General features: G+C 72.1%; 49 protein-coding genes and 1 tRNA gene. 24 read left to right on the top strand and 26 right to left on the bottom strand.

The features are described from left to right. The first annotated feature begins 117 nt into the window (after window positions 1-117). The 4 genes from pepN to AB0E14_RS26525 all read left to right on the top strand — a co-directional run bounded on the left by pepN (window position 118) and on the right by AB0E14_RS26525 (window position 6,639). A complete protein-coding gene (gene pepN, locus AB0E14_RS26540) occupies window positions 118-2,610 on the top strand; it encodes an aminopeptidase N (protein ID WP_362423061.1) in 2,493 nt (830 codons plus the stop codon). Between the two features lie 214 nt (window positions 2,611-2,824). After that, a complete protein-coding gene (locus AB0E14_RS26535; protein WP_362423058.1) occupies window positions 2,825-3,700 on the top strand; it encodes a nuclease in 876 nt (291 codons plus the stop codon). 117 nt (window positions 3,701-3,817) lie between these two features. Continuing rightward, window positions 3,818-5,218, top strand: a complete 1,401-nt coding sequence (locus AB0E14_RS26530) for an aminotransferase class V-fold PLP-dependent enzyme (protein ID WP_362423056.1) — start codon at window positions 3,818-3,820, stop codon at window positions 5,216-5,218. Next, window positions 5,215-6,639, top strand: coding sequence for a SidA/IucD/PvdA family monooxygenase (locus AB0E14_RS26525; protein ID WP_362423053.1), 1,425 nt, complete (start codon window positions 5,215-5,217; stop codon window positions 6,637-6,639). The genes AB0E14_RS26530 and AB0E14_RS26525 overlap by 4 nt, the downstream gene beginning before the upstream one ends. A gap of 6 nt (window positions 6,640-6,645) precedes the next feature. Here AB0E14_RS26525 and AB0E14_RS26520 read toward each other — a convergent pair whose 3' ends face one another. Next, window positions 6,646-8,445 (bottom strand): 5'-nucleotidase C-terminal domain-containing protein, encoded by a 1,800-nt coding sequence (locus tag AB0E14_RS26520; protein WP_362423050.1) that lies wholly within the window; start codon window positions 8,443-8,445, stop codon window positions 6,646-6,648. 133 nt (window positions 8,446-8,578) lie between these two features. Here AB0E14_RS26520 and AB0E14_RS26515 point away from each other — a divergent pair, with 133 nt between their 5' ends. After that, complete coding sequence (locus tag AB0E14_RS26515) at window positions 8,579-9,256, top strand: SIMPL domain-containing protein (protein ID WP_362423047.1); 678 nt, start codon at window positions 8,579-8,581, stop codon at window positions 9,254-9,256. A 157-nt stretch (window positions 9,257-9,413) separates the two neighbouring features. After that, window positions 9,414-10,850 (top strand): pyruvate kinase, encoded by a 1,437-nt coding sequence (gene pyk, locus AB0E14_RS26510; RefSeq protein ID WP_362423044.1) that lies wholly within the window; start codon window positions 9,414-9,416, stop codon window positions 10,848-10,850. A gap of 7 nt (window positions 10,851-10,857) precedes the next feature. On the opposite strand, the gene AB0E14_RS26505 is transcribed toward pyk, so the two are convergent. Further along, complete coding sequence (locus tag AB0E14_RS26505; protein WP_362423041.1) at window positions 10,858-11,223, bottom strand: hypothetical protein; 366 nt, start codon at window positions 11,221-11,223, stop codon at window positions 10,858-10,860. Window positions 11,224-11,307: 84 nt separating this feature from the next. Further along, window positions 11,308-11,390 (bottom strand) — tRNA-Leu (locus AB0E14_RS26500). Window positions 11,391-11,484: 94 nt separating this feature from the next. Between AB0E14_RS26500 and AB0E14_RS26495 the strand changes: the two genes are divergently transcribed. Then, the gene (locus tag AB0E14_RS26495; RefSeq protein WP_362423038.1) at window positions 11,485-12,138 is read left to right on the top strand and encodes a response regulator; all 654 of its coding nucleotides are present in this window, start codon (window positions 11,485-11,487) and stop codon (window positions 12,136-12,138) included. Window positions 12,139-12,220: 82 nt separating this feature from the next. Here AB0E14_RS26495 and AB0E14_RS26490 read toward each other — a convergent pair whose 3' ends face one another. From AB0E14_RS26490 to AB0E14_RS26455, 8 genes are all read right to left on the bottom strand, one after another. Further along, window positions 12,221-12,937, bottom strand: a complete 717-nt coding sequence (locus AB0E14_RS26490; protein ID WP_362423035.1) for an ABC transporter ATP-binding protein — start codon at window positions 12,935-12,937, stop codon at window positions 12,221-12,223. Next, a complete protein-coding gene (locus AB0E14_RS26485) occupies window positions 12,934-13,977 on the bottom strand; it encodes an ABC transporter ATP-binding protein (RefSeq protein ID WP_362423032.1) in 1,044 nt (347 codons plus the stop codon). The genes AB0E14_RS26490 and AB0E14_RS26485 overlap by 4 nt, the downstream gene beginning before the upstream one ends. A gap of 3 nt (window positions 13,978-13,980) precedes the next feature. Continuing rightward, window positions 13,981-15,798, bottom strand: coding sequence for a branched-chain amino acid ABC transporter permease (locus AB0E14_RS26480; RefSeq protein WP_362423029.1), 1,818 nt, complete (start codon window positions 15,796-15,798; stop codon window positions 13,981-13,983). A 5-nt stretch (window positions 15,799-15,803) separates the two neighbouring features. After that, window positions 15,804-16,733, bottom strand: coding sequence for a branched-chain amino acid ABC transporter permease (locus AB0E14_RS26475; RefSeq protein ID WP_362423026.1), 930 nt, complete (start codon window positions 16,731-16,733; stop codon window positions 15,804-15,806). A 115-nt stretch (window positions 16,734-16,848) separates the two neighbouring features. Beyond that, the gene (locus AB0E14_RS26470) at window positions 16,849-18,081 is read right to left on the bottom strand and encodes a branched-chain amino acid ABC transporter substrate-binding protein (RefSeq protein WP_362423024.1); all 1,233 of its coding nucleotides are present in this window, start codon (window positions 18,079-18,081) and stop codon (window positions 16,849-16,851) included. A gap of 297 nt (window positions 18,082-18,378) precedes the next feature. After that, entirely contained in the window at window positions 18,379-19,014 is a 636-nt protein-coding gene (locus tag AB0E14_RS26465) for a Tat pathway signal sequence domain protein (protein ID WP_362423022.1), read from the bottom strand. Between the two features lie 190 nt (window positions 19,015-19,204). Then, a complete protein-coding gene (locus AB0E14_RS26460; protein WP_362423019.1) occupies window positions 19,205-19,663 on the bottom strand; it encodes a hotdog fold thioesterase in 459 nt (152 codons plus the stop codon). Between the two features lie 67 nt (window positions 19,664-19,730). Then, window positions 19,731-22,025, bottom strand: coding sequence for an FdhF/YdeP family oxidoreductase (locus AB0E14_RS26455; RefSeq protein ID WP_362423015.1), 2,295 nt, complete (start codon window positions 22,023-22,025; stop codon window positions 19,731-19,733). A gap of 123 nt (window positions 22,026-22,148) precedes the next feature. Between AB0E14_RS26455 and polA the strand changes: the two genes are divergently transcribed. Beyond that, window positions 22,149-24,860 (top strand): DNA polymerase I, encoded by a 2,712-nt coding sequence (gene polA / locus AB0E14_RS26450; RefSeq protein ID WP_362423012.1) that lies wholly within the window; start codon window positions 22,149-22,151, stop codon window positions 24,858-24,860. 12 nt (window positions 24,861-24,872) lie between these two features. Here the strand turns inward: polA and AB0E14_RS26445 are convergent, their stop codons facing one another. Further along, complete coding sequence (locus AB0E14_RS26445; RefSeq protein ID WP_362423009.1) at window positions 24,873-25,754, bottom strand: DUF4184 family protein; 882 nt, start codon at window positions 25,752-25,754, stop codon at window positions 24,873-24,875. A gap of 226 nt (window positions 25,755-25,980) precedes the next feature. On the opposite strand from AB0E14_RS26445, the gene AB0E14_RS26440 reads away from it, so the two are divergent. The 3 genes from AB0E14_RS26440 to AB0E14_RS26430 all read left to right on the top strand — a co-directional run bounded on the left by AB0E14_RS26440 (window position 25,981) and on the right by AB0E14_RS26430 (window position 28,990). After that, on the top strand, window positions 25,981-27,702 hold the full coding sequence (locus AB0E14_RS26440) for a lytic transglycosylase (RefSeq protein ID WP_362423006.1): 1,722 nt from the start codon (window positions 25,981-25,983) through the stop codon (window positions 27,700-27,702). A gap of 167 nt (window positions 27,703-27,869) precedes the next feature. Beyond that, entirely contained in the window at window positions 27,870-28,010 is a 141-nt protein-coding gene (locus AB0E14_RS26435) for an SPW_0924 family protein (protein ID WP_315890806.1), read from the top strand. A 14-nt stretch (window positions 28,011-28,024) separates the two neighbouring features. Further along, window positions 28,025-28,990 carry a DUF3068 domain-containing protein gene (locus tag AB0E14_RS26430; RefSeq protein WP_362423002.1) on the top strand — a complete coding sequence of 322 codons (966 nt, stop codon included), beginning with the start codon at window positions 28,025-28,027 and terminating at the stop codon, window positions 28,988-28,990. On the opposite strand, the gene AB0E14_RS26425 is transcribed toward AB0E14_RS26430, so the two are convergent. Next, window positions 28,974-31,661: an ATP-dependent helicase C-terminal domain-containing protein gene (locus AB0E14_RS26425; RefSeq protein WP_362422999.1), complete on the bottom strand. Its 2,688-nt coding sequence runs from the start codon at window positions 31,659-31,661 to the stop codon at window positions 28,974-28,976. The genes AB0E14_RS26430 and AB0E14_RS26425 overlap by 17 nt on opposite strands. A gap of 112 nt (window positions 31,662-31,773) precedes the next feature. Next, window positions 31,774-32,646 carry a class I SAM-dependent methyltransferase gene (locus AB0E14_RS26420; protein ID WP_362422996.1) on the bottom strand — a complete coding sequence of 291 codons (873 nt, stop codon included), beginning with the start codon at window positions 32,644-32,646 and terminating at the stop codon, window positions 31,774-31,776. 346 nt (window positions 32,647-32,992) lie between these two features. Between AB0E14_RS26420 and rpsA the strand changes: the two genes are divergently transcribed. The 4 genes from rpsA (at window position 32,993) to AB0E14_RS26400 (ending at window position 36,796) form a co-directional block, all read left to right on the top strand. Beyond that, on the top strand, window positions 32,993-34,495 hold the full coding sequence (gene rpsA / locus AB0E14_RS26415; protein WP_019885395.1) for a 30S ribosomal protein S1: 1,503 nt from the start codon (window positions 32,993-32,995) through the stop codon (window positions 34,493-34,495). Between the two features lie 212 nt (window positions 34,496-34,707). Then, on the top strand, window positions 34,708-35,646 hold the full coding sequence (locus AB0E14_RS26410) for a PAC2 family protein (RefSeq protein ID WP_362422993.1): 939 nt from the start codon (window positions 34,708-34,710) through the stop codon (window positions 35,644-35,646). 31 nt (window positions 35,647-35,677) lie between these two features. Then, a complete protein-coding gene (coaE, locus tag AB0E14_RS26405; RefSeq protein ID WP_362422990.1) occupies window positions 35,678-36,286 on the top strand; it encodes a dephospho-CoA kinase in 609 nt (202 codons plus the stop codon). A 141-nt stretch (window positions 36,287-36,427) separates the two neighbouring features. Then, entirely contained in the window at window positions 36,428-36,796 is a 369-nt protein-coding gene (locus AB0E14_RS26400; protein ID WP_362422987.1) for a tetratricopeptide repeat protein, read from the top strand. Window positions 36,797-36,818: 22 nt separating this feature from the next. Here the strand turns inward: AB0E14_RS26400 and AB0E14_RS26395 are convergent, their stop codons facing one another. Further along, window positions 36,819-37,091: a DUF6343 family protein gene (locus AB0E14_RS26395; RefSeq protein ID WP_362422984.1), complete on the bottom strand. Its 273-nt coding sequence runs from the start codon at window positions 37,089-37,091 to the stop codon at window positions 36,819-36,821. A 139-nt stretch (window positions 37,092-37,230) separates the two neighbouring features. Between AB0E14_RS26395 and AB0E14_RS26390 the strand changes: the two genes are divergently transcribed. Beyond that, window positions 37,231-37,926, top strand: coding sequence for a class I SAM-dependent methyltransferase (locus tag AB0E14_RS26390; protein ID WP_362422981.1), 696 nt, complete (start codon window positions 37,231-37,233; stop codon window positions 37,924-37,926). A gap of 21 nt (window positions 37,927-37,947) precedes the next feature. Here AB0E14_RS26390 and AB0E14_RS26385 read toward each other — a convergent pair whose 3' ends face one another. Further along, window positions 37,948-38,280: a hypothetical protein gene (locus tag AB0E14_RS26385; RefSeq protein WP_362422979.1), complete on the bottom strand. Its 333-nt coding sequence runs from the start codon at window positions 38,278-38,280 to the stop codon at window positions 37,948-37,950. Window positions 38,281-38,456: 176 nt separating this feature from the next. On the opposite strand from AB0E14_RS26385, the gene AB0E14_RS26380 reads away from it, so the two are divergent. The 3 genes from AB0E14_RS26380 to AB0E14_RS26370 all read left to right on the top strand — a co-directional run bounded on the left by AB0E14_RS26380 (window position 38,457) and on the right by AB0E14_RS26370 (window position 43,637). Then, a complete protein-coding gene (locus AB0E14_RS26380; RefSeq protein WP_362422976.1) occupies window positions 38,457-41,318 on the top strand; it encodes a DEAD/DEAH box helicase in 2,862 nt (953 codons plus the stop codon). Beyond that, on the top strand, window positions 41,315-42,673 hold the full coding sequence (locus tag AB0E14_RS26375) for an SWIM zinc finger family protein (protein ID WP_362422972.1): 1,359 nt from the start codon (window positions 41,315-41,317) through the stop codon (window positions 42,671-42,673). Before AB0E14_RS26380 ends, AB0E14_RS26375 begins: the two co-directional genes overlap by 4 nt. Before the next feature lie 175 nt (window positions 42,674-42,848). After that, on the top strand, window positions 42,849-43,637 hold the full coding sequence (locus tag AB0E14_RS26370; protein ID WP_362422969.1) for a chaplin: 789 nt from the start codon (window positions 42,849-42,851) through the stop codon (window positions 43,635-43,637). 24 nt (window positions 43,638-43,661) lie between these two features. On the opposite strand, the gene AB0E14_RS26365 is transcribed toward AB0E14_RS26370, so the two are convergent. Then, the gene (locus AB0E14_RS26365; RefSeq protein ID WP_362422966.1) at window positions 43,662-44,321 is read right to left on the bottom strand and encodes a DUF2293 domain-containing protein; all 660 of its coding nucleotides are present in this window, start codon (window positions 44,319-44,321) and stop codon (window positions 43,662-43,664) included. A 28-nt stretch (window positions 44,322-44,349) separates the two neighbouring features. Then, a complete protein-coding gene (locus tag AB0E14_RS26360; RefSeq protein ID WP_362422963.1) occupies window positions 44,350-44,808 on the bottom strand; it encodes a hypothetical protein in 459 nt (152 codons plus the stop codon). A 94-nt stretch (window positions 44,809-44,902) separates the two neighbouring features. On the opposite strand from AB0E14_RS26360, the gene AB0E14_RS26355 reads away from it, so the two are divergent. Then, complete coding sequence (locus AB0E14_RS26355) at window positions 44,903-45,637, top strand: hypothetical protein (RefSeq protein WP_362422960.1); 735 nt, start codon at window positions 44,903-44,905, stop codon at window positions 45,635-45,637. A 380-nt stretch (window positions 45,638-46,017) separates the two neighbouring features. On the opposite strand, the gene AB0E14_RS26350 is transcribed toward AB0E14_RS26355, so the two are convergent. Then, entirely contained in the window at window positions 46,018-47,229 is a 1,212-nt protein-coding gene (locus tag AB0E14_RS26350) for a pyridoxal phosphate-dependent aminotransferase (RefSeq protein WP_362422957.1), read from the bottom strand. Window positions 47,230-47,316: 87 nt separating this feature from the next. Between AB0E14_RS26350 and AB0E14_RS26345 the strand changes: the two genes are divergently transcribed. After that, window positions 47,317-47,970: a winged helix-turn-helix transcriptional regulator gene (locus tag AB0E14_RS26345; protein WP_362422954.1), complete on the top strand. Its 654-nt coding sequence runs from the start codon at window positions 47,317-47,319 to the stop codon at window positions 47,968-47,970. Window positions 47,971-48,067: 97 nt separating this feature from the next. Then, window positions 48,068-48,523: a cupin domain-containing protein gene (locus AB0E14_RS26340; RefSeq protein WP_362422951.1), complete on the top strand. Its 456-nt coding sequence runs from the start codon at window positions 48,068-48,070 to the stop codon at window positions 48,521-48,523. Window positions 48,524-48,528: 5 nt separating this feature from the next. On the opposite strand, the gene AB0E14_RS26335 is transcribed toward AB0E14_RS26340, so the two are convergent. Both AB0E14_RS26335 and AB0E14_RS26330 read right to left on the bottom strand, forming a co-directional pair. After that, window positions 48,529-48,879, bottom strand: coding sequence for a MerR family transcriptional regulator (locus tag AB0E14_RS26335; RefSeq protein ID WP_362422948.1), 351 nt, complete (start codon window positions 48,877-48,879; stop codon window positions 48,529-48,531). Between the two features lie 24 nt (window positions 48,880-48,903). Then, the gene (locus AB0E14_RS26330) at window positions 48,904-49,656 is read right to left on the bottom strand and encodes an SDR family oxidoreductase (protein WP_362422945.1); all 753 of its coding nucleotides are present in this window, start codon (window positions 49,654-49,656) and stop codon (window positions 48,904-48,906) included. A 44-nt stretch (window positions 49,657-49,700) separates the two neighbouring features. On the opposite strand from AB0E14_RS26330, the gene AB0E14_RS26325 reads away from it, so the two are divergent. Beyond that, the gene (locus AB0E14_RS26325) at window positions 49,701-50,336 is read left to right on the top strand and encodes a uridine kinase (RefSeq protein ID WP_362422942.1); all 636 of its coding nucleotides are present in this window, start codon (window positions 49,701-49,703) and stop codon (window positions 50,334-50,336) included. Window positions 50,337-50,526: 190 nt separating this feature from the next. Here the strand turns inward: AB0E14_RS26325 and AB0E14_RS26320 are convergent, their stop codons facing one another. The 4 genes from AB0E14_RS26320 to AB0E14_RS26305 are packed head-to-tail and all read right to left on the bottom strand — an operon-like array spanning window position 50,527 to window position 54,471. Continuing rightward, complete coding sequence (locus AB0E14_RS26320) at window positions 50,527-51,450, bottom strand: PfkB family carbohydrate kinase (RefSeq protein ID WP_362422939.1); 924 nt, start codon at window positions 51,448-51,450, stop codon at window positions 50,527-50,529. Next, window positions 51,447-52,361, bottom strand: coding sequence for a pseudouridine-5'-phosphate glycosidase (locus AB0E14_RS26315; protein WP_362422936.1), 915 nt, complete (start codon window positions 52,359-52,361; stop codon window positions 51,447-51,449). The genes AB0E14_RS26320 and AB0E14_RS26315 overlap by 4 nt, the downstream gene beginning before the upstream one ends. Window positions 52,362-52,409: 48 nt before the next feature. Beyond that, window positions 52,410-53,597, bottom strand: coding sequence for a hypothetical protein (locus AB0E14_RS26310; protein WP_362422934.1), 1,188 nt, complete (start codon window positions 53,595-53,597; stop codon window positions 52,410-52,412). Then, a complete protein-coding gene (locus tag AB0E14_RS26305; protein ID WP_362422931.1) occupies window positions 53,581-54,471 on the bottom strand; it encodes a hypothetical protein in 891 nt (296 codons plus the stop codon). The genes AB0E14_RS26310 and AB0E14_RS26305 overlap by 17 nt, the downstream gene beginning before the upstream one ends. A gap of 560 nt (window positions 54,472-55,031) precedes the next feature. Here AB0E14_RS26305 and AB0E14_RS26300 point away from each other — a divergent pair. Further along, window positions 55,032-55,388 (top strand): cupin domain-containing protein, encoded by a 357-nt coding sequence (locus AB0E14_RS26300; protein ID WP_362422928.1) that lies wholly within the window; start codon window positions 55,032-55,034, stop codon window positions 55,386-55,388. Window positions 55,389-55,518: 130 nt separating this feature from the next. Here AB0E14_RS26300 and AB0E14_RS26295 read toward each other — a convergent pair whose 3' ends face one another. Beyond that, the gene (locus AB0E14_RS26295; protein ID WP_362423067.1) at window positions 55,519-56,781 is read right to left on the bottom strand and encodes an MFS transporter; all 1,263 of its coding nucleotides are present in this window, start codon (window positions 56,779-56,781) and stop codon (window positions 55,519-55,521) included. Between the last annotated feature and the right edge of the window lie 316 nt (window positions 56,782-57,097).

Below are 57,097 nucleotides of genomic sequence, written 5' to 3'. Positions count from 1 at the left end.
GCCCCCGAACCCGGTACCCAAACCCGCCCCCTTACCCGCCCCCCGCCCACCAACCCCCGCTGAGCTGTGAGCGGAACACTCGTGCCCCGCCGCCACCCCATCGGGCAGCATGGCCCCATGCCCGTACTGACGCGCGAGGAAGCGCAGACCCGTGCCCATCTCCTCGACATCCAGCGCTACACGGTCGACCTCGACCTCACCACAGGCGACGAGACCTTCGCATCCACGACCGTCATCCGGTTCACCGCCCGCACCGCCGGGGACACCTTCATCGAGCTGAAACCGGTCACGCTGCACTCCCTGCACCTCGACGGCGAACCCCTCGACCCCGCGTCCCTCGACGACAACCGGGTCCCCCTCACCCTCACCGAGGGCGAGCACGAACTCCGTGCCGTCACCACCATGCGCTACAGCCGCACCGGCGAAGGCATGCACCGCTTCACCGACCCCACCGACGGCGAGTCGTACGTCTACACCCAGCTCTTCATGGAAGACGTCCAGCGCGTCTTCGCCGCCTTCGACCAGCCCGACCTCAAGGCCGTCTTCGAGCTGACCGTCAAGGCCCCGGACGACTGGACCGTCCTCTCCAACGGCATCACCGAGCAGCTCCCCGACGGCCGCTGGCAGGCCGCCCCCACCCCCCTCCTCTCCACCTACTTCGTCTGCGTCGCCGCAGGCCCCTGGCACTCCGTCCGCACCGAACACGCCGGACTGCCCTTCGCCATCCACTGCCGCCGCTCCCTCGCCCCCCACCTCGACGCCGACGCCGACGAGATCCTCGACATCACCAAGGCCTGCTTCGACCGCTTCCACGAGAAGTTCGACGAGCCCTACCCCTTCGACTCGTACGACCAGGCCTTCGTCCCCGAATTCAACGCCGGCGCCATGGAGAACCCCGGACTCGTCACCTTCCGCGACGAGTTCGTCTACCGCTCCGCCGTGACCGTCACCGAACGCCAGACGCGCGCCATGGTCATCGCCCACGAGATGGCCCACATGTGGTTCGGCGACCTCGTCACCCTGCGCTGGTGGGACGACATCTGGCTCAACGAGTCCTTCGCCGAGTACATGGGCTACCAGACCATCAACGAGGCCTGCGCCGACCGCTTCCCCGACACCTGGATCGACTTCGGCATCGAGCGCAAGGCCTGGGGCTACGACGCCGACCAGCGCCCCTCCACCCACCCCGTCGCCCCGGACCCGGACGCCGTCCCCGACACGGCCTCCGCCCTCCTCAACTTCGACGGCATCTCCTACGCCAAGGGCGCCTCCGCCCTGCGCCAGCTCGTCGCCTGGATGGGGGAGAAGGACTTCCTCGCCGGCATCAACACCCACTTCAAGCGGCACCGCTTCGGCAACGCCACCCTCGCCGACTTCATCGACAACCTCGCCTCCGCCACCGACCGCGACGTCCACGCCTGGGCCGACCAGTGGCTCCGCACCACCGGCGTCGACACCCTCACCCCCGAACTCGGCGGCGACGAGACCCGCACCACCCTCACCGTCCACCACGACGGCAGCCGTCCCCACCGCGTCGCCGTCGGCATCTACGACCGCGACCTCGTCGACGGCCGCCGCCTCGTCCCGCGCGAACGCGTCGAGATCGACGTCCCGCAGGCCGAGCCCCTCGACCTCGCCGGGCCCCGCCCCGCCCTCGTCGTCCTCAACGACGGCGACCTCACCTACGCCAAGGTCCGCCTCGACGACGACTCCCTGAAGACCGTCGTGCGCGGCCTGGCCGGCATCCCCGACGCCCTCACCCGCGCCCTCGTCTGGAACACGCTGCGCGACATGGTCCGCGACGGCGAACTCGACCCCCGCGCCTACCTGGCCACCGCCGAGGCCCACCTCCCCGAGGAGACCGACCTCGCCGTCGTCCAGGGCGTCCTCGCCTTCGCGCGCACCCAGATCGCCGACCGGTACCTCCCGGCCGACGACCGCCCCGCCGCGCTCGCCCTCCTCACCGGCCTCGCCCGCGACCTCATCCGCCGCACCGAGGACGGCGACAACCCCGGACTGCGCCTCACCGCCGTCCGTACGTACATCGGCAGCGCCACCCAGCCCGACACCATCGCCGGCTGGCTCGCCGACGGAACCGTCCCCGGCGGCCCCGAGATCGACCCCGAACTGCGCTGGCGCGTCCTCGCCCGCCTCGCCGTCCTCGGCGCCCTCGACGAAGCCGCCATCGACAGCGAACTCGCCCGCGACCCCAGCGCCACCGGCCAGGAAGGCGCCGCCCGCTGCCGGGCCGCCCTCCCCGCCCCCGAGGCCAAGGCCGCCGCCTGGTCCCGTCTCTTCGACACCGACGACCTCTCCAACTACCTCTTCACCGCCACCGCCCAAGGCTTCTGGCAGCCCGAACAGGCCGATCTCGTACGGGAGTACATCCCCCGCTACTACCCGGCCGCCACCGCGCTGGCGACCCGCCGAGGCGCCGCCATGGCCGAAGCGGCGGGCCGGCACGCCTTCCCCGTCCACGCCATCGACCAGGAGTCCCTGACCCTCGGCGAGAACCACCTCACCGACCCCGCCCTCACCCCCGCCCTCCACCGCAAGCTCGTCGACCAACTGGCCGACCTGCGCCGAGCCCTGAAGGTCCGCGAGGCCTGACCCGACCCACTCGCGCACACACCGCACGGCGGTTCAACCCCTCGACGGGCCTCCGGCACCCGAGAGGTTGAACCGCCAACAGGACCCGCCGACGACATGGACGCATAGTGGGACAGGGGAGCGCCCTTTCACGGCGGCGGTCCGCCCCGGGCCTTCCCCTCCTGACACCTTGCTCCCACCCACCCCTCCCGCAGGCGTCTGCGAGGCCCCTCCCATGCCGTACCTGAGGATCAAAGGCGAATTCCGGATCGTAGGAACACGCCCGGACGGCGACACGGTCCGCTTCTACCCGGACGACCCGGCCGTCTGGAGCACCGTCCCCGGCCCCCACCCCATCGTGATCCGCGGCCCCGGTGGGGCGAACCTGCGTCTGGAGGGCATCGACGCCCTCGAAACCCACTTCAAGCCGCCCTTCGTCAGCGGCCCCGAACTGCACCAGCCCAAGGTGCCCGCCGAGGCGGCAGCCGCCGAGCTGCTCCGCCTCCTCGGCTTCGACCCCGTCCAGCGCACCTCCAACGGGACGGTGAAGGCCCCCACCACCCCGGCCGCCGTCCGCGGCTACGTCCTCACCCGAGGCGCGGACAAGCCCGGCCGCTGCATCGCGTTCACCGGCCCGGGCGACGGTCCCGAGGCGGACGCGAACGACCAGGTGTTCCTCACCCCCGAGACGATGCGCGACACGGCCAACCACAAGCTGCTCGCCAAGGGATTCGTCTACCCGATCTTCTACCGCACGCTCTTCCCCGACCTGCGCGCCGACCTCGCCGCGACCGCCCGCACGGCGCGCGACGACGACGAGGGCCTGTGGCCCCTCGACAAGACCCACAGCGACACGGTGGTGACCGCCCCGCCCACGGTCGACGAGGACGTCATCTACCCCAAGTTCTTCCGCCGGCTCGGCGAGTACGTCCTCGAGAACGACGGGAACCCGGCACTGGACGGCTTCCTCGACTACCTCCGCCGGAAGGCCGACAAGTTCACCCTGCTCTCCACCGGCCACTTCAGCACCGGCCTCGACCTGATCATCGAGGTCGACGACGGCAAGGTCCGCTGGACGCACCCGATCGAGGACATCGTCTACGACGAGTAGACACCGAACCGCCGCACGGCAGGTCGCCGCACCGCAGGTCGCTCTCCGCGTCCCCCGTTCGGGTGCCACCGCCCCACTCCCCGGACAAACCCCCAGAACCCCCGGCAGGGTGGTGCCATGTGTGCCGCGACCACCCCGACCGCTCCGACCACACCGCCCCTCGCGAACGACCCCACCGCCCTGCGCCCCCTCCTGGACACCGTCCTCACCGCCCTCCACGAAGGAACCGCGGCACGCGGCGGCCCCCTCCCGCCCGGCGGCCCCGACGAGGTCACCGCGCGGCTCCGCGAAGCGCTCGGCGACCCGGTCCCACCCCACGGCACCGACCCCACCGCCGCCCTCCACACCCTCACCCGCGCCCTCGCCGCAGGCGCCGCGGACCCCGCCCACCCGCTCTGCGCCGCCCACCTCCACACCCCGCCGCTCGCACTCGCCGCCGCCGCCGACCTCGCCGCCGCCGTGCTCAACCCCTCCATGGACTCCTGGGACCAGGCCCCCGCCGCCTCAGCCCTCGAAACCCTGGTCACCGAGGCGCTCGCCGCCACCGTCCACCCCCACGCGGCCACCCCCGACGCCCTCGTCACCACCGGCGGCACCGAAGCCAACCAGCTCGCCCTCCTCCTCGCCCGCGAGCGCCACCGTCCCGGCCACACCGTCCAGACCGTCGTCGGCGCCAACGCCCACCACTCCTTCCACCGCGCCGCCTGGCTCCTCGGGCTCCCCGAACCCGTCACCGTGCCCACTCCCAACGGCACCCTCGACCCCGTCGCCCTCGACGAAGCCCTCACCGACCTCGAGGGCCCCCTCCTCGTCGCCGCCACCGCAGGCACCACCGACACCGGCCGCATCGACCCCCTCCCCGAGATCGCCGACCTCTGCGACGCCCACGGCGCCGACCTCCACATCGACGCCGCCTACGGCGGCCCCCTCCTCTTCAGCGACACCCACCGCCCCCTCCTCGCCGGCCTCGACCGCGCCCGCACCGTCACCCTCGACCTGCACAAACTCGGCTGGCAGCCCGTCGCCGCCGGACTCCTCGCCGTACGCGACACCCACGACCTCGCCGCCCTCACCCACACCGCCGACTACCTCAACGCCACCGACGACACCGAAGCAGGCCTCCCCGACCTCCTCGGCCGCTCCCTGCGCACCACCCGCCGCCCCGACATCCTCAAGATCGCCGTCACCCTCCGCGCCCTCGGCCGCAGCGGACTCGGCGCCCTCGTCGACCAGGTCCACGCCCTCGCCCAGCAGTTCGCCGACCTCGTCGACAAGACCCCCGGCCTCCAGCTCTACGAACGCCCCACCCTCACCACCGTCCTCTTCCGCCCCACCGGCGCCGACGACACCACCGTCGCCACCATCCGCCGCACCCTCCTCGCCGAAGGCCGCGCCGTCCTCGGCCGCGCCCACGAGGACGGCCGCCTCTGGCTCAAGGCCACCCTCCTCAACCCCCACACCACCCCCGACGACCTCCAGCACCTCCTGAACCTCGTGGAAGGCAGCACCGACCGATGACCGGCAGCACTCCCAAGCCCCCGTCCCCCCACGACCCCGACCAGTCCCACGACCTGGTCGGCATCGGCATCGGCCCCTTCAACCTCTCCCTCGCCGCCCTCGCCCACGGCGTCCCCGGCGGCCTCGCCACCGCCTTCTACGAACAGCACCCCGCCTTCCACTGGCACCCCGGACTCCTCATCGAAGGAGCCACCCTCCAAGTCCCCTTCCTCGCCGACCTGGTCACCCTCGCCGACCCCACCAGCCCCTGGACCTTCCTCAACTACCTCCGTAGCCGCGAACGCCTCTTCCCCTTCTACTTCGCCGAGACCTTCCACATCCAACGCGCCGAGTACGACGCCTACTGCCGCTGGGTCAGCGACCAACTCCCCGGCCTCCACTTCGGCCACCAGGTCGACTCCGTCCGCTGGAACCCCGAACGCGCCCTCTTCGAAGTCGACTTCACCCAACTCGACGCCGACGGCGAAGCCGAAGCCCTCGGCCGCACCTACACCCGCAACATCGCCCTCGGCGTCGGCACCGAACCGTACGTACCCGAACCCCTCAGACCCCTCGCCGACGCCCCCCACGTCCCCGTCATCCACTCCGCCGACTACCTCACCCACCGCGCCGACCTCATCGACGCCGACCACGTCACCGTCATCGGCTCAGGACAATCCGGCGCCGAGATCTTCCTCGACCTCCTCCGCGCCCGCCCCGCAGGAGCCGAGAAGATCCACTGGCTCACCCGCACCGAAGCCTTCGCGCCCATGGAGTACTCCAAGCTCGGCCTCGAACACTTCACCCCCGACTACACCCGCTACTTCCACGCCCTGTCCGAACCCACCCGCAACGAACTCCTGCCCCGCCAATGGCAACTCCACAAGGGCATCGACACCGACACCCTCAGCGCCATCCACGAAGAGCTCTACCGCCGCACCCTCCACGGGGGCTGGCCCGACACCGTCCTCACCCCCGGAGTCCGCGTCCGCACCGCCGGCCGCGTCGCCACCACCAAGGTCGAACTCCACCTCGAACACCTCCAGCAAGGCGCCCGCTCCCGCCTCACCACCGACGCCGTCGTCCTCGCCACCGGCTACCGCGAACGCCCCGTCGACCGCATGCTCGCCGGACTCGACCCCTACCTCCGCCACGACTCCGCCGGCCGCGCCCGCATCGACACCACCTACCGCCTCGTCCTCGACGCCTCCGTCACCGGCTCCGTCTACGTCCAGAACGCCGAGAAGCACACCCACGGCGTCGGCGCCCCCGACCTCGGCCTCGCCGCCTGGCGCAGCGCCACCATCCTCAACACCCTCACCGGCAAGGACCCCTACCCCCAGCCCCGCCGCACCGCCTTCACCACCTTCGGCCTGGAACGGCAAGAGGCGCCACGCATCCCGGCCCAGGGCCAGGCGCTGACGCCTCTCACACAGAGCTGAACCGCCCTAGAAGACGGGGACACCGTCCCGGGTCAGCTTCCAGTCCACCGACGCGAAGAGACCCGGGTCGATCGACCCCTTCGCCTTCACCCACTGGATGATCGTGTTGCGGATCTCGTCCGAATTCGCCCACAGCTGCTGGGCCTTGGCGACGTGCGGGAACGCGCCACCGCCGCTGGCCCGGTAGTTGTTCACGGCGAGGACGAACCGCGCGGCCGGGTCGATCGGCTTCCCGTCGAACGACAGGTTCACGATCCGCGAACCCGCCGGCCTGGCGATGTCGATCTCGTACGTCACGCCGTACACCGCGTCGTAGTTGTAGTCCGGCGTGCCGTCCGCGTTCGTCAGCTTCGCCGTGTCCACGGGCGCACCCGCCGGGGTCTGCACGTAGTACCGCGCCGAGAACTCCAGATAGTCCTTGACCTGAGCACCCGTGAGAAGACGCGCCTCCAGGGTGTTCTCGAAGACGTACAGCCCGGCCGCGTCACGGATGGTGACCTGACCTGCCGGGATCGCCGCCGTACGGGAGAAGCAGGACGCCTGCGACAGCACCGGCAGCGCCGCGTAGGCGCCGCCCGCCAGCGCCTCCTTCACCGTCTCCGCCTGGACGTGGTTGATCAGATCGATGATCGGCTCGTCCTTCCACGGCGCCTCGGCCGTGGCCATCGTCGCGCTCGACGTGCCGATGATCTGATTGACGTAGGCGACGACCTTCTCGTGCTCGTCCGCGAGCAGCCCGACGATCTCCGGGTCCTCCTCCACGGTGTTGGAGTTCAGCACCTGGGCGCCGACCTTCTCGACGACCCAACGGCCCTTCTCCCACACCAGGTCGAAGTCGAAGAGCGTCAGACGCTGACCCCACTTGAGCGGCTCGGACAGCACGACGTCCTTGCCGGTCTCCTTGTTCTGGACCCGGTACTCGGGGATCTCGGTGTGCGCGTGGCCGACGAGGATCGCGTCGATGCCGGGGACCTGCTCGGCGACGAGACCGGCCGCGTTCTCGATGTGCGGGAGCTGGTCACCGTAGGAGGACGTGCCGCTGGAACCGCTGTGCGCCGACACGACCACGACGTCCGAGCCCATCGAGCGGAGCCTCGGCACCCACTTCGCCGCCTGCTCCTCCAGGCCGGGAAAGACCATCTTGCCGCTCACGTTGGCCTTGTCCCAGATCGCGATGCCCGGATTGGTCAGACCCAGGACCGCCACCGTCACATCCCGGCCGTGCGGCGTGCGCAGCCGATGCATGCTGTACGGCGGGAACGCCGGCCGCAGCGTCTTCGCGTCCAGCGCGTTCGCGCCGAGCAGCGGGAAGTCGCACTGCTCCTCGAACTTCCGCAGCACCGGTATGCCGTAGTTGAACTCGTGGTTGCCGAGCGCCGCGGCGTCGTACCCGATCGCGTTCATCGCCTGCGCCATCGGGTGCACGGGACCACGGCGCGCGGTGATCGGGTCGACCTTGGCGTAGTAGTACGACAGCTGGGTGCCCTGGATCGTGTCACCGGCGTCGATGAGGAGCGTGTTGCACCGCCCCTTCTCCTTGCGCACCTGCTCGACGAGAGTCGAGATCTTCGCGAGGCCCACGTCGTTGTGCGCCTTGTCGTCGAACTCCCTGTCCGTGAAGTAGTCCCAGTTGAAGACGTTGCCGTGCAGGTCGGTGGTCCCCATCACGGTGAAGGAGTACCGCTTGGCCGGCCTGGGGCGCGGCCCGTGGGCCTGGGCCGGGGCGGCGGCGACCCCCGTGGTGAGGGCGGCTCCGGCTCCGACGGCGACCGAGCTCTCCAGGAACGTCCGGCGGTTCAGCGGCATGTGTTCTCCTTGGTCCGGTGGTGCACAACGCGCGTAGATTCTGGCCCAGCAGCCCCCGGGGCGACAGAGTTTTCGGGTCACGGAGTGGGAAAGTGTTCGGGATCGCAGCCGTCACCCGTACGAGGGAGCCGAAGTGACGACCCCCCACCCGACCCCCGAGGCACCGCAGGTCGCCGTCCGAGGCGAAGCCCGACTCGACGTCGACCCCGAGATCGCCCGCATCGCCGTCACCATCGGCGCCCGCGGCACCGACCGCGCCGCCACCCTCACCGACCTCACCCGCCGCAACACCCACACCCTCGACCTCATCAAGTCCTACGGCGAGGCCATCGAGAAACTGGAGACCGGCGCCTTCTCCATCACCCCCGAACCCAGCAGGCACGGCCGCGGCGAACGCGTCCGCGCCTACCAGGGCACAGTCCACCTCACCGTCGAGCTCACCGACTTCACCGCCCTCGGCGAACTCACCACCCGCCTCGCCGACCTCGACCTCACCCGCGTCGACGGCCCCTGGTGGACCCTGCGCCCCGACTCCCCGGCCCACGCCGAAGCCCGCCGCACCGCCGTCGGCGAAGCCGTCCAACGCGCCCGCGCCTACGCGGAAGCCCTCGGCACCACCCTCACCGCCCTCCTCGAACTCTCCGACACCGAACTCGCGCCACCGGCCCCCCTCGGCGGCGTCGGCATGCGGATGGCCGCGTTCGCCGCCGAATCTCCCGACGCACCCCCGCCCCTCGACCTCGAACCCCAACGCCAGACCGTCACGGCAGAGGTCACCGCCCGCTTCACCATGGACCCACCCCAGCTGTAGCGAAGGCCCCACGGGGGGCCGGCCGGCCCCCCGAAACCGCTCATCGGAGCACCCGCCCGCACAGATTCAAGACTTGTCAACAAGCTTTCACGCAAAGGTTGTTGAACGGCCATGCCCGGCCCCTGAACTACCCGCCGGTAAGCCCTAGGCTCGCACCATGCGCCGAGCGAAAATCGTCTGCACCCTGGGCCCCGCCACCGACTCGTACGAGCAGATCAAGGCACTCGTCGAAGCCGGAATGAACGTCGCCCGCTTCAACCTCAGCCACGGCACCTACGCCGAACACGAGGAGCGCTACCGCCACGTCCGCAAAGCCTCCGAGGAGACCGGGCGCAGCGTCGGCGTGCTCGCCGACCTTCAAGGCCCGAAGATCCGCCTCGGCCGCTTCCGTGAAGGCCCCGTACTCCTTGAACGCGGCGACACCTTCACCATCACCGTCGAAGACCACGAAGGCGACCGCACCACCTGCGGCACCACCTACAAGGGCCTCGCCGCGGACGTCACCACCGGCGAACGCATCCTCGTCGACGACGGCCGCGTCACCCTCGAAGTCACCGCCGTCGAAGGACCCCGCGTCCACACCCGCGTCGTCGAAGGCGGCATGGTCTCCGACCACAAGGGCCTCAACCTCCCCGGCGTCGCCGTCTCCGTCCCCGCCCTCTCCGAGAAGGACATCGACGACCTCCGCTGGGCCCTGCGCACCGGCGCCGACATCATCGCCCTCTCCTTCGTCCGCACCGGCCGCGACATCGAGGACGTCCACCGCGTCATGGACGAGGAAGGCCGCCGCCTCCCCGTCATCGCCAAGGTCGAGAAGCCCCAGGCGGTCGAAGCCATCGACGACATCGTCGCCGCCTTCGACGGCATCATGGTCGCCCGCGGCGACCTCGGCGTCGAAATGCCCCTCGAGCAGGTCCCGATCGTCCAGAAGCGCGCCATCAAGCTCGCCAAGCGCAACGCCAAGCCGGTCATCGTCGCCACCCAGATGCTCGACTCCATGATCGAGAACTCCCGCCCGACGCGCGCCGAGGCCAGCGACGTCGCCAACGCCGTCATCGACGGCACGGACGCGGTCATGCTCTCCGGCGAGACCAGCGTCGGCCGCTACCCCATCGAGACGGTCCGCACGATGAGCCGCATCGTGGAAGCCGCGGAGGAGGACATCCTCGCGAAGGGCCTCCCGCCCCTCACCGAACGCAACAAGCCCCGCACCCAGGGCGGAGCGGTGGCCCGCGCGGCCGCCGAGATCGGCGACTTCCTCGGCGCCAAGTTCCTCGTCGCCTTCACCCAGTCCGGCGACACGGTCAAGCGCCTCTCCCGCTACCGCTCACCCATCCCCCTCCTCGCCTTCACCCCCGACCCGGCGACCCGCGCCCAGCTCAACCTCACCTGGGGCGTCGAGACCTTCCTGGGCCCGCACGTCGACTCCACGGACGCGATGGTCGCCCAGGTCGACGAGGAACTCCTGCGCATCGGCCGCTGCAAGAAGGGCGACACGGTCGTCATCACCGCCGGCTCCCCTCCCGGCGTCCCCGGCTCCACCAACCTGGTCCACGTCCACCACATCGGCGACCCGGTGACCCGCACCCCCTGACCGGTGCTCAGGACCGGGGGTACTCGTAGCGCTTGCGCTCACCGCCCACGAGGCGGGTGGTCCAGTTGGTGACCCGGCAGCCGTCGGAGTGGATGAGCCCCCGGATGAACGCCCACGGGTGAGCGTCGACGTTCTCCTGCTGCCACGCTTCGAGAGCGATGCGGCGCTCGTGCTTCTTGCCGGGCCCATGCTGAGGAAACAGGCAGGCGAGGTGCGTCGAGTGCACCTTGACGTTGTGACAGCCTGTTCTGCGCACGCGGCTCGTGGCGTTCTCCGGAAACACCCGGCGTAACGCGGTCTCCGCCTCGTCCTGAATGCCGGGCCAGGCGTCGCCGAGCGAGATCATGAGGCTCGGTGCGCGGTGCTTCGACATGCGACTACCCTGCGCAACGATCCCTGACCATGCGCAGCAAAAAGCGGACATCCACGCGAAGGTGAACGTCCGCTTCAGAACCGGTGCCGGGTGCGGGATTCGAACCCGCACGCCCTTTCGGACAGATGTGTTTGAGACATCAGCGTCTGCCATTCCGCCAACCCGGCATGATTGCCAGTCGGAGTGTACCCGGTCACCGCCCCGGCCAGCAGCTAGGTAGGCTTCTTCATGCAGCGCCACGCCCCGCAACGAGGAGCCCCCGTGACCGCCCCCGAGTCGCCCCAGCCCGCCGACGACGCCGACGCGTCGCACGTTCCGCCGCTGACGACCCGTGTCGTCATCGCCGAGGACGAGGCCCTCATCCGCATGGACCTCAAGGAGATGCTCGAAGAGGAGGGCTACTCGGTCGTCGGCGAGGCCGGCGACGGCGCCACGGCCGTCGAGCTCGCGCGGGAGCACCGGCCTGACCTCGTGATCCTGGACGTGAAGATGCCCGTCCTGGACGGGATCTCCGCCGCCGAGAAGATCGCGGGCGAGTCCATCGCCCCGGTCCTCATGCTCACCGCGTTCTCGCAGCGCGACCTCGTCGAGCGGGCTCGGGACGCCGGGGCCATGGCGTATCTGGTGAAGCCGTTCAGCAAGAGCGACGTGGTGCCGGCGATCGAGATGGCGGTGTCGCGGTTCGCGGAGCTGCGGGCGCTGGAGAAGGAGGTCGCGGACCTCTCGCAGCGGCTGGAGACGCGGAAGCTCGTCGACCGGGCGAAGTCGATCCTGCAGACGCAGTACGGGCTGACGGAGCCGGCGGCGTTCCGCTGGATCCAGAAGACGTCGATGGACCGTCGTATGTCGATGCAGCAGGTCGCGGAGGCGGTCATCGAGGACGCCGAGGAGAAGAAGGCGGCCAAGGGCCAGTAAGTAGCAGTCGTTCCGTACCGGCGTACGGCGAAGGGCCCGCCTCCCCCGAGGGAGGCGGGCCCTTCCGTGTGGCGCGGCGGGGTCAGTCCTCGCCGAGGTAGGCCTTGCGGACGTCCTCGTTGACGAGGAGTTCGCGGCCCGGGCCGGACAGGACGATCTTGCCGATCTCCATGACGTGGCCCTGGTCGGCCAGGGAGAGCGCCGCCTGGGCGTTCTGCTCGACCAGCAGGATGGTGGTGCCCTGGGCCTTCAGCTCGGAGATGGTCGCCATGATCTTCTGCATCATGAGCGGGGACAGGCCCATGGAGGGCTCGTCCAGCATCAGGAGCTTGGGCTGCGACATGAGCGCGCGGCCCATGGCGAGCATCTGCTGCTCACCGCCCGAGAGGGTGCCGGCGGCCTGCTTGCGACGTTCGCCCAGGATGGGGAAGAGGTCGTAGGCGCGCTGGACGTCCTTGGCGATGCCTTCGCGGTCCTTGCGGAGGAAGGCGCCGAGGAGCAGGTTGTCCTCGATCGTCATGCGCGGGAAGATGTGCCGCCCCTCGGGGGAGTGGGCGAGCCCGAGGCTGACGATGCTGTGGGCGGGGACCTTCTTGAGCGACTTGCCCTGGAACTTGATCTGCCCGCCCTTGGGCTTGATGAGGCCGGAGAGGGTCCGCAGGGTGGTGGTCTTGCCGGCGCCGTTGGTGCCGATGAGGGTGACGACCTGGCCGGCCTCGACGGAGAAGGAGATGCCCTTGACGGCCTCGATCTTGCCGTAGGCGACGCGGAGGTCCTCGACCTCCAGGAGTGCGGTCACTTGGCTTCTCCGTCCTTGCTGGTGGTGCTGTCGGCCGGGGTGTCCTCGGCCGGGTCGGCGTCCGCGTCGTCGGCCGCGCCCGCCGGGTCGGCGTCCGCGTCGGCCGGAGCCTCGTCGGCCGAGTCCGTGTCCTCGTCGGCCGGAGCCTCGTCGGTCTCGGTCTCCGCCGTCTCGGTCTCCTGCGCGTGTGCCTCCTCCGCGTGGGCCTCGGCGGCCTCGACCTCGGCGGCCTCCTCGGCGCCGGGGGCGCCTTCGAAGGGTTCGCCGAGGTAGGCGGCGACGACGCGCTCGTCGCTCTGGACCTCGTCGGCGGTGCCCTCGATGAGCTTCTCGCCCTGGACGAGGCAGGCGACCCGGTCGCAGAGGTTGAAGATGAAGCGCATGTCGTGCTCGATGACGAGGACGGCGATGCCCTGGTCCCGGATGGCGAAGATGAGCTCTTCGGTGGCCCGGGTCTCCTGCGGGTTCATGCCGGCGGTGGGCTCGTCGAGCAGGATCAGGCCGGGGTCGCTGGCCAGGGCTCGGGCGATCTCCAGCTTGCGCTGCTCACCGTAGGGGAGGTTGCGGGCGAGGTGCTCCGCCTTGTGGGCCAGGCCGATGAACTCCAGGAGTTCCATGGCCCGGTCGCGGCTGGCGGCTTCCTCCTTGTGGAAGCCGGGCAGGCGCAGCATGGCGGACCAGAGGCCCTCCCTGGTGCGGGTGTGGCGTCCGACGAGGACGTTCTCCAGGACCGTCATGTTGTTGAAGAGACGGATGTTCTGGAACGTCCGGGCGATGCCGGCCGCCGTCACCTTGAAGGACTTGGGCGGCAGGACGGTGCCCTTGTAGCGGACTTCGCCCTCGGTCGGGATGTAGAGGCCGGTGAGGCAGTTGAAGAACGTGGTCTTGCCGGCGCCGTTCGGGCCGATGAGGCCGACGATCTCGCCGCTGCGGACGGTGAGGTCGACGTTCTTGACTGCGGTGAGGCCGCCGAACCGCATGGTGACGCCACGTGCGTCCAGGACGGTCTCCGCCGCGGGGGCGGTGGTGGTGGTCGTCATGGGTCAGGCCCCTGCCTTGCTGAGGGACGTCGGCGCTTCGAGGTCCTTGTGGAGCTCGAGCTGGTTGCGCCGGTTGGGGATGAGGCCCTCGGGGCGCAGGCGCATGAGGATGACGAGCGCGATGCCGAAGGCGAGGAGCTGGTATTCGCCGAGGGACTGGAGCTTGTTGGGGAGCAGGAAGAGCAGTGCTCCGCCGACGAGCGGCCCGGAGATGGTGCCCATGCCGCCGAGGACGACGGCGGCGAGGAGGAACGCGGAGTTCGGCGGGACGGCGTTGGCGAACACGTACTGGTCGGGGGTGACCGTGTAGTTGACGTGTGCCTGCACGGCTCCGGCGAAGCCGGCGAGGGTGGCGCCGAGGGCGAAGGCGATGAGCTTGACGCGGAAGCCGTTGATGCCCATGGCTTCGGCGGCGGTCTCGTCCTCGCGGATGGCGACCCAGGCGCGGCCGATGCGGGATTCGGCGCTCCGGCGGAAGACCAGGACCACCAGGAGGGTGATCAGGAGCATCAGCAGGAAGTAGTTGGCGAAGCGGCCGATGGTGAAGCCGGCGAGGGTGTGCGAGGCGCCGAAGTCGAATCCGAAGAGGTTGACGTTCGGGATGCCCGCGATGCCGTTGGGGCCGTTGGTGATGTCCGGGCCGGAGACGCCGTCCAGGTTGTTCATCGAGATCCGGAAGATCTCTCCGAAGCCGAGGGTGACGATGGCCAGGTAGTCGCCGCGGAGGCGGAGGGTCGGGGCGCCGATGAGGACGCCGAAGACCATGGAGGCGGCGGCGCCGATGAGGATGGCGGCCCAGAACGGCATGTGGACGCCGAACGGCGAGTTCGGGGAGCCGGAGACGAGGGCGGCGGTGTAGGCGCCGACGCCGAGGAAGGCGACGTATCCGAGGTCGAGGAGGCCGGTGAGGCCGACCACGATGTTCAGACCGAGGGCGACGGTGGCGAAGATGAGGATGTTGACGCCGAGGGTCGCGTACTGGTCGTCGCTCTGGGTGAGCGGGAAGGCGGCCGCCGCGACGAAGGCGCCGACGAGGGCGACGTTGCGGTGCTTGGTGGTGAGCGCGGTGAAGCGGGCGACCAGGCCGGCCTTGCTGACGGCGCCGAAGCCGAAGCCGGCGGTGAGCAGGAAGCCGATGAAGAGTTCCTGGTACGGCGTGGTGATGCCGTAGGTGAAGACACCGAGCGCGACGGCGAGGACGGCGGTGATGATGAGGATCTCGACGTAGCTGGGGAGCGCGCGGGCCGGGCTGGGGGCGTCGGCGGTGAAGGCCGCCTTGACGGTGGTCCAGCGGTTGCCGGCGTCGTGCTTGAAGGTGTCCCAGGCGCCGTCGTCGGGGTCGGCTGCTTCGAGCGCGGGGCGCTTGAAGGGGAGCGCGAGGGCGCCGAGGAGGGTGAGGAGGGTGGTGAGGGCGACGATGGCGCCGCCGGGCTCCAGGTCGACGAGGGCACCGAGGGTCGCGATGATCGCGATCAGGGTGTACCAGGCGGTGGCGAACGCGGCGAGCGCGGAGAGCTTGAGGGCTGCGTCGGCGCCCGCGGGGGCGATCCAGCCGAGGCCCTTGACGCCGTAGGAGGACAGGCCGAAGAGGGTGGTGAGGGCGCCGCCGACGAGGACGAGCCACTGGAGTCCGCCGGGGTAGCCGTAGACGGTGAGGTCACCGGGGAAGGCGGAGGTCCAGGTCCAGGAGAGGAAGCAGGAGGCCACCGTGAGGAGGCCGCCGGCGGTGGCCAGGGCGCGGCCGGTCTTCTCGGAGAGGCCGATGAAGCCCTTGTCCTGGCTTTCCTCGGTCTTCGCGGTTTCTGCGGTGATGGTGGTCATGGTTCTCACGCCCTGTCCGACACGCGCTCGCCCAGCAGGCCCTGCGGCCGGAAGAGGAGCACGAGGATGAGGAGGACGAACGCCCAGGTGTTGCCCCAGGACTGTCCGCCGAGCTGCTGCATGCCGGGGATCGCGTCGATGTAGACGGTGGTGAGGGTCTCGGCGAGGCCGAGGACCAGTCCGCCGATCATGGCGCCGTAGATGTTTCCGATGCCGCCGAGGACGGCCGCGGTGAAGGCCTTGAGGCCGAGGATGAAGCCCATGCGGTAGTTGACTTCGCCGTACTTGAGGCCGTACGCGACGGCTCCGACGGCCGCGAAGGCGGCGCCGAGGGCGAAGGCGACCGTGATGATCCGGTCGGTGTTGATGCCCATGAGCTTGGCGGTGTCGGGGTCCTGGGCGGTGGCCTGCATGCCGCGTCCGGTGCGGGTCTTCTTGACGAAGAAGCCGAGGAACGCCATGGAGACGGGGGCCGCGATCAGCAGGAAGAGGTCACCGGTCTGGATGGTGACGCTGCCGATGTGGAAGGGGCCGCCGGGGATGTGCGGGAAGACGAGGGAGGACCGCGCGTCCGGGTACCAGGCCCAGACGGCCTGCTGGAGCACGATGGAGAGCCCGATGGCGGTGATGAGGGGCGCGAGGCGAGGGGCTCCGCGCAGCGGTCGGTAGGCGAAGCGTTCGGCTCCGACGGCTATGAGGGTGGCGACGATGATCGCGCCTATGAGCATGAGGGGCAGCGCGACCAGCATGGTCGTCCCCGTGGGGAGCATGAGCCAGACCGTGAGGGCTCCGAACCCACCGGTCATGAAGATCTCGCCGTGGGCGAAGTTGATGAGCTGGACGATGCCATAGACCATCGTGTAGCCGATGGCGACGAGCCCGTACATGGATCCCAGTAGCAGGCCGTTGACCAGCTGTTGCGGCAGTTCGTGCACCGCAGTCCTCCGAGTCTTTCGACGGATGTGACACCGCGCGGGGCGCATGGTGGTGCGCGCCCCGCGCGGCAGGTGGGGTGGTGTCGGCCCGTTCAGCGGGCCGTTGGGAGGGGGATCAGCCGCCGTAGGTACCGGACTCGACGGACTTCCACTCGGTGCCCTCGACCTTGTAGACCGTGAGCTGCTTGTTGGTGGCGTCACCGAACTCGTCGAAAGAGACCTTGCCGGTCACACCGTCGAAGGAGACGTTCTGGACGGCTTCCAGGACCTTGGCGCGGGCGCCCTCGGGGAGCTTGCCGCCGTTGCCCTCGACGACCTTCTTGACGGCCTCGATGACCGCCCAGGCGGAGTCGTAGGAGTAGCCGCCGTAGGCCGCGTACGGGTCCTTGTAGCCGGCCTTGGTGTAGTTGGCCACGAACTCCTTGGCGGAGGGCAGCGTCTCGACCGGGGCACCGACGGAGGTGGCGAGGTCGCCCGCGGACTTGGCACCGGCCAGCTCGACGTACTTCTTGTCGTAGATGCCGTCACCGCCGACGAGCGGGATGTTGGCGCCGGTGTCCTTGATCTGCTTGCTGAGCGGGCCGGCCGCCGGGTACTCGCCGCCGTAGTAGACGACGTCGGCGCCCGAGTTCTTGACCTGGGTCACGATCGCGGAGAAGTCCTTGGACTCCGGGTCGATGTGGCCCTCGCCCGCGACCTGGCCGCCGAGCTTGGTGAACTCCCCCTTGAAGGTGCCGGCCAGGCCCGCGCCGTAGGTCTTCTTGTCATCGATGATGAAGACCTTCTTCTTGCCCGCCTTGTTGAAGAGGTACTGCGCCGCGAACGGGCCCTGGATGGCGTCCGTGGTGGCGGTGCGGAAGTAGCTCTTGTACGAGCGGACCTTCTGGCCCTCGGCCCACTTGGGGCCCTGGGTCAGGGAGGGGCTGGTGTTGGCCGGGGAGATCTGGGCCAGCTTCGCGTCGTCGAAGACCTTCTGCATGGCCTCGGAGACGGAGGAGTTCAGCGGGCCGACGACACCGAGGACGTCCTTGTTGGCGACGAGCTTGGTGGCGTTCTGCTGGCCGGAGGAGGCCTGCGCCTGGTCGTCGAGGGCCTCGACCTTGAAGGTGACGCCGGGGACGTACTTCTTCTCGTTCGCCGTCTTGGCGGCCAGGTCGGCGGAGTTCTTGATGCCGAGACCGAGGGCGGAGAGGTCACCCGTCAGCGGGGCGTCGACACCGATGACGACCGTCACGTCGCCGGTGGCGCCGCCGCCCTTGTTGCCCTCGTCGCGCGATCCACAGGCGGTGAGCGTGAGGGCTCCGGCGGCGAGCGCGGCGGTCACGGCAATGAGCTTACGTTGACGCACGATGAGTCCTTTCCAGGCACGGCGTCCCACCTTGGATGCGCCGAGTCGAACGCGTGAAACCGAACCGAAAAGGAATCGGGTCGCGGTGACTGGCGGTGACTCTAGGCGGCGGACCGGCGGATATGGAGGGTTCGGGCCGATGATGTGACGCTCTTGTTATGCCGCGGCGTAATACATAGCGAACTCTGGGGGCGGAACGGGCGAATTGCGGGCGGTTCGTCTTGTCTGCATGCTGAGACGCTGCAGGAGCATCGGCGGGTTTCAGTGCTGACGGCCCAGGACTGTAGGGGCTTTTGGTCATGACGCGGTGGACCGGCCTTGATCTCGATCCATGGGACACGCCCTGTTCAGGGCGGTGGAAAGATCGGCCGCGTACCGGTCGCCGAGAATGTAGCTGTGTGCCTCTTTCTGCCCTGCATTACTGAGGGTTACCTCCAGAAAGGGGAGCCCAGAATTCCGTGCCACATGCATGCAATCGACCACGTCGATCTCCGCGACCACCTCGCGGACCTGTCCGACGGGCGCGGAGACGGGGAGCGTGGGCCGGACCCGCAGGCTCAGGGCGCGGGAGGGCTGGCCGATCGCCTCCACGGTCACGGGCGGCCCGGACGAGGTGAGCATGAGGACGGTGAAGGCGAACGCGGCGCCGGGATCGGAGGCTGTGACCGGCTCGCCGTAGCGCAGCGCGATCCGCTGGGAGGGCGGGGCGGGCGGCAGCGCCTCCGGGGGCGGGGCGGGAGCGGGGCGCGTCGAGGCGTACACCGTGATCGCGCAGACCGTCGCGGCGCCGAGGGCGACGGCCAGGAGGAGGCGGGCACGCGGGGTGAGCGGGCCGGGCCCGAAGGGGGTGCGGCGGGGCCTGGGGGCGGGCGGTGGGCGCTCGGAGGTGCCGTCGCCCGCTTCGATCGGCCCGACGCCGCCCGCGCCGCTCACGCCTGCGGCCCGGCGCTCGGCCCGGCGCTCGGGGAGGCGGTCGGGGAGCCGGTTCGGGAGAAGGCCGGGACGGCCGCCGCGCCTGGCGCGGGCGCTGCCGCGGAGTGGTGAGCCGGTACCGGTCCCTTACCCATGCGGGAACGCTAGACCGGGACCGGCCTGATGACAACAGCCCCTCGTTTCGGGGGTGTTACTGGTCGGCGTCCCGCAGCAGGCAGGTGAGCCGGGCGGTGCAGACGCGCTTGTCCTGCTCGTCGGTGATGACGATCTCGTACGTGGCGGTGGAGCGGCCCCGGTGGACCGGAGTGGCGGTGCCGGTGACCAGGCCGGACCGGACGCCCCGGTGGTGGGTGCAGTTCAGGTCGACGCCGACCGCGATCTTGGTGTGGCCGCCGTGCAGCATGGCGCCGACGGATCCGAGGGTCTCGGCGAGGACCGCGGAGGCGCCGCCGTGCAGGAGGCCGTAGGGCTGGGTGTTGCCCTCGACCGGCATCGTGCCGACGACGCGGTCGGGGGCGGCCTCCAGGATGCGGATGTCCATCCGCTCGCCGAGGTGTCCGGCCGAGAAGAGGGCGGGCAGGTCGATGCCCAGGGCCGTGTACTCGTCCAGGATCTCCTGCGGGAACTTCACCGCGTGCTGCTCGCCCATGGGCTCTCTCCGTTTCTCCGTGAACGCTCGTTTACGCGCACTTCCTATCAGCCTACTGAGCGAGCGCTTACTCGGGGGTCGGTTCGCACCGGATGATCACGGACTTGCTTGCCGGGGTGTTGCTGATGTCCGCCGTGGAGTCCAGCGGCACCAGGACGTTCGTCTCCGGGTAGTACGCGGCCGCGCAGCCCCGCGCCGTCGGGTAGTGCACCACCCGGAAGCCGGGCGCGCGCCGCTCGACGCCGTCCCGCCACTCGCTCACGAGATCGGTGTACGCCCCGTCCGCGAGGCCGAGGGCCGCCGCGTCCTCCGGGTGGACGAGGACGACCCGGCGGCCGCCCTTGATGCCGCGGTAGCGGTCGTCGAGGCCGTAGATCGTGGTGTTGTACTGGTCGTGCGAGCGCAGGGTCTGCAGGAGCAGCCGGCCCTCCGGCACCGTCGGGTACTCCACGGGCGCGGCGGTGAAGTTGGCCTTGCCGGTCGCGGTCGGGAAGCGGCGCTCGTCGCGCGGCGCGTGCGGGAGGGCGAAGCCGCCGGGGGAGGCGGCAAGCCGGGCGTTGAAGTCGTCGAAGCCGGGCACCACGCGCGCGATGCGGTCGCGGATCGTGGCGTAGTCCTGCTCGAACTCCTCCCAGGGCGTGGCCGATCCGGCGCCGAGGACGGCCCGGGCCATGCGGGCCACGATGGCCGGCTCGGAGAGCAGGTGCGGGCTCGCGGGCGGCAGGTTGCCCCGCGAGGCGTGCACCTGGCCCATGGAGTCCTCGACGGTCACGAACTGCTTGCCGCTGCTCTGGACGTCCTTGTCGGTACGGCCGAGCGTGGGGAGGATCAACGCGCGTGTGCCGGTCACGGCGTGCGAGCGGTTCAGCTTGGTCGAGACGTGCACGGTGAGCCGGGCGCGGCGCATCGCCGCCTCGGTGACCTCCGTGTCCGGGGTGGCTCCGACGAAGTTGCCGCCCATGGCGAAGAAGACCTTCGCCTCGCCGTCGCGGAGTGCCTGGATCGAGCGGACCACGTCGAAACCGTGGTGGCGCGGCGAGACGATCCCGAACTCCTTGTCCAGGGCGTCCAGGAAGGCGGGCGCGGGCCGCTCGAAGATGCCCATGGTGCGGTCGCCCTGCACGTTCGAGTGGCCGCGCACGGGGCAGACGCCCGCGCCGGGGCGGCCGATGTTGCCGCGCAGCAGGAGGAAGTTGACGACCTCGCGGATCGTGGGCACGGAGTGCTTGTGCTGGGTGAGTCCCATGGCCCAGCAGACGATGGTCCGCTTCGAGGCGAGGACCATCTCCAGGGCCCGCTCGATCTCGCCGCGGGTCAGGCCGGTCGCGGCCAGCGTCTCGTCCCAGTCCGCCGCGCGCGCGGCGGCGGTGAACTCCTCGTACCCGTGGGTGTGTTCCCGTACGAACTCCTCGTCGACCGCGCCCGGGGTCTCCAGGACCAGCTTGTTGAGCAGGCGGAACAGGGCCTGGTCGCCGCCGATGCGGATCTGGAGGAAGAGGTCGGTGAGCGAGGCGCCCTTGAGGAGGCCCTGCGGGGTCTGCGGGTTCTTGAACTTCTCCAGGCCCGCCTCGGGCAGCGGATTGACCGAGATGATCTTCGCGCCGGCCGCCTTGGCCTGCTCCAGGGCCGAGAGCATCCGGGGGTGGTTCGTGCCGGGGTTCTGTCCCGCGACGACGATCAGGTCGGCCTGGTGCAGGTCCTCCAGGGAGACGCTGCCCTTGCCGATCCCGATGGTCTCGTTGAGCGCGGAACCGGAGGACTCGTGGCACATGTTGGAGCAGTCCGGCAGGTTGTTCGTGCCGAACTCGCGGGCGAAGAGCTGGAGCAGGAACGCGGCCTCGTTGCTGGTCCGTCCCGAGGTGTAGAAGAGGGCCTCGTCGGGGGAGGAGAGGGCGGTCAGCTCCTCGGCGATGATCGCGAAGGCCCGCTCCCAGGTCACCGCCTCGTACCGCTCGGCCCCCTCCGGCCCGGCCCCCTTCTCCAGAAGCATGGGCTGCGTGATGCGGCCCTGCTGGCCCAGCCAGTACCCGCTGCGCCCCGCCAGGTCCGCCAACGGGTGGGCCGCGAAGAAGTCCGGCGTCACGCGGCGCAGCGTCGCCTCCTCGGCGACCGCCTTCGCCCCGTTCTCGCAGAACTCCGCCACATGCCGCTTGTCGCCCTCGGGCCAGGCGCAGCCTGGACAGTCGAAGCCGTCCTTCTGGTTGACCTTGAGAAGGGTGCGCGCGGTGCGCCGCACGCCCATCTGCGCCTGGGAGATCCGGAGCGTGTGCGCGACGGCGGCGAGGCCGGCGGCGGCGTGTTGCGGCGGCGCGACCTGCGGCGCGTCCTGGACCGGGTCGCCTGCGGGGGGCTTGCTGACCATCGCGCTCTCCCTTGAGCGGTCATCTCTTCCGTACGCCTCCGATCCTGTCACGGGCCACCGACAGCGCGTCCCCGAGGGCCGCCGTGGGCGGGAATGTCAGTGGTCCGTGGCAGGATCGTGTCCGTGGCTGATACAGCATCGAAGAAGACCGAAGAGACCCGTCCGCGCCTGCTCCTCATGGACGGGCACTCCCTGGCGTACCGGGCGTTCTTCGCGCTGCCCGCGGAGAACTTCACGACCGCGACCGGACAGCCGACGAACGCCATCTACGGCTTCGCGTCGATGCTGGCGAACACGCTCCGTGACGAGGCGCCCACGCACTTCGCCGTCGCGTTCGACGTCTCCCGCAAGACCTGGCGCTCCCAGGAGTTCCCGGAGTACAAGGCGAACCGCTCGAAGACCCCGGACGAGTTCAAGGGGCAGGTGGAGCTGATCGGCGAGCTGCTGGACGCCATGCGCGCGCCGCGGTTCGCGATCGACGGTTTCGAGGCCGACGACGTCATCGCCACCCTCGCCACGCAGGCCGAGGCCGCCGGTTTCGAGGTCCTGATCGTCACCGGCGACCGGGACTCCTTCCAGCTGATCACGGACCACGTGACCGTGCTGTACCCGACGAAGGGCGTCTCCGAGCTGACCCGGTTCACGCCGGAGAAGGTCGAGGAGAAGTACGGCCTCACGCCGCAGCAGTACCCGGACTTCGCCGCGCTGCGCGGCGACCCGTCCGACAACCTGCCGGGCATCCCGGGCGTCGGTGAGAAGACCGCCGCGAAGTGGATCAACCAGTTCGGTTCCTTCGCGGAGCTGGTCGAGCGCGCCGAGGAGGTCAAGGGCAAGGCCGGGCAGAACTTCCGGGACCACCTGGAGGCCGTCAAGCTCAACCGCGTCCTGACGGAGATGGTGCGGGACGTCGAGCTGCCGAAGACCGTGGCGGACCTGGAGCGCGTGGCGTACGACCGCACGGCCGTCGCGATGGTCCTGGACACGCTGGAGATCCGTAACCCCTCGCTGCGCGAGCGGCTGCTCGCCGTCGACCCGGGCGCCGGCGAGGAGCAGGCCCCGGCGCCCGCCGCCGGAGTGGAGCTGGACGGCACGGTCCTCGGCGCGGGCGAGCTGGCCCCCTGGCTCGCCGAGCACGGCACGAAGCCGCTGGGCATGGCCACGGTCGACAGCTGGGCCCTGGGCACGGGGAACGTCGGCGAGATCGCGCTGGCCGCCGCCGACGGCGCCGCCGCCTGGTTCGACACGACCGAGCTCGACGAGCCCGACGAGCAGGCGTTCGCCGCCTGGATCGCCGATCCGGCCCGGACCAAGGTGCTGCACAACGCCAAGGGCGTGATGCGGGTCTTCCCCGAGCACGGCTGGAGCGTCGCCGGTGTCGCCATGGACACCGCGCTCGCCGCGTACCTGGTCAAGCCGGGCCGCCGCTCCTTCGCGCTCGACGCGCTCTCCCTGGAGTACCTGGGCCGTGAGCTCGCCCCGGCGTCCGCCGCCGACGGTCAGCTCGCCTTCGGCGCCGACGACTCGGCGGAGGCCGAGGCGCTGATGACGCAGGCCAGGGCCGTCCTCGATCTCGGTGACGCCTTCGAGGAGAAGCTCGGCGAGGTCGGAGCCCGCGAGCTGCTGCACGACGTGGAGCTGCCGACGTCCGAACTGCTGGCGCGTCTGGAGCGGCACGGCATCGCCGCCGACCGGGCCCATCTGGAGGCCATGGAGCAGCAGTTCGCCGGCGCGGTGCAGCAGGCCGTGAAGGAGGCGCACGCCTCGGTCGGGCACGAGTTCAACCTCGGCTCGCCCAAGCAGCTCCAGGAGGTGTTCTTCGGCGAGCTGAACCTGCCGAAGACCAAGAAGACCAAGACCGGTTACACCACGGACGCCGACGCGCTGGCGTGGCTGGCCGGGCAGACCGAGCACGAGCTGCCGGTGATCATGCTCCGCCACCGTGAGCAGGCGCGGCTGCGGTCGACGGTCGAGGGCCTGATCAAGACGGTCGCGGCCGACGGCCGCATCCACACCACCTTCAGCCAGACCGTGGCGGCGACCGGCCGGCTCTCCTCCACCGACCCGAACCTGCAGAACGTGCCGGTGCGCACGGACGAGGGCCGGGCGATCCGGCACGGCTTCGTCGTCGGCGAGGGCTTCGAGTCGCTGATGACGGCGGACTACAGCCAGATCGAACTGCGGGTGATGGCCCACCTCTCCGAGGACGAGGGCCTCATCGAGGCGTTCGCCTCGGGTGAGGACCTGCACACCACGGTCGCCTCGCAGGTCTTCGCCGTCGAGCGGTCCGCCGTCGACGCCGAGATGCGGCGCAAGATCAAGGCCATGTCCTACGGCCTCGCGTACGGCCTGTCGGCCTTCGGCCTCTCCCAGCAGCTGAACATCGAGGCGGGCGAGGCCCGGGCCCTGATGGACACCTACTTCGAGCGTTTCGGCGGGGTACGGGACTATCTGCGCCGCGTCGTCGACGAGGCGCGGGCGACGGGCTACACGGAGACGATGCTGGGCCGCCGCCGGTACCTGCCGGATCTGAACAGCGACAACCGCCAGCGCCGCGAGGCGGCCGAGCGGATGGCGCTCAACGCGCCGATCCAGGGCACGGCGGCGGACATCGTGAAGATCGCGATGCTCAACGTGGACCGGGCGCTCACCGAGGCGGGACTCGCCTCCCGGATGCTGCTCCAGGTCCACGACGAAATCGTCCTCGAAGTGGCCCCGGGCGAGCGGGAGCGGGTCGAGGCCCTGGTCCGCGAGCAGATGTCCGCGGCCGCCTCGCTCCGAGCCCCCCTCGACGTCTCCGTCGGCGTGGGCGCGGACTGGGAGTCGGCGGCCCACTGAGGGCCCGCCGGCTCAGCGTGGGCCGGGGCGGGAGCGCTCCGGCTCACGGCCCGCCGCCGCTTCCCCGGCCGCCCCCTCGGGGACCGCGGCCGGGCGCGCGGCGCGCAGCCGCATCCCCGCCCCGTACAGCAGGAGCCCGAGGGCGAGCCCCGCGCCGCCGCCGAAGCAGGCCGTCGGGATGATGTCCAGCGGCGTCTCGATCCGACCCCAGTACGCGTACCAGCGCAGGCACCGGTGCACGATCCCGGCCAGGACGCAGACGCCGATCAGCAGGCCGGCCAGGCGGCGGCCCCGGCGGCTCAGGACCGGCACACCGGCGGGCGGCGTCGCCCCGCCCGGGGCGGCACGCAGCGCCCGTACCGTGAACCACACCAGCAGGACGAGCGCCAGGGCCGACCCTCCGTACTGGAAGTACAGATAGACCGGGAAGCCGGCGACGAGGTCGTCGAGGAACGGCAGCGCGCGGGTGCCCCAGCGGTCGAGGTGGGTGAAGGAGTCCCACACCACGTGCGTCGAGGCGCCGAGCACCGCCGACAGGCAGAACCATGTGGCCAGCGGCAGGACCGGCCGCCCGCGCCAGGTACCGCCCCGCACGAATCCGTACACCCGGCTCTGCTGCCGGGCCGGCAGCAGAGCCACCAGCGGCTCACGCACCATCAGCCACACGGCCACCAGCGCGGCGGTGATCAGCAGATCGACCGTCACGATGCCCACGGGGGAGTGCGTGACGCTCCCGAAGAGCATCGCGCCGGGCACGGCGGTGGCCGCGAAATAGGTCATGTCGGGTGCGAACGACCCCGCCACCATCGCCGAGGCGATCAGTGGTCCGCGTCCCGTGCCGTCGCGGCGGATGCCCGGCAGCACCGCGGCGGCATGGCTGAGCGTGAACGGCATCGGAACATCCCCCTCGTCTCCGCGCCGGCCTCGGACGTCTCGGCGGCGGTCGGCGGTCACGCCCAGTATGCGGGAGCGATCTCCACCCGGACCGTGGGCGACCAAGAGGTGACGAAAGCGTGAAACACGGTCAGGGCGCTGTGTCGGGGGGCCCGTCGGTGTCATAGGGTCTCCTGAGGCCACGCGCGGGGAGCGCGGGTGCACTCGAGGGGGAGGGACCACACGTATGGCAGCGCAATTCGGCCGCCGTCTGCGCAGGGGAGCAACGAGCGGTGCGGTCGTCGCGGCGGCGGTGGCGGCACTGGCCGCCTCGCAGGCGCCCGGTGTCGTACCGCCGCCCTCGGACAGTGCGGCCGGGGACCGGCCGGTCGGCGCCGGTGACGCGACGCCGACCCCGCCCGACGGTTCGGCCACCGGTGACTCCCCGTACTACACCGACCTGCCGCCGCTGAACACGCCGAACAAGCCCGGCACTTCCATAGACCTGCCGATCATCACCGGCCCCGCGGAAGCCGGCATACCCTCGACCGTCCTCGCCGCCTACAAGCGGGCCGAGCAGTCGATCCGCTCCAGCGACCCCGCGTGCAACCTTCCGTGGCAGCTGCTCGCCGGTATCGGCAAGGTCGAGTCCGGGCAGGCGCGCGGCGGCCGGGTCGACGCCAACGGGAAGACCCTCTCGCCGATCCTGGGCCCGCAGCTGAACGGTGTCGGCTTCGCCAACATCTCGGACACCGACGACGGCGCCTTCGACGGGGACGCGACGCACGACCGCGCCGTCGGCCCGATGCAGTTCATCCCCTCCACCTGGGCGACCTGGGGTCAGGACGCCAACGGCGACGGCCTCAAGGACCCCAACAACATCTACGACGCCGCCCAGGCCGCGGGCATGTACCTGTGCGCCAACAACCGCGACCTCGCGGTCAAGGCCGACCTGGACCGGGCGATCCTCAGCTACAACCGCTCGACCGAGTACCTCCGCACGGTCCTCTCCTGGTTCGAGTACTACAAGCGCGGCAGCCACCAGGTCCCGGACGGCACGGGCGTGCTTCCCGTCGACCGCAGCGACACCCCGAGCACCCGCCCCTCGTCGAAGCCCTCGCCGACGGCGCCCGTCACCCCTTCGCCGACCCCGACCACGCCGAAGCCGACCCCGTCGAAGCCCGGCACCACTCCGCCGGTCACGCCGCCGCCCGTCACCCAGCCGCCGGCCGCGAGGGTCGTCTCCCTCAAGGACGCCGGTACCGGCACGCTGACGGCCACCGTCGGCAGCGTCTTCGCCGGGCGCCCGACGGTCGAGGCGCTGGACGCGGCGGGCAAGCCCGTCGCCGGGCTCAGCGTGCGCTTCGAGATCGTCGGCACCACCGACGCCAACCTCGGCGGCGTGGCGAAGAGCGTGACCGTCGTGACCGCCGCCAACGGCCGGGCCGTCGCGCCGTCCCCGCGGGCCGGCGAGCAGACGGGCACCTTCACGGTCCGGGCCACCGCCGTCGGCCGCAACAGCGCGACCGTCTCCTTCTCCGCGACCGTCACCGAGCGACAGGCGGACACGCTGGTCCGCGGCGACGCCGCCGAGCTGACCGCCACCACCGGCGGCCGGTTCGCGGACCGCGTCCTGGTGAAGGCCACCCTCGACGGTGTCGTCGCCTCCTCGGTGGGCCTGACCGCCACCATGATCAGCTCGGCGGAGGACCCGCAGCAGAACAGCAAGGGCCCGTACTTCAAGGACGCCGACGGCAACCCCGTCCGCACCCTCACCGGCCTGAAGACGGACGCCGCCGGGCTGCTCACCCTCCCCGACATCTTCGCGGACGACCAGACCGGCACCTTCCTGCTCCGGCTCACCGCGCCCGGCGGCGGCACCGTGACCATCGAGCTGAAGGTCACCGCCCCGGTGCCCGACCCGACGCCGACGCCGGCGCCGACCACGTCCGCCCCGTCGACCCCCTGAGGCGCCGCGGCGCCTCCGCACGGCCGGCCGGCCCGCCGCCCTCCCGTCCACCTGGACAGGAGGGCGGCGTTCTGCGTTCTGAGTGCAACGTGTTCTCATCTCGGGTCCGCGTTGCTACGGTGCCCCAGCCCTGACGCCGCATCAGATCGAGCACCGGGAGGCCGACCATGCGCGCCCTCGTAGCCGCCGCCATCGGGCTGGTCCCAGTCCTCCTCGTCGTCCTCCTCGTCTCCGTGGTCGATCTGCCGCCCGACGGGCCCACCTCGCCCAAGCCCCTCCTCACCGCCGACCCCGGCCCCAAGAAGTAGGAGGAGCTCCGTCCATGCGCCGCCGAGCCAGCCTCGTCCTGCTCGCCTTCGCGGTCTTCTTCGCCGCGATGGCCCCCACCCTCCGCTGGTACGTCTTCCCCCGCGTGGCGAAGATCCCGCCGAACCAGTACCAGGAGATCGTCCTCGAGGCGAAGCCCGCGACCCTCGTCGACTACTCGACCCTCACCGCCAAGAAGGTCGAGAAGCTCACCATCATCCAGACCCTCAAGGGCGACGTGGAGGAGTCCCGGCGGATCGAGCGCTCCGCCGGCCGTGACGTCGTCGTCTGGGACGCCCTCACCTACATCACCGGACCCGACGGCAAGATGGTCTCCCAGATCCCCGAGCGCTACGTCTTCGACGCCCACACCCAGGACCCGGTCAACGTCACTGGCGCGACGGTCGACGGCGACCCCGTCCGGCGCGAGGGCATCGAGTTCAAGTGGCCCTTCCTCACCGAGAAGAGGGACTACCAGTACTTCGACGCCCGTTCCCGCACCACCTCCCCGATCCACTACAAGGGCACCCGCACCTTCCGCGGCATGGAGGTCTACTACTTCGAGCAGACCATCCCCTGGACCAAGGTCCCCATGCCCAAGACGATGCCGGTCAAGGGCATCACCCCCGAGATGATCAGCCAGTCGGGCATGTCCATCTGGTACACGACCAAGCGGATGTTCTGGGTCGACCCCGTCACCGGCGCCCCGGTCAACGGCGAGGAGATCCACGAGGAGGAGCTCCGCAACGACAAGACCGACTGGAAGGTCACCGCGTTCTCCGGGCACGTGAAGATGCGCGAGGACTACATCCGCGACACCGTCGAGCTGGTCGACGCCAACCGGACCGTCATCCTGCTCGTCACCTCCTATCTGCCCTGGACCTTCCTCACCCTCTCCCTCCTCCTGCTCGCCCTCTCCCTCTGGCTCGAGGCGCGCGGCCGGCGCCCCGCCCCGGACGGCCCCGCTACCGCTCCCTCCTGAGCCGCGCGCTGGTGTGCCGGGTCGGCTCCGCGCCGGCCGGGTCCTCCGGCCACGGGTGCTTGGGGTAGCGGCCGCGCAGCTCCGCCCGCACCGCCCGGTAGCCGTCCCGCCAGAACGAGGCGAGATCGGCGGTGACGGCCGCCGGCCGCCCGGCGGGGGAGAGCAGATGGACCACGACCGGCGTGCCGCCCGCCACCCGCGGTGTCTCGGCGAGGCCGAACATCTCCTGCAACTTCACCGCGAGAACCGGCTGTTCACCGTCGTAGTCCACCCGGATCCGCGACCCGCTGGGCACCTCGATCCGCTCGGGCGCCAGCTCGTCGAGCCTGCCCGCCTCGCCGGTCGCCCAGGGCAGCAGCCGCGTGAGCGCCTGCCCCGCGTCGATCCGCCCGAGGTCGGCCCGCCGCCGGGCCCGGGACAGCTCCGGCTCCAGCCACTCCTCCGCGCGGTCGAGCAACGCCTCCTCCGAGACGTCCGGCCACGGCTCGCCGAGCACCCGGTGGAGAAAGCCGAGCCGCTGCCGCAGCTCCCGCGCCTCACGGCTCCACCACAACAGCCCGATCCCCTCCCGCCCGAGCCCGTCCAGGAGCGCGGCACGGACGAGCGCGGGGTCGGCGGTCTCCCCGAGCGGACGCGCGGCCAGTTCCACGGCGCCCAGCCGGGATACCGTGCGGGCGACCACGTCTCCGTCCTCCCAGCGCACCTCCTCGCCCGAGGCGAGCAGATGTCCGGCGGCGGCCCGGGCCACCGCCTCGTCCACCACGGCCGCAAGACGCACCCGGGCCGTGGCGCTCCGCGCGGTGCGGTCGGCCACGGCGACGGCCAGCCAGGGCGCGCGCCCGAGCCCCGAGCCCTCGGCGAGCTCGGCTCCCGTCCCCGACACCATCAGGAACCCGCTCCCCTCCCGCGCCCGCGCCACCCGCTCCGGAAACGCGTACGCCGTCACCAGCCCGGCCACCACGTCCTCCCCACCCCCGGCGAGGCCACCGGCCCCGGCAAGGCCCCCGAACCCGGCGTCGCCGCCGACCACGCCTCTGGCCAAGCCCCCGGCGACGGCATCGCCGGCCGGGCTTCCGGCCCCGGACGGGCCCCCGCCCGGAGCGCCGCTCTCCCCCCGCCGCCCGTCCGCGCTCCCGGAGCCCGCCTCACCCGCCGCCCGTTCGAGGCGCCGGGCCTCCGCCTTCCAGCGCGCCCCGTAGCCGTCGGCGCCCCGCCGGGCCGCCCGCCAGGCCGCCGCGAGGTCGTCCCCGTACTCCCGGGGCGGCTCCTCGCTCAGCAGGGCGACCACCTCGGCCGCGCGCCGCGCCCCGACCTCGGGCGCACCGTCCAGAAGCGCCCGGGCCAGCCGGGGGTGCACCCCGAGCCGGGACATCCGTACCCCCCGCTCCGTCGCCCGGCCGTCCTCGTCGACCGCGCCGATCGCCGTCAGGACGGAACGGGCCGCCGCCAGTGCCCCGGCGGGCGGGGTGTCCAGGAGGGCGAGGCCCTCCGCCGACGGGTCGCCCCAGCACGCCGCCCGCAGGGCGAACGCGGCCAGGTCGGCGATCCGGATCTCGGGGGAGGGGTAGGGGGCCCGGCGTCCGTCGTCCGCCTCGGCCCAGCAGCGGTAGACCACACCGAAGGCCTCCCGCCCGGAGCGGCCCGAGCGCTGGGTCGCGCCCGCGACCGACACCGGCACCGTCGCCAGTGAGCCGAGGCCCCGCGCGTGGTCGGTCCGCGGCTCCCTCGACAGGCCCGAGTCCACGACGATCCGCACCCCCGGGACCGTCAGACTCGACTCCGCCACGGAGGTCGCGAGGATCACCCTGCGCCGCCCGCCGGGCTCCGCTCCCTTCAGTACCGCGTCCTGCACCGCCGCCGGGGCCCGCCCGTGCAGCTGGAGCACCTCCGCGTCCAGGCCGGCCAGCAGCCCCGCCGTCCGCGCGATCTCGCCCGTACCGGGCAGGAAACAGAGGACGTCGCCCTCGTGCCGCTCGCAGGCCAGCCGGACCGTCGCAGCGACGTGGCGCAGGAGCGCCGGGTCCACCCAGGTGCCGTGGGAGGGCCGGATGCCGGCGGGCGGCGCGGCGAACCGCACCAGATAGCCGTGCCCCTCGCCCTTCCCCCACACGATCGGCGCGGGACCGCTGCCGTCGAGGACGGTGAGGAGCTGCGCCCACGCCTCGGCGTCGCTCGTCGCCGAGGCCGCGATCAGCTTCAGCTCCGGCCGCAGCGTCGCCCGGACGTCCACCAGGAACGCCATCGCGGTGTCCGCGTCGAGATGACGCTCGTGGCACTCGTCGAGCAGCACCACGTCCACGCCCGCCAGCTCCGGATCACGCTGGAGGCGCTGGAGCAGGACACCCGTCGTCACCACCTCGACGCGGGTCGCAGGACCGGTCCGACGCTCCCCGCGCACCGAGAAGCCGACGGCGTGGCCGACCTCCTCGCCCAGCAGCCACGCCATCCGCCGGGCGGCCGCCCGCACCGCCATCCGGCGCGGCTCGGCCACCAGGACGCGCCGCCGGGGTCCGTCCCCTATGAGCCCCGCGAGCGCCAGCGGCACCAGCGTGGTCTTGCCGGTGCCGGGAGGCGCGTACAGCACCGCCGTGCCGCGCTCCTCGAGCGCGGTCAGCAGCTCGGGGACGGCATGGCGGACGGGGAGACGGTCGAGTGCGTCGTTTCGGATCACGCACTCAGTCTCGTACGTCACCGCCGACGCCGGGCCCGGCTGTCCACAGCCCCAGTCCTTTCATATGACTGAGGCTGTCGGTCCCGCTCGCCTGAGTTGTTCGTTCCCCTCGCTACGGCTGTGCGTCCCGCTCGCACACGAAGATCGCCGTGCCCGGGATCAGGTTCCCCCGCAGCGGGGACCAGCCACCCCACTCCTGGCTGTTCCACGCCGGCCACTCCGGCTCGACGAGATCGACCAGCCGGAAGCCGCCGGCCACCACGTCCCGCACCCGGTCGCCGATCGTCCGGTGGTGCTCCACGTACACCGCGCGGCCCCGCTCGTCCTGCTCGACATAAGGAGTGCGGTCGAAGTAGGAGGCGGAGATCGACAGGCCCTCGGGGCCCGGCTCGTCGGGGAAGGCCCAGCGGATCGGGTGCGTCACCGAGAACACCCACCGGCCGCCCGGCCGCAGCACCCGGCGCACCTCGCGGAACACCTTCACGGGGTCGGCCACGAACGGGACCGCGCCGTACGCCGAGCAGGCCAGGTCGAAGGAGCCGTCGCGGAACGGCAGGGCGCCCGCGTCCGCCTCCACCAGCGGCACGTCCCCGCCGATCCGCAGGGCGTGCTGGAGCTGGCGGTGCGAGAGGTCGAGGGCCACCGGCCGGGCGCCGTGGGCGGCCAGCCAGCGGGAACACTGCGCCGCGCCCGCGCCGATCTCCAGGACGTCGAGCCCCTTCAGCCCCTCGGCCGGTCCGAGCAGCCCCGCATCGGCCTCGTCGAGCCCCTCCGGCCCCCAGACGAAGCGGTCGTCCCCGAGGAAGGCCCCGTGCTCGTTCTGGTACTCGTCGGCGTTCCGGTCCCACCAGCCCCGGCTCGCCCGGCTGCTCTCGGCGTCCCCGGCCTCGCGGCGGGTCGCCTCGCCCTCGTCCGTCCCGTCGGCCCCGTGGACCCCGCCGATCCCGTCCTCGGGGTCGGCTTCCTGTCCGTACTCTTGGTTCATCTCGCCCGTCGATGTAGTTTGCGCACAGCGCCGCCGTGCGGCCCCCGGGGCCACCATGGCCTCGGGAGAATTGAGTTGTGCCGGGTATGCCGCGATCCGCCCCGCCTGCGCGCTTCGCGCATTGACCCTGTCCGGCTGCCCCCGTATGCTAAAGGTTGCGCTGCGGGCCTGCGCGCCTCAGACGGAGCAGGCCGCGCTCGCACGGTTGTATGTCCCCTCGGTTCACGAGGCGCCTCCCTTGATCGGGAACGGCGCTTCACAGGCTGTCCGGCTTCTTCGGTGCGATACGGGCTCTCGGCGTAGCAGTACCTACGACTTTCTGTCCGTAACCGGAGCCCTTTCCCACATGACGAGCAGCACCGAGACCACCGCCACCACCCCGCAGGTTGCGGTCAACGACATCGGTAACGAGGAAGCCTTCCTCGCCGCGATCGACGAGACGATCAAGTACTTCAACGACGGCGACATCGTCGACGGCGTCATCGTGAAGGTCGACCGGGACGAGGTCCTGCTCGACATCGGTTACAAGACCGAAGGTGTCATCCCGAGCCGCGAGCTCTCGATCAAGCACGACGTCGACCCGAACGAGGTCGTCAAGGTCGGCGACGAGATCGAGGCCCTGGTTCTCCAGAAGGAGGACAAGGAAGGCCGCCTGATCCTCTCGAAGAAGCGCGCCCAGTACGAGCGTGCGTGGGGCACCATCGAGAAGATCAAGGAAGAGGACGGCATCGTCACCGGTACCGTCATCGAGGTCGTCAAGGGTGGTCTCATCCTCGACATCGGCCTCCGCGGCTTCCTCCCGGCCTCCCTGGTCGAGATGCGCCGCGTCCGCGACCTCCAGCCCTACGTGGGCAAGGAGCTCGAGGCGAAGATCATCGAGCTGGACAAGAACCGCAACAACGTGGTCCTGTCCCGCCGTGCCTGGCTGGAGCAGACCCAGTCCGAGGTTCGCCAGACCTTCCTCACGACCCTCCAGAAGGGTCAGGTCCGCTCCGGCGTCGTGTCCTCGATCGTCAACTTCGGTGCCTTCGTGGACCTGGGTGGCGTCGACGGTCTCGTGCACGTCTCCGAGCTGTCCTGGAAGCACATCGACCACCCGTCCGAGGTTGTCGAGGTCGGCCAGGAAGTCACCGTCGAGGTTCTCGACGTGGACATGGACCGCGAGCGTGTCTCCCTGTCGCTGAAGGCGACGCAGGAGGACCCGTGGCAGCAGTTCGCCCGCACGCACCAGATCGGTCAGGTCGTCCCGGGCAAGGTCACCAAGCTGGTTCCGTTCGGTGCGTTCGTCCGCGTGGACGAGGGCATCGAGGGTCTGGTCCACATCTCCGAGCTGGCCGAGCGCCACGTGGAGATCCCGGAGCAGGTCGTCCAGGTCAACGACGAGATCTTCGTCAAGGTCATCGACATCGACCTCGAGCGTCGCCGGATCTCGCTGTCCCTGAAGCAGGCCAACGAGTCCTTCGGTGCCGACCCGGCGTCGGTCGAGTTCGACCCGACCCTGTACGGCATGGCCGCGTCCTACGACGACCAGGGCAACTACATCTACCCCGAGGGCTTCGACCCCGAGACCAACGACTGGCTCGAGGGCTACGAGACCCAGCGCGAGGCCTGGGAGACCCAGTACGCCGAGGCGCAGCAGCGCTTCGAGCAGCACCAGGCTCAGGTCATCAAGTCCCGCGAGGCCGACGAGGCCGCCGCTGCCGAGGGTGGCGCCGCCGCTCCGGCCGGTGCTCCGGCGGGCGTCTCCGGTGGTTCGTACTCCTCGGAGTCGGACGACAACTCCGGCGCCCTGGCGTCGGACGAGGCCCTGGCTGCCCTGCGCGAGAAGCTGGCCGGCGGCCAGAGCTGAATCAGCTCTGCTGCTAGTCAGTAGCTAGCCAAGATCGAGGCCCGCGCCCCTTCGGGGGAGCGGGCCTCCTTCGTGTCCCGCGCCCCCTGCGCCCGCCGGGGGCGCGTGCGCGTGCTCGCGCGCTGACACTCCGCTCACGAAAACCCTCACGCGGGGAATGCTGGTGGGCCGGGGAGCGTTCTTCCCTAGGAACGCGAGGAGGAGCGGTAATCGTGCTTGATCCCCAGGATTTGTACGAATGGGACCAGAAGGGCCTGGCCGTGGTGGACGTGGCCCTGGCGCAGGAGTCGGCCGGGCTGGTCATGCTCTACCACTTCGACGGCTACATCGACGCGGGTGAGACGGGCGAGCAGATCGTCGACCGCCTGCTCGACACGCTGCCCCACCAGGTGGTGGCCCGCTTCGACCACGACCGGCTCGTGGACTACCGCGCCCGTCGGCCGCTGCTCACGTTCCGGCGCGACCGCTGGACGGCGTACGAAACCCCCGCCATCGAGGTCCGGCTCGTCCAGGACGCCACCGGCGCGCCCTTCCTGCTCCTCTCCGGCCCCGAGCCGGACGTGGAGTGGGAGCGCTTCGCCGTCGCCGTCCGCCAGATCGTCGAGCGCCTCGGCGTAAGGCTCTCGGTCAACTTCCACGGCATCCCGATGGGCGTCCCGCACACCCGGCCCGTCGGCCTCACGCCGCACGGCAGCCGCACGGACCTCATGCCGGGCCACAAGAGCCCCTTCGACGAGGCCCAGGTGCCCGGGAGCGCCGAGTCGCTCGTCGAGTTCCGGCTCACCGAGTCCGGCCACGACACCCTGGGCGTCGCGGCGCACGTCCCGCACTACGTCGCCCGGTCCTCGTACCCCGACGCCGCGCTGACCGCGCTGGAAGCCATCACGGCCGCCACCGGTCTCGTCCTGCCCGGTGTCGCCCACACGCTGCGCACCGAGGCCCGGCGCACCCAGACCGAGATCGAGCGCCAGATCGGCGAGGGCGACGACGAGCTGACGGCCCTGGTCCAGGGCCTTGAGCACCAGTACGACGCGGTGGCAGGCGCCGAGACCCGGGGCAGCCTCGTCGCGGAGCCCGTGGACCTCCCGTCGGCGGACGAGCTGGGCCGCGAGTTCGAGCGCTTCCTCGCCGAGCGGGAGGGCGACTCCTAGCGGCCCGGGCCGGGGTCCTAAGCTGCCGCTCATGCTGAAGGTGGGCCTGACCGGCGGTATCGGCGCCGGCAAGAGTGAAGTGTCGCGGCTCCTCGTCTCCTACGGAGCCGTACTGATCGACGCCGACAAGATCGCGCGCGAGGTCGTCGAGCCCGGGACACCCGGGCTCGCGGCCGTCGTGGCGGCATTCGGGCCGGAGATCCTGACCGAGCAGGGCACGCTGGACCGGCCGAGGCTCGGCTCGATCGTCTTCGCCGACGCCGACCGCCTCGCCACCCTGAACGGGATCGTCCATCCGCTCGTCGGCGCCCGCTCCGCAGAGCTGGAGAGCGCGGCGGGACCGGACGACGTCGTCGTCCACGACGTGCCCCTCCTCACCGAGAACGGCCTCGCCCCCCTCTACGACCTGGTCGTGGTCGTCGACGCGTCCCCCGAGACCCAGCTCGACCGGCTGGTACGGCTGCGGGGCATGGCCGAGTCCGAGGCGCGCGCCCGGATGGCCGCCCAGGCCACGCGCGAGCAGCGGCAGAAGATCGCCGACCTCCTCATCGACAACGACGGGCCGCTTGAGGCGCTGGAACCCCAGGTGCGCGCGGTCTGGGAGCAGCTGACCCGGCGGGCGGCCGACGGAACCCCGTGAGCGCTCCGGAGCCGAACCCGGTACAAAGCCGAGGCGCTCGCGCCGATCGGCCGTGCCCCCGGCTGGGTAGGGATCGCGCAGGCGCGGAATAGCCCTGCAGCACCCGATGTTGAAACGCCGGAGCAAGGGAAGGATGCCACCGTGGCCGAGAGGAACCCCGAGACCCACGTCATCGACTTCCGCGCGGCCGAGCACCTGCTGGCCGCGCGGGACCCTCGCGGTGCCGTGAAACTGCTCGACTCGGTGATCGCCGCCCACCCGGAGAACACCGCGGCGCGGCTGCTGCGCGCCCGCGCCTTCTTCGCCGCCGCGCAACTGCGTCCCGCGGAGCTGGAGTTCGAACTCGTCTTGGAGCGCGAGCCGGACAACGCGTTCGCGCACTTCGCCCTGGCCCGTACCTTCCAGCGCTCCGGCCGGCCCGATCAGGCCACCCGGCACTTCCGGCTCGCTGCGGCCCTCGACCCCAGGCCCGAGTACCTCCAGGCGGCCCGCTTCGGCGCGGAGGACTGACGGCGAGGTCCCGCCGCGCGTCTCAGCGGCGGCCCGTGCCGCCGTGATCGGGTTCGTAGGGCGGGATGTCCCGGCCGGGCTGCCAATGCGGCCCCTGGCGCAGATGGTGCAGCACCATCGACATGTCGACGGCCGCCACCAGGAACAGCACGCCACAGGCCGCCGCCCACCCGGGCCTGCCGACCAGGGCGAACACCGTCGTACCGAAGGCGGCCCAGAGCAGACCCCACAGACTCAGCCAGAACCGCATCCGCAGCGCACTGCGCGCGGTCGCCGGCTCACTGCCCGTACGCATGGCGGTCACATCTCCTACCGGAGGTCTACCCCCGGCGCGCGCGTGCGAACATCACTCGAACGAGGGGCTTCCGGCCCGCGCGGGCGCCGGAAGGAACGGCTCCCCGTGCCCCTTCGTTCTCCGGGGCATGAGCGTACGGATGCGTGAGGGACACCAAGGGACAGGGCCCGGAGCCATCACCCCGGACGGCTGCGCCGTCGAAGTGTATCGGCGGCTGGGCGTCGGGACCGAGCCCGATGTGATCGCGTCGGCCGTGCCGGCGGGCACCTCGCTGCTCGAACTGGGCTGTGGCGCGGGACGGGTGACGGGTCCTCTGGTCGAGCGCGGCTTCGCCGTGACGGCGGTGGACGAGTCGGAGGAGATGCTCGAAGCGGTACGGGAGCGGGTGCCGGGCGCCGAGACGGTGCGCAGCCCGATCGAATCGCTGGCCCTGGAGCGGCGGTTCGACGTGGTGATGCTCGCCTCGTACCTGGTGCACACGGCCGAACACCGCGAGCGCCAGGCACTCCTGGAGACCTGCAGAGACCACGTACGGGACGACGGCTGCGTCCTGATCCAGCGCGAGGGCGAGAACTGGCACCTCGACGTGCCGCGCGAACGGCGGGACCCGAGCGGCTGCACGGTACGGATCCTCTCGGCGGACCCGGTCGGCGACGGCGTCAACTCGGTCGTCGCCGAGTACGTCTTCCCGGACCTCCGCTGGACCCAGACCTTCCGCTCGCGGCCCCTGAGCAAGGAGGACTTCGAACGGCATCTGGGCGAGGCGGGACTCGCCGTGGACGCCTACCTGACGGACGACGGCACCTGGGTGAGGGCTCGCCCGGCACCCCGCTGAGAACGGGAAGCGGTGGCGTGGCTAGTGGACGAAGCTGTAGCTGCGCCAGGGGAGGGTGTCCGGGGCGATCCTGTTGCTCGTGACGGTGGGGATGTAGATGTAGTCGCCCTGGCACGTGCGGTTGGTGTACGCCTTGATGTCGATGAGCGTCTGGTTCTCGATCGCCGTCACGCCGGACGGCGCCAGGCGATGACAGCCCTTCACCGACGGGCTCGTCACGGAGATCACGACCTCGCGCTGGGTCTCGTAGATGACGGGGCCCACCGCGGTGCGGCCGAGGCCGGAACAGCCCGCGACGGCGAGCGTCAGGAGCGCGGCCCCGGCGGCGGTGCCGAGACGCCGGTGTACGGACATGGCGGATCCTCGTCTGTCGGGCGAAGGCGGCAGAAGCCCTGTCCCCGTCACCCTCCCGCCTGCCGCCCGGGCTGTCATCCGGTGCTGGGCCGCCCGGGCGAAGCGGCACGACGGCCTGTTGTCAGACCCCACCCGTAAGGTCGGAGATCCAGTCGGAATCCGTCGAGGAACGGGAGGTGAGCAGGACCGTGGCCCAGCACAGCGCGCAGACCTGCGCCGCCGTCTTCCTCCCTGCCGCGCTGCCCAGGGAGGGCCGGGTCGCCTTCTGGTCCCCGGACGGCGGTCCGCTGCCCGTCGTCGCGGGCGCGGAACCGATCGAGCTCACCGTCGTACGGCGGCACGGCGCCGGGGTCCGCAGCCGCACGGTCCCCGCCGTGACCCTCGGTGTCGCCGAGGCCCTCCCGGAGCTGGTCGCCGCCCGCCACCGGCCGGGCGTCCACCCCGCGGCGGCCTGCTGGGGCGCCGCCGCCCTGCACGCCCTGCACCTCGCCGCGAGGGGCAGGCTGCTGCCGGGGCTCACCGCCGACGACCTCGACGCCTGGCGGGCGGGCCCGCTGGACGCCGACGACATCGCGCACCTGCGGGCCGTCGCCGCCGCCATGCCCCCCGAGGCCCACGCGGTGCCTGTGCCCGGCCGCAGCCCGCTCCAGCTGCCCGACCCGGAGGCGCTGGTGCGCGCCTTCCTCGACGCGGTCGCCGACACCCTGCCCCGTACGCCGGCCGCCGCCCACGCCGCCGGGGCGCCGTTCGCCGCGCGCGCAGCCCAGCACCTGCCCCGCGCGCGTGCCTGGGCGGCCGAGGCGGCCGCCGGAATGGACGCCGGGGTGCGGGTCTCGCTGCGCCTCGACCTCTCCGGGTACGAACTCTTCGACATCGCCGAGGAGGGCGGTGACGAGCGGCAGGCCGCCGCGGCCCTGCTCCAGGTCCACAGCCTGGCCGACCCCACCCTCGTCATCGACGCCGCCGCCCTCTGGGCGGGCGAGGGCGACGAGCTCTTCGGGCCGCGCGCCCGGATCGACGCGGTGCTGGCGCTGCGTCGCGCGGCCCGTGTCTGGCCGCCGCTCGGCAGGCTCCTGGAGCGCGACGTCCCCGATGTCCTCGCCGTCACCGAGGACGAGCTGTACGAGCTGCTCGGCCCGGCCGCCGCCCGCCTCGCCGACGCCGGGGTGGCCGTGCACTGGCCCCGTGAACTGGCCCGCTCGCTCAGCGCCTCCGCCGTCGTCCGGCCGCCCATGACCGCCCCCGGCTCCGCCACCGACGGCACGGCGTTCTTCGACAGCGAGGAACTGCTCCGCTTCAACTGGCAGTTGGCACTCGACGGCGACCCGCTCACCGAGCGGGAGATGGACGCGCTCGCCGAGTCCCACCGGCCCATCGTGCGGCTGCGCGACCAGTGGGTGGTCGTCGACCCCGACCTCGTCCGCAAGGCACGCAAACGCGAGCTCGGCCTGCTGGAGCCCGTCGACGCCCTCGCGGTCGCCCTCAGCGGCACCGCCGAGGTCGACGGCGAGACCGTCCGCGCCGTGCCCGTCGGCGCCCTCGCGACACTCCGCGACCGGCTCGTCGCCGGACCCGAGGAGACCGAGGCCCCCGCCGGCCTCGACGCCACCCTGCGCGACTACCAACTGCGCGGACTGGCCTGGCTCGATCTGATGACCTCGCTCGGCCTCGGCGGCTGCCTCGCCGACGACATGGGGCTCGGCAAGACCGTCACCCTCATCGCCCTCCATCTGCGCCGGGCCCGCCGCGCCCCCACGCTCGTCGTCTGCCCCGCCTCGCTGCTGGGCAACTGGCAGCGGGAGATCCAGCGCTTCGCCCCCGGTGTGCCCGTGCGCCGCTTCCACGGAGCCGATCGCACCCTCGACGGCCTCGCCCCGGACTCCGGCCCGGCCGGCTTCGTCCTCACCACCTACGGCACGCTCCGCACCAGCGCCCCCCAGCTGGCCGAACAGGAGTGGGGGATGGTCGTCGCCGACGAGGCGCAGCACGTCAAGAACCCCTTCTCCGCCACCGCCAAGGCGCTGCGGACCATCTCCACGCCTGCCCGTGTCGCCCTCACCGGCACCCCCGTGGAGAACAACCTCTCCGAGCTGTGGGCCCTGCTCGACTGGACCACCCCCGGCCTCCTCGGGCCCCTCAAGGCCTTCCGCTCCCGCCACGCGCGCGCCGTCGAGAACAGCGAGGAGATCGAGAACGAGGAGGCGGTCGAGCGGCTCGCCCGCCTGGTCCGGCCCTTCCTGTTGCGCCGCCGCAAGTCCGACCCCGGCATCGTCCCCGAACTGCCGCCCAAGACCGAGTCCGACCACCCCGTGGCCCTCACCCGCGAGCAGGTCTCGCTCTACGAGGCGGTGGTCCGGGAGACCATGGCGCAGATCGAGGGCGCCGAGGGCATCGCCCGCCGCGGCCTCGTCATGAAGCTGCTCACCTCGCTCAAGCAGATCTGCAACCACCCCGCGCAGTACCTCAAGGAGCAGACGCCCGGGGGCGGCGGTACGGCCAGGCTCGCCGGCCGCTCCGGCAAGCTCGCCCTCCTCGACGAACTCCTGGACACGATCCTGGCCGAGGGCGGATCGGTGCTCGTCTTCACCCAGTACGTCTCCATGGCCCGGCTGCTCGCCGACCACCTGGCCGCGCGGGCGATCCCCGCCCAACTGCTCCACGGCGGAACGCCCGTGGCCGAGCGGGAGCGCATGGTCGACCGCTTCCAGTCCGGCGACGTGCCGGTCTTCCTGCTGTCACTGAAGGCGGCGGGCACCGGCCTCAACCTCACCCGGGCCGGACACGTCGTCCACTTCGACCGCTGGTGGAACCCGGCCGTCGAGGAGCAGGCCACCGACCGTGCGTACCGGATCGGGCAGACCCAGCCGGTGCAGGTCCATCGGTTGATCGCCGAGGGCACGGTGGAGGACACCATCGCCGAGATGCTCCGGGCCAAGCGCGCCCTGGCCGACGCCGTGCTCGGCTCCGGCGAGGCCGCCCTGACCGAACTGACCGACCGCGAGCTGGCCGATCTGGTGTCGCTGAGGAGGCCGTCATGAACCGCCGCTCCGACTCCACCCCGCGCTCCGACTCCGCCCAGCGCTCCGGCGCGTCGCCGCGCCCCGGTGCCGCCCGCCGCCCCCGGAGCGGGGCCGGTGCCGGGCGGTTCGGGGGCCCGCGCCATGACGACCTGCGCCGGACGTTCCCCGCGCTCGCCCCGCGCGAGGCGCCCGACGGCCGGTTCGCCGCCACCTGGTGGGGCAACGCCTGGGTGGAGGCTCTGGAGGACACCGCCCTCGACCCGGCGCGCCTCGCACGCGGCAAGGCGTACGCGGGGCGGGGGCACGTCGACGCGATCACGGTCACACCCGGCCGGGTCGTCGCGTACGTCCACGGCAGCCGCCCCCGCCCGTACCGCACCGAGATCCGGCTGCGGACGCTCGGCGACGACGGCTGGGAGCGGTTCCTCGACGAGGTCGCCGCCCGCCCCGACCACATCGCCGCCCTGCTCGACAAGGACGTCCCGCACGCCCTGGAGGCCGTCTCGGGCCTGCTGCCGGCGCCCGGCGACCTCGTCCCCGACTGCTCCTGCCCCGACGACGGCTTCCCCTGCAAGCACGCGGCCGCCCTCTGCTACCAGTCCGCCCGGCTCCTGGACGAGGACCCCTTCGTCCTCTTCCTGATGCGGGGCCGCGGCGAGCAGGAGATCCTCGCCGCCCTCACCCACCGCAACGCGGCCCGTTCCGCGGCGGAGAAGAGCACGACCGCGCCGCCGATGGCGACCGTCCCGGCCCGCACCGCCCTCGCCCCGCTGACGGGCCACGTCCTGCCGGCGCTGCCGCCACCGCTCCCCGTGCCCGCCCAGCCCGGCCGGCCACCCGTCTACCCGCCCGACCCGCACGCCCCCGACCCGCTCGCGCTCGACCTGCTCGCGACGGAGGCCGCCGCCCGCGCCCACGCCTTCCTGGCCACCGGCCACGACGCCGTCGCCACGCTCACCCCCTGGCAGGACGCCGTCCGGCTGGCCGCCGCCCATCCGGGCTCCGGTCTCACCGCCTCCACCCGCGCCCTCTACCGAGACCTGGCCCACGCCCTCGACCGCACCCCCACCGACCTGGCGCGCGCCGTCGCCGCCTGGCGGCAGGGCGGACTCGCCGGACTCGCCGTCCTCGAAGAGCCCTGGGACCCGCCCGCGGGACCCTTCGACCGGGCCCGCCCGGCCCTGCTCGCCGCCGACTTCCCGGCCTTCCGCCCCTGGCGCAACCACCTGTCGACCCGGTCGCTCCAACTCCGCTTCGGCCGCGACGGACTCTGGTACGGCTACGAGTCGGACGCCGACCGCGAGGACTGGTGGCCGCGTGGCACCCCGGACGCCGATCCCGTCGGAGCCCTCACGGACCTGCTCGGTCGCTGACCGACCGCCGCCTCCGGTGCGTTCATCGCTCGAACGGCAGGGGTTGCCCCGTCCGTTCGAGTCCATTCCCACTCGATGGAGTGAAACGCCCCGGCGGCCTGATCCAGCCTCGCCAGGATCGCGTTAATTGCGGTACGGGCAAATGCCCGTGAATACCTCCAGAAGGCAGGAAGCCATGAGGCAGATTCGCCGAAGTGGTCTGGCCACGTTGATGGTCACGGGTGGCGCACTCGCGCTCTCGGCGGGCGCCGCGCACGCCGACTCCGGTGCACAGGGCGCCGCGGTCGGTTCGCCGGGCGTCGGCTCCGGCAACACCATTCAGCTGCCGGTGCACGTCCCGGTCAACGCCTGCGGGAACACCGTCAACGTCGTCGGACTGCTCAACCCGGCCGTGGGCAACCGCTGCGCCAACACGAGCCCGTCCAAGGGCTACGGCTCGGACGCGGACGGCGGCGGCCGGCACCACAAGGACCAGCCCGGCACCCCGCGCAGCGGTGGCCACGCCGGCGGCGGCTCCCACGAGGGCGGCTCCCACGGAGGCGGCTCGTCCAACGGCGGCGGCGCCACCGCCGAGGGGATCGCGAAGGGCTCGCCCGGTGTGCTCTCCGGCAACGGCCTGCAGCTCCCGATCGACCTCCCGGTCAACGTGAGCGGCAACTCGGTCAACGTCGTCGGCATCGGCAACCCGGCCATCGGCAACACCGCGGTCAACGGCCCCGGCGAGCCCGAGGCGCCCGTCGAGCAGCCCAAGCCGCCGGTGAAGGAGCAGCCGAAGCCGCTGCCCGCCCCGGTCGACGACGAGGCCGAGATCCCGGCCCCCGCGCCCGCCCCGCAGGGCGACTCCGTCGAACTCGCCAGCACCGGCTCGGACGTCGTCGGCTACGGCGCCCCGGCCGCCGCCGCGATGCTGCTCGGCGGCGCGCTCCTCTACCGCCGCTCGCGCCGCACGGGCGCGCAGGTCTGAGGCCCCCGCGGATTCCCCCGGGCCTCACCCGGGTCGCCAGGCCCGGAGCACCGCCTCGATGGCGGGTGCGACGCTCGTCCGGGCCTGGTGCCGGGGAACCCCGCGCATGAGCAGCGTGTCGTACTCGGTGTCGACATGCCGTACGGCGGCCCGCACCGCGGCCGTGACCGCACCCCGGTCGAGCGCCCGCCCCGCCGCCGTACGTCCCACCCGGCCGCTGCCCTTGCTGGAGGCGTGGGACGCGATCTCCGCCGCCCGGTCCCCCGGGCAGCGGGGGAAGAGCCGCAGGATCTCCGCCTCCAGGGCCGCCGTGACCGCCGTGTCCCGCTCCGCGCGGCGGGCCGCGTCCCGCGCCCGGCGACGGGCCCGCGCCTCCGCGTCCGCGAGACAGGCGGCCTCGGCCCGGGCGAGCGCGTCCTCCTCGACGAGGAGGCCCTGACGCTCGTACCGGGTACGGCGCCGGTTGTGCCGGACGACCACCGCCCACAGCGCGCTGCCCTCCCGGGCCCGGCGGGTGAGGGCGGTGTTCCCGCGGCGCAGGAAGACGAGATGGCCCAGGTCGGCGCAGTCCAGGCAGACCGGAGCGTTGAACTCCACGATCATCCGCTCCAGCGGCCCCTGGAGACACTCCGAGCAGCGGCGGCGCTTGAGCGGTTCGACGACGACGGGTGCGACCAGGTCCATGACGGCCTCCTCAGCCCTGTCCTCGGCTTCAGCGCACGCCGGGCGCGGCCGCGGTGATGAACCGGTCGAGCGCCTCTTTCGCCTCCCGGGAGCGCCGCGCGCGGTCCTCCTCGTCGGGCGCCTCGTGCATGCAGTTGGTCATCTCGAAGGCGGACTCGGCGAGTTCGCGGGTGGCCGGATCGTCACAGACCAGCTGGACACGGAAGAGCGCCTGCCGGGTGGCGGTGCGCTGGTGGTACGAGGCGTAGCGCGACTCCTCCGCCCGCTCCGAGTCCGGGTCCTGAGCGGCCCTGAACCAGCGGTCGTTCTGGCTGCGCCGGTAGTCGACGACCGCGCCCGCGAACGCGCTGTACGCCGAGATCCGCTCCTGGCGCAGCTGCTCGTCCCGGGCCAGCGACGCCGTGCGGGCGTCCGCGCGGCCCTGGAACCAGTGGGTGGCGATCACCCCCAGGAGGGTGCCCGCCACGGCGATCAGGGCCGTATCCATGACCGGTTGCTCCTCGGCACACTCACGTCGGGCCCGCGGCCGACACCCGATATTCGTTCGAACCCTTGCCACTCCACCCTCTAGGGTCTGTCGCGTGGCAACGAAACTCAATCAGATCATCGCAGTGGAGAAGGGCGTCAAGTCCCGGGCGCAGCAGGACCTGACGGCGGCACACCACGGGCTGCAGAAGCCCGCGTTGCTCGCCGGCATCTCCCGTACGTACCAGCCGAAGGACGAGGAGGGCGAGCAGCTGCCGCCCGAGTCGACGCTGGTGCAGGTGAAGGCCGAGGACGTGCTGCGCGACACCGCGCGGGCGTTGACGAGGCTGTTCGACGTGACCGCCACGAAGGACTGGGCCAACTGCGACGCGCGGGCCGACATCACGGTCGACGGGCGGGTGCTGGTGGGCCAGGTCCCCGTCGCGTACCTCCTGTTCCTGGAGAAGCAGCTCACGGACATCCACACCTTCGTCCGCAAGCTGCCCGTTCTCGACGCGGCCGAATCGTGGACGCAGGACCCGTCGACCGACGCGTGGAAGACCGAGGTCGTCCGGACGGTGCGGACGAAGAAGGTGCCGCGCAACCACGTCAAGGCGGAGGCGACCGACAAGCACCCGGCGCAGGTCGAGGTGTACTACGAGGACGTGCCGGTCGGTTACTGGACGACCGTGAAGTTCTCCGGCGCCCTGCCGGTCCGGCGGGTGAACGAGCTCCTGGAGCGGGTGGAGAAGCTCCAGCAGGCGGTGAAGTACGCCCGTGAGGAGGCGAACAGCGCCGAGGTCGTCGACCAGCGGGTCGGTGACGCCGTCTTCGGCTACCTTTTCGGGTAGCGGGAAGACCCATGAACTCCCCGGCCACAGAACACGGTCGGGGTGCGCGAGGAGCGCAAAGCTGAAGCTGAGGCTTGTCGTGAATGCGCGGCCCTTCTGACGAGGGTCGCGTTCAAACTCAGACTATTGCTCCAGATTCAGTATGCGCCGCTCATCGCCGGATCGACCGGGCCCGGGCCCTGGTGCGTCGAAATGCCAGTTCGAATCTGGTCCGCCGAGCTCGATCGGCGGTGGTCCAATGGCAGGACGCGACGCAATGACGACTGACCCGGGTTCTCAAGTGTGCCGGCGTGTGACGGGAGCGGCATCCATCAGGGTCCGGGGGCCGGCTACGCCCTCGGACCCGCTCCTTTTCCCGGGCCGTCCCCCCGTCCTCCCGTCTACTGCCGGTAGCCGCCGAGGAAGCGGCCGATGCGGCTGATCGCGGCGTCGAGATCGTCGGCGTACGGCAGGGTGAGGATGCGGAAGTGGTCCGGGCGGGGCCAGTTGAAGCCGGTGCCCTGCACCACCTGGATCTTCTCGCGCAGCAGCAGGTCGAGGACGAACTTCTCGTCGTCGTGGATCTTGTGCACCTTCGGGTCGAGGCGCGGGAAGGCGTACAGCGCGCCCTTCGGCTTCACGCAGGAGACCCCGGGGATCTCGTTGAGCTTCTCCCAGGCCCTGTCGCGCTGCTCGTGGAGCCTGCCGCCGGGGGCGGTGAGCTCGTGGATCGACTGCCGGCCGCCGAGCGCGGCCTGAATGGCGTACTGGGCCGGGGCGTTCGGGCAGAGCCGCATGGAGGCCAGCATCGTCAGGCCCTCCAGGTAGCTCTTGGCGTGCTGCTGCGGGCCGGTGACGACCAGCCAGCCCGAGCGGAAGCCCGCGACCCGGTACGTCTTGGAGAGCCCACCGAAGGTGAGCACGACGAGGTCGGGGGCGAGGGAGGCGGCCGGGTAGTGCACGGCCTCGTCGTAGACGATCTGGTCGTAGATCTCGTCGGCGAAGACCATCAGGCCGTGGCGGCGGGCGAGGTCGAGGATGCCCTCGACGATCTCGCGCGGATACACGGCGCCCGTGGGGTTGTTGGGGTTGATGATCACGACGGCGCGGGTGCGGTCGGTGATCTTCGCGGCCATGTCGTCGAGGTCCGGGTACCAGTCGGCCGACTCGTCGCAGAGGTAGTGCACGGCCTTGCCGCCCGAGAGGGTGGTCACCGCCGTCCACAGGGGGAAGTCGGGGGCGGGGATCAGCACCTCGTCGCCGTCCTCCAGGAGCGCCTGCACGGCCATGGAGACCAGCTCGGAGACGCCGTTGCCGAGGAACACGTCGTCGACGCCGACCTCCGGCAGGCCCATCGCCTGGTAGCGCTGGGCGACGGCGCGCCGGGCGGACAGGATGCCGCGGGAGTCCGTGTAGCCGTGGGCCTTGGGGAGCATCCGGATCATGTCCTGGACGATCTCCTCGGGCGCCTCGAACCCGAAGAGGGCGGGGTTTCCGGTGTTGAGGCGCAGGACGCTGTGGCCCGCCTCCTCCAGGGCGTTGGCGTGCTCGATGACCGGGCCCCGGATCTCGTAGCAGACCTCGCTCAGCTTGCTCGACTGCCGGAACTCCATGCGACGACCTCCCCAGACGTAATGGTGCTGCTTGGTTTTACCAAGTTCGAGCTTGGAAAGTCCAACAACTTGTCTAGACTGCGTCGCATGCCACGTCGTCGAAGCTATGACCAGTACTGCGCCGCCGCCCGTGCCCTCGACGTCGTGGGCGACCGCTGGACACTGCTGATCGTCCGTGAACTCCTCGCGGGGCCGCGCCGCTACACGGACCTGCACGCCGACCTCCCCGGCGTCAGCACGGACATGCTCGCCGGCCGCCTCAAGGACATGGAGGGCGCCGAACTCGTCACCCGCCGCCGGCTGCCCGCGCCCGTCTCCGCGTCCGTGTACGAACTCACCCCGCGCGGACGCGATCTCCTCCCCGTCCTGCGGGCCCTGGCGGAGTGGGGCGCCCCCGCCCTGGAGGAGCCCCGGCCGACCGACGCGGTGCGCGCGCACTGGTTCGCCGTCCCGCTGATCGGAGCCCTGGAAGGGCTGGTCACAGGGGTCGTCCAGGTGACCCTTGCCGAGGGGGCGTTCCATGTCCGGCTCGGGGGCGACGGGCCGCCCGCGTACGGCGACGGACCGCCGGCCGACCCCGCCGACGTGCTGCTGCGGACCGACGCCGCGACCTGCCGGGCCCTGGCGGCCGGGGAGGCGACGCTCGCCCGGGCGGTGCGGGACGGCCGGGTCGAGGTGTCCGGCGACGGCGGCCTCGCCGGTGAACTGCGGGCGCGACTGCTGCCGATGTCGGTGAACTGATCGTCAATCCCCGTCCGGCTCTTCCCTCTTACGGAGTAGCGTGGGGCTGTTTTGCGGCCTGAACCGAGAGGCCGCGGGGAAGCGGGAGGGCTGCTCCATGGGGACCGACGTCTGGATCGAACGGGGCGAAGCGCAGCCGCGGCCCGGTGAGACCCTCGTGGGCCGGCGTGCGGGCACGCGGGAGACCCGTGGCACGCTCGCCAAGGGCACCTCCGGCGGGACGCTCAGGATCAAGCCGCCCAAGGGCCGGACGGACGTCGTCTTCCGCACCGTCACGCTCGCCCCGGGCGAGTCCACCGGCTGGCACCACCACCCCGGCCAGATCATCGCCGTCGTCCAGTCGGGCACGCTGACCCGCGTCCTGCACGACTGCTCGGTCGAGACCATGTCCGCGGGCGAGGCGTTCGTGGAACCCGCGGGCCGCAGGAACCGGCACGTCGGACACAACTTCGGCACGGAACCCGTCGTGCTCTACATGACCTGCCTGCTGCCCCAGGGCGCCCCGCTCGCGATGGAAGCGGACGCGCCGGACTGCGCGCACCGCCGCCCCTAGAGTCCTCAGCCGCGGGCGGTCGCCAGGGCGGCGGCCAGCCGGTCGCGGGCGGCGGTCTGCGCGGCGATCCGGGCCTCCAGGACGGCCAGCCGCTCGCGGGCGATGTCGAGCCCGCGGGCGGACGGCGGCGTGGCCCGCATGTCGCCGTCGAGGCAGGCACTGAACGCGGCCACGTCCTCCAAGGTCAGCCCCGCGTCCAGGAGATACCGGATGTTGGCCACGCGGGCCGACGCGGTGGAGTCGTAGATCCGGTATCCGTTCGGCTCGCGGACCGACGTGATCAGACCGGCCCGCTCGTAGTGACGCAGAGCCCGGGCTGTCACGCCCGTTCTCCGGGCCAGTTCACCGATGCGCAAGGACCACCTCCTCGCGCAGTCGTATCACGCGACCAGCGCACCCCCGTCCACGGGCAGGACCGTTCCCGTGAGGAACCCGGCCTCGGGCGCGGCCAGTCGGGTGATCGCCCAGGCGACCTCCTCCGGCAGCCCCACCCGCCCGAGCGGCGTGTGGGCGATCTGCCACGTCCTGATCGCCGCGCGCTGCTCGGCGGTCAGCCCCAGGTGATCGGCGATCGGTGTCTCGATCGCGCCGGGCGCGACGGCGACCACACGGACGCCGCGCGGGGCGAGCTCCACGGCCCAGCAGCGGGTGAGCGTCTCCAGGGCGCTCTTGGTCGCCGGGTAGACCGAGTTGTTCGGCCAGCCGCGCTGACCGACCGTCGTCGTGACGTTGACGACCACACCGCCGGCCGCCTCGAGCGCGGGCACGGCGGCCTGGGTCAGCAGGATCGGGGCGACCAGATTGGTCTCGACGAGGGGGCCGACGACCGACCGGTCGAGCGTTCCGAGCGGCCCTCCGGTGGCGATGCCCGCGTTGTTGACGAGGACGTCGAGGCGACCGTGCGCGGCGAGCACCGACCGTACGATCTCCTCCGCCGCACCCTCGGCCGTGATGTCGGCGATCAGCGGTCGGATCCCCGGGTGGCCCCCGGCGGTCTCCGCCAGCGGTCCCGGTCTGCGGCCGACGGCGACGACGGTGTCGCCGGCGGCGGCGAACGCCCGGGCGGTGGCCCGGCCGATGCCGGTGCCGGCTCCGGTGACGAGAATGATCCTATGCGGCTCTGCGCTGTTCATAGACTCGATGCTCGAACCCTGACGCCAAGGACAAGGTCAAGCCCGTGCGATTCGAAGCGATCACCTGGGAGCGCCTCTCCGAGGCCCTCGCCGCGCACATCGACGGCGCGACCCCCGGTGACGGGAGCGCCTGGCTGAAGGTCGGCATCGACGGGGCGCCCGCCGCGCCGGCCGCGGAGACCGCCGAGCGGATCGCCGGGGCGCTGCGGCTGCGCGGCCGGTCCGTGCTCGTCGTCGGGACCGGAGGGTTCCTGCGGCCCGCGTCGCTCCGCTACGAGTACGGGAAGCAGGACCCCGACGCGTACTACAGCGGCTGGTTCGACACCGGAGCGCTGTGGCGCGAGGTGTTCGGGCCGCTGGAGGCGGGCGGCAGCGGCCGCGTCCTGCCCGATCTGTGGGACCCCGCCACCGACCGTGCCACCCGCAGCCCCTACACCGAACTGCCGCCGGGCGGCGTCCTCGTGGTGCACGGGCCGTTCCTGCTCGGCCACTGGTTCCCGTTCGACACGACCGCGCATCTGCGGCTCTCGCCCGGCGCCCTCGCGCGCCGCACCGAGGAGACGTGGACCCTGCCCGCCTTCGAGCGGTACGAGAACGAGGTCGGCCCGTCCGAGGCCGCGGACGTGGTCGTCCGCACCGACGACCCGCGCCATCCCGCCTGGACGGGCCTCCCCGGCTAGGGCCTGTCGTTTGGATCAGGCCGGATCAGGGAGCGGGGTCTGGTGCATGGGGTCTCCCCAGGCCCTCTGGGCCTAGGGGACGGATCGCAAGGCGGAGGAGGGAGTCAACGCGGAGCGTTGGGGACCGACGACAACGCGGCGAGGCGCGGTGCCAGGGCCCGCGAGCCCGGCCTGATCCAAACGAAAGACCCTAGCGCGCCCGGGCTTCCGCGTCCGGCCAGGGTCCCGCCGGCCGTGGGCGTCCGCCCACCACCGTCACGGCCTCCGCGCCTGCCCGGCAGCCCGCCTCTGCCGCCTCCAGGGGAGGCGCGCCCGCCAGCAGGGCCGCGAGGAACGTCCCGGCGAACGCGTCGCCCGCGCCCGTGGAGTCCACCGGCGTCACGTCCGGAGCCGGGACCTGTCCGGTGACCGCGCCCGCCTCGGCGACCAGCGCGCCACCGGCGCCGAGGGTGACCGCGACGAGCGGGAACGTACGGCTCAGGGTCCGCGCCGCCTCGGTGGGATCGGCGCACCCGGTGAGCAGCAGGGCCTCGTCGGCGTTCGGGAACAGCGCCTCCACCCCGTGCGCCGCCGCGAGGAACCTCTCCGCGCCCCACTGCTTCAGGAACCCCGCCGAGGCAGGGTCCACGCTCACCGGGATCCCCGCCTCCCGCGCCCCGCGCATCGCCCTCAGCGCGGCGGCACGGCTCGACTCGGCGAAGAAGAGGTACCCCGACAGATGGAGGCGGGCCATGCCGTCGAGGAAGGCGTCGGACCAGTCGGCGGGGGTCAGGCGGAGCGCGGCGCCGCTGTCGGTCAGGAACGTCCGCTCCGCGTCGGCGTCGACCAGGGATATCACCGTCGCCGTACCGGCCTCGCCGTCCGGGACGAGCAGCGGCCGCACGCCCGCCCACCGCAGCTGCCCGTCGTGCCACGCGGCCTCGTCCGTGCCGACCCGGCCGAGCAGGGTCACCGAGGCGCAGCCCGAACGCGCCGCCCAGCAGGCCGCGTTGGCCCCCGCCCCACCCGGCAGGCGCCGGATCTCGGCGGCCGTGTCGGTCGCCGGAGCGAGGGGCGTCCGGTGCCGGGCCACGATGTCCGTGACCACGTCACCGACGACCAGGAGACCGCTCATGCGCCGACGCCCGCGTACGCGGAGGCGATCCGGGCCCCGAGCCGCACATTGCCGCGCACCGCCGCCAGGTTCGCCTCCAGGGACGCCCCTTCGGTGTGCACCATCAGATACTCCAGCAGGAACGGGGTCACGGCCTGGCCGCCGATCCCCTTCTCCTTCGCCGCCGCGAGGCCCTGTGCGAGGACCCGGTCGTGCAGCGCGGGATCCAACTGCTCGGCCACCGGTACCGGGTTGGCGACGACCAGCGCCGCGTGCGGCCCGCCAAGCCCGTCCTTCGCCCGCATCACGCCCGCCACCTCCTCCGGGGTCCGGAGCGTCCAGTCGACCGGCTCCCCGGAGGAGGCCAGATAGAACCCGGGGAAGTGCTCCGTCCCGTACCCGGTCACCGTCACGCCCAGGGTCTCGAGGCGTTGCAGTGTCGCGGGGACGTCGAGGATCGACTTCACGCCCGCGCACACCACCGTGATCCCGACTCGGGAGAGCAGCCGCAGATCGGCCGACTCGTCCTGTGTCGCGGTCCACTCCCGGTGCACCCCGCCCAGTCCACCGGTCGCGAAGACCCGGATGCCCGCCGCGTCCGCCAGCCACGCGGTCGCGGAGACGGTCGTCGCGCCGGTCGCCCCGGTCGCGAGCGCGGGCGCGAGGTCGCGGTGGCCCAGCTTCCGGACCGTCGGGTCCTCGGCGACCCGAGTCAACCCGGCTTCGCCGAGGCCGACATGGGCCACCCCGTCGATCACCGCGATCGTCGCGGGCACCGCGCCCTCGCTCCGTACCAGCGCCTCCAACTCCCGGGCCACCGTCAGATTGCGCGGGCGCGGCAGGCCGTGGGCGATGATCGTGGACTCGAGGGCGACGACGGGCCGGCCCTGGTGGAGCGCCTCCCGCACCTCTTCGGACACCTGTGTGGACATGTCCCATTTCTGGCCGACCACGCGCCCCTCAAACCTCGGTGGCGTACTTCAGCCACAGCGCGGCAGTCCCGGCAACCGCACCGCGTCGACGACCTGGACGACCGGGCGGGAGTCGGCGCTCTTGGCGTTTCCCACGCTGTACGCGACCGCCAGGGCGCCGTCCCGGGCCTGCGCGTAGCCGTACGCCGGAGTGATCCGCGCGTACGAGCCCGAGCCGAGGTCCAGGGCGTACGCGGTCTCGGGCGTGCGCCAGGTGACCAGCCGGCCGCTGATCCGCACCTGGTCCATGCCGTCGACGGCCGGGGAGGCGGTCACCACCGCCGTCGCCCGCGCGTCGCCCGTGCGCCACACCATCAGCCGGGGCGCGGCCTCGCCCTCCACCCAGGCCCAGGTGCCGCCCCCGGTCGTGCCGCCGTCGGAGGCGACGGACCTGATGTCCCGGAGCGCGGCCAGCGGGGCCGGCAGCGCGGCGGGGCGGCCGTCGGCGAGCGAGACCGCGGCGAGCCGGGTGCCGGAACCCGCCGACTCGCGCCACACGAGCAGCCCGCCCGCGGCGAACGGCGCGTCCATCACGCCCGTCCGCAGCGCCCGCGGAGCGCCGCCGGCCGCCGGGGCCGCGTACACCGTGGCCTTCCCGCCGCCGACGCCCTGCGCCCAGTGGACGGTGCCGTCGCGGACGACGGGCTGGGGGAGGGGGCCCGGCCGGTCGGCCCGGGCGATCCTGCGGGACGCGCCGGTCTCGGCGTCCCACACGTACAGGCTCCACGGGCTGTCCAGGGTCCGTCCTTCCAGGACGGCGAAGGCGGCCCATCGGCGACCGTCGAAGTCGGCCGCGAGCAGTTGGTGCTCGACGGGGTCGGCGAGGTCGAGCAGGGTACGGGGCGCGCCGCCCGCCCGGACCAGGGCGGCACGGCGGCCGTCGCCGCCGGTGAGCTGGACGACCGTCCAGCCGGGACCCGTGTCGGTCAGCACCGCCCGCTGCCCGGCCGGGGTCCGCAGCTCGCCCGCGTCGAGCGCGGAGCGCCAGGCGGTCGGGAGTCCGACCTCGCACGCGGCCGACAGGGCGCTCGGCCGGGGGGCCGGTGTGCTCGGACGGTCCGGGGTGGGCTCGGGCCCCGACCGCGCCGACGAGCATCCCGCGAACAGGAGGCCCGTCAGCAGCAGGGCGAGGCCGCGGCGGGCCCCGGTGGGCGACGGTGCGCGCGGCGGCCGGTGCGTCCTACCAGACGTAGCCACGGCCGCCCATGATGGTGGTGATGGTGTCGGACGAGATGTGCGCCGACTTGGGGACGGAGCCCGCCCACGAGATCACGCTCGTGCTCACCCCGCCCACCGGGTCGAGGTAGTTGACCTGGCCGGCGGCGGTGTCCGTGTTGTAGCCGTCGATCGCGACCCAGTGGAATATCTCGACGTTCGGGTGGCCGACGAGGTGGGGGCCGCCGGGCACCTCCCAGGCGTTGCCCGCGATCGCGTAGTCGTTGTCGGTGTTGTGCGTGATGTGCTGCTTGAAGTTGGCCTTGTCGGTGGCGGTCGGGGTGTACGGCAGCGCCCGGGGCACGTAACCGGCGCCGGGCAGGCGGCTGTTCAGAGCGTCGGCCATCGGATATCCGGTCGGGTTGGGCACGTTGATGTTGATGCCGTACCAGGCCGTTCCGCTGCTGTTGGTCTTGAGGAGCGTCGCCGCGTCCTGCTGGGAACGGCCGGCGACCCCGTCGCGCGCGGACTGGGTGATCACGAGGGTCGCGGGCCCGCACCAGTACGAGGTCTTCTGCGACTGGTGCAGCCCGCCGGAGAGCTTGTAGCCCGCGAGCGCGGCCCGGGTGCGGACGCCGTCGAAGTCTCTGTTCGCCTCGGCCTCCTTCGCGGCGCTCAGTCTCCGCTGGGCGGGGGTGAGGCGCTGCGGGCCGAGGGTGTCGTGCGCGGCCTTGTAGGAGGCGCCGGGAGCCTGCGGTTCGGGGGCGCCCGGTCCGGGGGCGGCGTGCGCCGCGGGGGCGGCGGCGAGGGCCGCGACGGCCGAGAGGAGTGCGGCGGAGGTCAGTGCGGCGGTGCGGGAGACGGTGCGGGAGGTGGCACGGGAGACGGTGCGGGGGGCGGCGGATATCGCGGGCATCACACTCTCCTGTCGGAGGTGGGGGGAGGAGGTCACGAGGGAGTTTGACGCGCACGCGCCAACCTGGACAGGGCGCTCGGTGGATTCCGCCCGACCAACATTGGGCGCACCAAAGGCGCCAGGCGTGACCAGCGGGGACATCGGTCCGTAACCTGCCCCGCCGCCCCCGGTTTTCGGCGGTGCGGCGCCGCGATGCCGCCCTCGCCGGCGTACGCGTATGAGCGATTCCGCCCCCGGAGGGGCCGAGGTGTCCATCTGCCACCTATACGACGCGGGACCGGCCGACTTCGACCCGAGGTACGCCAACTGGGCGTGTAGGGCACTCCGTACGAAATCAGTGGCCGGCTTCCGTGGTGACGGACGCCGTCGGTGGGCGCGGGCCCCTCTTCCGCCGCAGCAGCCCAGCTCGGCCCCTCGGGCGCCGGCCCCAGGCCGTCCTTCGGATTCCGTCGCCCCGCGGCGGTCGGGCGATGTCTCCTGGTCAGGAGGGAAACGGAGGCGCTTCCTCCGGCGACTCCCGGCCATGGGGCGCCCCCGAGACCCCGCTACAGTCACCGGCCATGACGACACATGACCAGCCCTCCTTCGCCGTCCACATCCCCGACGCGGAGCTGGAGCCCGAGCCGCTCGACCCCGCCCAGATCGTCTCCGGCACGCCCGAGGTGACCGGCAAGGTCCTCTGGGAGTCCGCCGACGGCAAGCAGGTGCGCGGCATCTGGCAGATCACGCCCGGCGTGGTGACCGACACGGAGGCCAATGAACTCTTCGTCGTCGTCAGCGGGAAGGCGACGGTCGCCGTCGAGGGCGGGGCCACGCTCGAGATCGGCCCGGGCGACGCGTGCGTGCTGCGCGAGGGGGACCGGACCACCTGGACGGTCCACGAGACGCTGCGCAAGGCGTATCACATCAGCCTCTGAGTGCGCCGGATCGGATATCGGATCCAAGGATCTGGGCATGGGATCCTGGATCTTGGATCCGATATCCGATATCCGATGCCCCTGAGCGTGCGGCGCCGCCAGTCCGTGGGTCCGCCAGTCCGTCAGCTCCTCAGGCCGCCCGGCGTACCACGCCGCGCACTGCCAGCGCCGCCATCGGCAGCAGCAGGCACGCGCCCACCAGGTTCAGCCAGCCGTAGCCCGCCTCGGCCACGATCAGCCCCGCCATCAGACCGCCGAGTCCGGCGGCCGTGTTCATGATGAAGTCCGACAGGCCCTGCACCGCCGCCCGCGCGGCCTGCGGCACGGAGTCGGTGAGCAGCGCCGAGCCCGACACCAGGCCCGCCGACCAGCCCAGGCCGAGGACGAAGAGACCCGCGGCGGTCTGGCCGTGGCTCGGCCCCGCCGTGCCGGCCAGCAGCGCGGCCACCGAGAGCAGCCCGACCGCGAGCCCGATGACGGAGAGCCGGCCGAGCCGGTCGGACAGCCAGCCCATGACGGGCGAGAAGGCGTACATGCCGGCGATGTGCCCGCTGATGACGAGGCCGATCAGCTGGATCCCGGCGCCGTGGTGGCTCAGGGCCACCGGGGTCATCGACATGATCGAGACCATCGCGGTGTGCGAGGCGGCCACGGTCACCAGGGCGAGGCGGGCGCCGGCGGACCGCCGTACCGCCCGCACTCCCGCCCGCAGCGAGCGGGCGTCGGCCTCCTGGCTCTCCTCGGAGGTCGCCAGGGCGCGGGCCGTCAGCAGCGGGTCGGGGCGCAGCAGGAGCGCCACGACGACCGCGGCGACGACGAAGACGCCGGCCGCCCAGACGAAGGGACCGGCCGCCGCCGGAATGCCGAGGCCGGCCACGCTCTCACCGGCGGGCGCGGCGATGTTGGGCCCGAGGACCGCGCCGATGGTCGTGGCCCAGACGACGGTGGAGATGGCCCGGCCGCGGCGGTCCGGCTCGGCCAGGTCGGCGGCGGCGAACCGGGCCGCGAGGTTGGCGGAGGACGCGGCACCGAAGCCGACCAGACCGGCGAGGAGCAGCGGGAAGCTGTCGACGACGGCCCCGAGGACGACGACTCCCGCGCCCAGGGCCCCGATCAGATAGGCCAGGACGAGACCGGGCCGCCGCCCACGCGCGCCCATCAGGGCGGCCAGCGGCATGGCGAGCAGCGCGGGTCCGGCCACCGACGCGGTCGAGGCGAGGCCCGACAGGGCCTCCGAGCCGCTGACCTCCTTGGCCAGGACGGCGGCGAGGGCGATACCGGTGGCTATGCCGAGCCCGCCGAGTATCTGTCCGGCGATGAGCACGGCCTGTATGCGCCGTCGAAGCGCCGCCACCCGGCCTGCGTCGACCGGGGCGACCGGGTCGGCCGACACGGCAGCGGCGGAGCCGACGGCGTCGGCCGTCTTCGTCGCGAGCGCGTCGACGGGAGTGCCGGGTGCGCCAGGAGCGTCGGGGGCGTCAGGGGCATCGGGGCTGTTGGTCACTGACGTGAGTGTGCCAGCCGCTCCCGCGCCTGAGAACGCCCCCAGCGCGTGCGCTCGGCCACGGCCCCCGCCGCCTGGTCGCCCCGCACCCCCACGCCACCCGGAGCCGCCTCACTCCCGGCCCAGCCCGCCGGGTCGCCCGCACAACCACCGCCCGACCCGGCCCCGCACCACCCCGGCGCCCGCTCCGCCGGCAGGCGCCGCG

It is taken from the genome of Streptomyces sp. NPDC047981 (assembly GCF_040653315.1).
GTDB lineage: Bacteria > Actinomycetota > Actinomycetes > Streptomycetales > Streptomycetaceae > Streptomyces.
The sequence above is the reverse complement of the archived record's forward strand: the minus strand, read 5'-3'. Positions and strand labels throughout refer to the sequence as shown.

Bases quoted from the DNA above. Each gene is read 5' to 3' on its own strand.
- AB0E14_RS26535 (WP_362423058.1), top strand. From the start codon at position 2,825: ATGCCGTACCTGAGGATCAAAGGCGAATTCCGGATCGTAGGAACACGC.
- AB0E14_RS26360 (WP_362422963.1), bottom strand. From the start codon at position 44,808: ATGGATACGGCCCTGATCGCCGTGGCGGGCACCCTCCTGGGGGTGATC.
- AB0E14_RS26485 (WP_362423032.1), bottom strand. From the start codon at position 13,977: ATGACGACCACCACCACCGCCCCCGCGGCGGAGACCGTCCTGGACGCA.
- rpsA (WP_019885395.1), top strand. From the start codon at position 32,993: ATGACGAGCAGCACCGAGACCACCGCCACCACCCCGCAGGTTGCGGTC.
- AB0E14_RS26445 (WP_362423009.1), bottom strand. From the start codon at position 25,754: ATGCCGTTCACGCTCAGCCATGCCGCCGCGGTGCTGCCGGGCATCCGC.
- AB0E14_RS26305 (WP_362422931.1), bottom strand. From the start codon at position 54,471: ATGCCCGCGATATCCGCCGCCCCCCGCACCGTCTCCCGTGCCACCTCC.
- AB0E14_RS26320 (WP_362422939.1), bottom strand. From the start codon at position 51,450: ATGAGCGGTCTCCTGGTCGTCGGTGACGTGGTCACGGACATCGTGGCC.
- AB0E14_RS26385 (WP_362422979.1), bottom strand. From the start codon at position 38,280: ATGTCCGTACACCGGCGTCTCGGCACCGCCGCCGGGGCCGCGCTCCTG.
- AB0E14_RS26480 (WP_362423029.1), bottom strand. From the start codon at position 15,798: ATGACCACCATCACCGCAGAAACCGCGAAGACCGAGGAAAGCCAGGAC.
- AB0E14_RS26435 (WP_315890806.1), top strand. From the start codon at position 27,870: ATGCGCGCCCTCGTAGCCGCCGCCATCGGGCTGGTCCCAGTCCTCCTC.
- AB0E14_RS26430 (WP_362423002.1), top strand. From the start codon at position 28,025: ATGCGCCGCCGAGCCAGCCTCGTCCTGCTCGCCTTCGCGGTCTTCTTC.
- AB0E14_RS26330 (WP_362422945.1), bottom strand. From the start codon at position 49,656: ATGAACAGCGCAGAGCCGCATAGGATCATTCTCGTCACCGGAGCCGGC.
- AB0E14_RS26350 (WP_362422957.1), bottom strand. From the start codon at position 47,229: ATGGAGTTCCGGCAGTCGAGCAAGCTGAGCGAGGTCTGCTACGAGATC.
- AB0E14_RS26340 (WP_362422951.1), top strand. From the start codon at position 48,068: ATGGGGACCGACGTCTGGATCGAACGGGGCGAAGCGCAGCCGCGGCCC.
- AB0E14_RS26370 (WP_362422969.1), top strand. From the start codon at position 42,849: ATGAGGCAGATTCGCCGAAGTGGTCTGGCCACGTTGATGGTCACGGGT.
- pyk (WP_362423044.1), top strand. From the start codon at position 9,414: ATGCGCCGAGCGAAAATCGTCTGCACCCTGGGCCCCGCCACCGACTCG.
- AB0E14_RS26505 (WP_362423041.1), bottom strand. From the start codon at position 11,223: ATGTCGAAGCACCGCGCACCGAGCCTCATGATCTCGCTCGGCGACGCC.
- pepN (WP_362423061.1), top strand. From the start codon at position 118: ATGCCCGTACTGACGCGCGAGGAAGCGCAGACCCGTGCCCATCTCCTC.
- AB0E14_RS26375 (WP_362422972.1), top strand. From the start codon at position 41,315: ATGAACCGCCGCTCCGACTCCACCCCGCGCTCCGACTCCGCCCAGCGC.
- AB0E14_RS26395 (WP_362422984.1), bottom strand. From the start codon at position 37,091: ATGCGTACGGGCAGTGAGCCGGCGACCGCGCGCAGTGCGCTGCGGATG.
- AB0E14_RS26525 (WP_362423053.1), top strand. From the start codon at position 5,215: ATGACCGGCAGCACTCCCAAGCCCCCGTCCCCCCACGACCCCGACCAG.
- AB0E14_RS26440 (WP_362423006.1), top strand. From the start codon at position 25,981: ATGGCAGCGCAATTCGGCCGCCGTCTGCGCAGGGGAGCAACGAGCGGT.
- AB0E14_RS26520 (WP_362423050.1), bottom strand. From the start codon at position 8,445: ATGCCGCTGAACCGCCGGACGTTCCTGGAGAGCTCGGTCGCCGTCGGA.
- AB0E14_RS26455 (WP_362423015.1), bottom strand. From the start codon at position 22,025: ATGGTCAGCAAGCCCCCCGCAGGCGACCCGGTCCAGGACGCGCCGCAG.
- AB0E14_RS26300 (WP_362422928.1), top strand. From the start codon at position 55,032: ATGACGACACATGACCAGCCCTCCTTCGCCGTCCACATCCCCGACGCG.
- AB0E14_RS26345 (WP_362422954.1), top strand. From the start codon at position 47,317: ATGCCACGTCGTCGAAGCTATGACCAGTACTGCGCCGCCGCCCGTGCC.
- AB0E14_RS26530 (WP_362423056.1), top strand. From the start codon at position 3,818: ATGTGTGCCGCGACCACCCCGACCGCTCCGACCACACCGCCCCTCGCG.
- AB0E14_RS26460 (WP_362423019.1), bottom strand. From the start codon at position 19,663: ATGGGCGAGCAGCACGCGGTGAAGTTCCCGCAGGAGATCCTGGACGAG.
- AB0E14_RS26315 (WP_362422936.1), bottom strand. From the start codon at position 52,361: ATGTCCACACAGGTGTCCGAAGAGGTGCGGGAGGCGCTCCACCAGGGC.
- AB0E14_RS26365 (WP_362422966.1), bottom strand. From the start codon at position 44,321: ATGGACCTGGTCGCACCCGTCGTCGTCGAACCGCTCAAGCGCCGCCGC.
- coaE (WP_362422990.1), top strand. From the start codon at position 35,678: ATGCTGAAGGTGGGCCTGACCGGCGGTATCGGCGCCGGCAAGAGTGAA.
- AB0E14_RS26390 (WP_362422981.1), top strand. From the start codon at position 37,231: ATGCGTGAGGGACACCAAGGGACAGGGCCCGGAGCCATCACCCCGGAC.
- AB0E14_RS26420 (WP_362422996.1), bottom strand. From the start codon at position 32,646: ATGAACCAAGAGTACGGACAGGAAGCCGACCCCGAGGACGGGATCGGC.